Annotated in this window: 54 protein-coding genes and 1 pseudogene (2 of these 55 only partly in view); 23 read left to right on the forward strand and 32 right to left on the reverse strand. The window is 40.3% G+C overall.

The genetic code is table 11. The annotated features are described in order from the left end of the window. The 16 genes from PSH48_RS05505 to PSH48_RS05580 all read right to left on the reverse strand — a co-directional run. Nucleotides 1-299: the 5' portion of a TonB-dependent receptor plug domain-containing protein gene (locus PSH48_RS05505; protein WP_273611076.1), read on the reverse strand. Its footprint begins 2,419 nt before the window's first position; 299 of the gene's 2,718 nt are visible here — the first part of the coding sequence; its start codon is at nucleotides 297-299; its stop codon lies beyond the left edge, outside the window. A gap of 95 nt (nucleotides 300-394) precedes the next feature. Continuing rightward, complete coding sequence (locus PSH48_RS05510; protein ID WP_004586339.1) at nucleotides 395-1,996, reverse strand: hypothetical protein; 1,602 nt, start codon at nucleotides 1,994-1,996, stop codon at nucleotides 395-397. Between the two features lie 300 nt (nucleotides 1,997-2,296). Then, nucleotides 2,297-3,625 (reverse strand): CDC27 family protein, encoded by a 1,329-nt coding sequence (locus tag PSH48_RS05515; RefSeq protein ID WP_273611077.1) that lies wholly within the window; start codon nucleotides 3,623-3,625, stop codon nucleotides 2,297-2,299. A gap of 33 nt (nucleotides 3,626-3,658) precedes the next feature. Then, entirely contained in the window at nucleotides 3,659-4,264 is a 606-nt protein-coding gene (locus PSH48_RS05520; protein WP_029772986.1) for an energy transducer TonB, read from the reverse strand. Nucleotides 4,265-4,276: 12 nt separating this feature from the next. Continuing rightward, entirely contained in the window at nucleotides 4,277-4,690 is a 414-nt protein-coding gene (locus tag PSH48_RS05525) for an ExbD/TolR family protein (RefSeq protein ID WP_004586342.1), read from the reverse strand. A gap of 51 nt (nucleotides 4,691-4,741) precedes the next feature. Next, nucleotides 4,742-5,269, reverse strand: coding sequence for a MotA/TolQ/ExbB proton channel family protein (locus tag PSH48_RS05530; RefSeq protein ID WP_029772985.1), 528 nt, complete (start codon nucleotides 5,267-5,269; stop codon nucleotides 4,742-4,744). A 3-nt stretch (nucleotides 5,270-5,272) separates the two neighbouring features. After that, entirely contained in the window at nucleotides 5,273-6,640 is a 1,368-nt protein-coding gene (locus tag PSH48_RS05535) for a MotA/TolQ/ExbB proton channel family protein (RefSeq protein ID WP_024031703.1), read from the reverse strand. A gap of 10 nt (nucleotides 6,641-6,650) precedes the next feature. After that, entirely contained in the window at nucleotides 6,651-7,403 is a 753-nt protein-coding gene (locus PSH48_RS05540; RefSeq protein WP_273611078.1) for a DUF3450 domain-containing protein, read from the reverse strand. 232 nt (nucleotides 7,404-7,635) lie between these two features. Continuing rightward, on the reverse strand, nucleotides 7,636-8,250 hold the full coding sequence (locus PSH48_RS05545) for a DsbA family protein (RefSeq protein ID WP_004586346.1): 615 nt from the start codon (nucleotides 8,248-8,250) through the stop codon (nucleotides 7,636-7,638). Beyond that, nucleotides 8,247-9,344: a GGDEF domain-containing protein gene (locus tag PSH48_RS05550; RefSeq protein ID WP_273608368.1), complete on the reverse strand. Its 1,098-nt coding sequence runs from the start codon at nucleotides 9,342-9,344 to the stop codon at nucleotides 8,247-8,249. The genes PSH48_RS05545 and PSH48_RS05550 overlap by 4 nt, the downstream gene beginning before the upstream one ends. Before the next feature lie 3 nt (nucleotides 9,345-9,347). After that, nucleotides 9,348-11,237 carry a methyl-accepting chemotaxis protein gene (locus PSH48_RS05555; RefSeq protein WP_273611079.1) on the reverse strand — a complete coding sequence of 630 codons (1,890 nt, stop codon included), beginning with the start codon at nucleotides 11,235-11,237 and terminating at the stop codon, nucleotides 9,348-9,350. A 246-nt stretch (nucleotides 11,238-11,483) separates the two neighbouring features. After that, complete coding sequence (locus PSH48_RS05560) at nucleotides 11,484-12,737, reverse strand: sugar MFS transporter (RefSeq protein ID WP_055254170.1); 1,254 nt, start codon at nucleotides 12,735-12,737, stop codon at nucleotides 11,484-11,486. 84 nt (nucleotides 12,738-12,821) lie between these two features. Next, on the reverse strand, nucleotides 12,822-13,709 hold the full coding sequence (locus PSH48_RS05565) for a substrate-binding periplasmic protein (protein ID WP_273611080.1): 888 nt from the start codon (nucleotides 13,707-13,709) through the stop codon (nucleotides 12,822-12,824). Nucleotides 13,710-13,810: 101 nt separating this feature from the next. Next, the gene (locus tag PSH48_RS05570; RefSeq protein ID WP_004586351.1) at nucleotides 13,811-14,323 is read right to left on the reverse strand and encodes an RNA methyltransferase; all 513 of its coding nucleotides are present in this window, start codon (nucleotides 14,321-14,323) and stop codon (nucleotides 13,811-13,813) included. Further along, a complete protein-coding gene (locus PSH48_RS05575) occupies nucleotides 14,323-14,835 on the reverse strand; it encodes a YcgN family cysteine cluster protein (RefSeq protein ID WP_273611081.1) in 513 nt (170 codons plus the stop codon). Before PSH48_RS05575 ends, PSH48_RS05570 begins: the two co-directional genes overlap by 1 nt. A 95-nt stretch (nucleotides 14,836-14,930) precedes the next feature. Continuing rightward, a complete protein-coding gene (locus PSH48_RS05580; protein WP_273611082.1) occupies nucleotides 14,931-16,772 on the reverse strand; it encodes a DUF885 domain-containing protein in 1,842 nt (613 codons plus the stop codon). 152 nt (nucleotides 16,773-16,924) lie between these two features. Between PSH48_RS05580 and PSH48_RS05585 the strand changes: the two genes are divergently transcribed. The 3 genes from PSH48_RS05585 (at nucleotide 16,925) to PSH48_RS05595 (ending at nucleotide 21,529) form a co-directional block, all read left to right on the forward strand. Beyond that, the gene (locus PSH48_RS05585; protein WP_273608802.1) at nucleotides 16,925-18,196 is read left to right on the forward strand and encodes a Xaa-Pro dipeptidase; all 1,272 of its coding nucleotides are present in this window, start codon (nucleotides 16,925-16,927) and stop codon (nucleotides 18,194-18,196) included. 209 nt (nucleotides 18,197-18,405) lie between these two features. Beyond that, a complete protein-coding gene (locus tag PSH48_RS05590) occupies nucleotides 18,406-20,823 on the forward strand; it encodes a TonB-dependent receptor (protein ID WP_273611083.1) in 2,418 nt (805 codons plus the stop codon). Nucleotides 20,824-20,977: 154 nt separating this feature from the next. Then, nucleotides 20,978-21,529 (forward strand): GbsR/MarR family transcriptional regulator, encoded by a 552-nt coding sequence (locus PSH48_RS05595; RefSeq protein WP_004586357.1) that lies wholly within the window; start codon nucleotides 20,978-20,980, stop codon nucleotides 21,527-21,529. A 53-nt stretch (nucleotides 21,530-21,582) separates the two neighbouring features. Here the strand turns inward: PSH48_RS05595 and PSH48_RS05600 are convergent, their stop codons facing one another. Next, nucleotides 21,583-22,599, reverse strand: a complete 1,017-nt coding sequence (locus tag PSH48_RS05600) for a lytic murein transglycosylase (protein WP_004586358.1) — start codon at nucleotides 22,597-22,599, stop codon at nucleotides 21,583-21,585. Next, a complete protein-coding gene (locus PSH48_RS05605) occupies nucleotides 22,592-22,879 on the reverse strand; it encodes a YcgL domain-containing protein (RefSeq protein WP_004586359.1) in 288 nt (95 codons plus the stop codon). Before PSH48_RS05605 ends, PSH48_RS05600 begins: the two co-directional genes overlap by 8 nt. Nucleotides 22,880-23,034: 155 nt before the next feature. Here PSH48_RS05605 and minC point away from each other — a divergent pair, with 155 nt between their 5' ends. Genes minC through minE form a run of 3 tightly spaced genes read left to right on the forward strand, consistent with a single transcriptional unit; the run spans nucleotide 23,035 to nucleotide 24,822 of the window. Beyond that, complete coding sequence (gene minC, locus PSH48_RS05610; protein ID WP_004586360.1) at nucleotides 23,035-23,742, forward strand: septum site-determining protein MinC; 708 nt, start codon at nucleotides 23,035-23,037, stop codon at nucleotides 23,740-23,742. 5 nt (nucleotides 23,743-23,747) lie between these two features. After that, nucleotides 23,748-24,557, forward strand: coding sequence for a septum site-determining protein MinD (minD, locus tag PSH48_RS05615; protein WP_024031716.1), 810 nt, complete (start codon nucleotides 23,748-23,750; stop codon nucleotides 24,555-24,557). A gap of 1 nt (nucleotide 24,558) precedes the next feature. Then, the gene (gene minE, locus PSH48_RS05620) at nucleotides 24,559-24,822 is read left to right on the forward strand and encodes a cell division topological specificity factor MinE (protein ID WP_004586362.1); all 264 of its coding nucleotides are present in this window, start codon (nucleotides 24,559-24,561) and stop codon (nucleotides 24,820-24,822) included. A gap of 85 nt (nucleotides 24,823-24,907) precedes the next feature. Here minE and PSH48_RS05625 read toward each other — a convergent pair whose 3' ends face one another. Together PSH48_RS05625 and PSH48_RS05630 are read right to left on the reverse strand one after the other, a co-directional pair. Then, complete coding sequence (locus PSH48_RS05625; RefSeq protein WP_236695090.1) at nucleotides 24,908-25,165, reverse strand: outer membrane protein; 258 nt, start codon at nucleotides 25,163-25,165, stop codon at nucleotides 24,908-24,910. 148 nt (nucleotides 25,166-25,313) lie between these two features. Further along, nucleotides 25,314-25,631 carry an outer membrane beta-barrel protein gene (locus PSH48_RS05630; RefSeq protein ID WP_249318351.1) on the reverse strand — a complete coding sequence of 106 codons (318 nt, stop codon included), beginning with the start codon at nucleotides 25,629-25,631 and terminating at the stop codon, nucleotides 25,314-25,316. Nucleotides 25,632-25,911: 280 nt separating this feature from the next. On the opposite strand from PSH48_RS05630, the pseudogene PSH48_RS05635 reads away from it, so the two are divergent. The 3 genes and pseudogenes from PSH48_RS05635 to PSH48_RS05645 all read left to right on the forward strand — a co-directional run. Beyond that, nucleotides 25,912-25,998: pseudogene (locus tag PSH48_RS05635) on the forward strand (hypothetical protein); the annotation flags it as partial. A gap of 6 nt (nucleotides 25,999-26,004) precedes the next feature. Then, entirely contained in the window at nucleotides 26,005-26,661 is a 657-nt protein-coding gene (locus PSH48_RS05640) for a substrate binding domain-containing protein (protein ID WP_273611084.1), read from the forward strand. A gap of 70 nt (nucleotides 26,662-26,731) precedes the next feature. After that, nucleotides 26,732-28,417 (forward strand): RluA family pseudouridine synthase, encoded by a 1,686-nt coding sequence (locus PSH48_RS05645; protein WP_273611085.1) that lies wholly within the window; start codon nucleotides 26,732-26,734, stop codon nucleotides 28,415-28,417. A gap of 190 nt (nucleotides 28,418-28,607) precedes the next feature. Here PSH48_RS05645 and rnd read toward each other — a convergent pair whose 3' ends face one another. From rnd to PSH48_RS05660, 3 genes are all read right to left on the reverse strand, one after another. Next, nucleotides 28,608-29,738 (reverse strand): ribonuclease D, encoded by a 1,131-nt coding sequence (gene rnd / locus PSH48_RS05650; RefSeq protein WP_064387254.1) that lies wholly within the window; start codon nucleotides 29,736-29,738, stop codon nucleotides 28,608-28,610. Nucleotides 29,739-29,789: 51 nt separating this feature from the next. Next, on the reverse strand, nucleotides 29,790-31,442 hold the full coding sequence (fadD, locus tag PSH48_RS05655) for a long-chain-fatty-acid--CoA ligase FadD (RefSeq protein ID WP_024031721.1): 1,653 nt from the start codon (nucleotides 31,440-31,442) through the stop codon (nucleotides 29,790-29,792). A 115-nt stretch (nucleotides 31,443-31,557) separates the two neighbouring features. After that, nucleotides 31,558-32,409 carry an alpha/beta hydrolase gene (locus tag PSH48_RS05660; protein WP_004586368.1) on the reverse strand — a complete coding sequence of 284 codons (852 nt, stop codon included), beginning with the start codon at nucleotides 32,407-32,409 and terminating at the stop codon, nucleotides 31,558-31,560. Between the two features lie 579 nt (nucleotides 32,410-32,988). On the opposite strand from PSH48_RS05660, the gene PSH48_RS05665 reads away from it, so the two are divergent. Next, nucleotides 32,989-34,278: an alkaline phosphatase gene (locus PSH48_RS05665; RefSeq protein WP_273611086.1), complete on the forward strand. Its 1,290-nt coding sequence runs from the start codon at nucleotides 32,989-32,991 to the stop codon at nucleotides 34,276-34,278. A gap of 64 nt (nucleotides 34,279-34,342) precedes the next feature. Here PSH48_RS05665 and PSH48_RS05670 read toward each other — a convergent pair whose 3' ends face one another. The 5 genes from PSH48_RS05670 to PSH48_RS05690 all read right to left on the reverse strand — a co-directional run bounded on the left by PSH48_RS05670 (nucleotide 34,343) and on the right by PSH48_RS05690 (nucleotide 41,577). Continuing rightward, the gene (locus PSH48_RS05670; RefSeq protein WP_273611087.1) at nucleotides 34,343-34,672 is read right to left on the reverse strand and encodes a hypothetical protein; all 330 of its coding nucleotides are present in this window, start codon (nucleotides 34,670-34,672) and stop codon (nucleotides 34,343-34,345) included. 68 nt (nucleotides 34,673-34,740) lie between these two features. Further along, complete coding sequence (gene tsaB / locus PSH48_RS05675) at nucleotides 34,741-35,445, reverse strand: tRNA (adenosine(37)-N6)-threonylcarbamoyltransferase complex dimerization subunit type 1 TsaB (RefSeq protein WP_273611088.1); 705 nt, start codon at nucleotides 35,443-35,445, stop codon at nucleotides 34,741-34,743. 9 nt (nucleotides 35,446-35,454) lie between these two features. Continuing rightward, entirely contained in the window at nucleotides 35,455-37,371 is a 1,917-nt protein-coding gene (locus tag PSH48_RS05680; protein ID WP_273611089.1) for an ATP-dependent DNA helicase, read from the reverse strand. 98 nt (nucleotides 37,372-37,469) lie between these two features. Next, on the reverse strand, nucleotides 37,470-39,323 hold the full coding sequence (locus PSH48_RS05685) for a M28 family metallopeptidase (RefSeq protein WP_273608093.1): 1,854 nt from the start codon (nucleotides 39,321-39,323) through the stop codon (nucleotides 37,470-37,472). A 73-nt stretch (nucleotides 39,324-39,396) separates the two neighbouring features. After that, entirely contained in the window at nucleotides 39,397-41,577 is a 2,181-nt protein-coding gene (locus tag PSH48_RS05690) for a M4 family metallopeptidase (RefSeq protein ID WP_273611090.1), read from the reverse strand. 503 nt (nucleotides 41,578-42,080) lie between these two features. Here PSH48_RS05690 and PSH48_RS05695 point away from each other — a divergent pair. Both PSH48_RS05695 and PSH48_RS05700 read left to right on the forward strand, forming a co-directional pair. Next, on the forward strand, nucleotides 42,081-43,364 hold the full coding sequence (locus tag PSH48_RS05695) for a cation:proton antiporter (protein ID WP_256846251.1): 1,284 nt from the start codon (nucleotides 42,081-42,083) through the stop codon (nucleotides 43,362-43,364). 133 nt (nucleotides 43,365-43,497) lie between these two features. Continuing rightward, complete coding sequence (locus PSH48_RS05700) at nucleotides 43,498-45,435, forward strand: cytochrome c/FTR1 family iron permease (RefSeq protein WP_273611091.1); 1,938 nt, start codon at nucleotides 43,498-43,500, stop codon at nucleotides 45,433-45,435. A gap of 57 nt (nucleotides 45,436-45,492) precedes the next feature. On the opposite strand, the gene PSH48_RS05705 is transcribed toward PSH48_RS05700, so the two are convergent. Then, complete coding sequence (locus PSH48_RS05705) at nucleotides 45,493-45,732, reverse strand: hypothetical protein (RefSeq protein ID WP_273611092.1); 240 nt, start codon at nucleotides 45,730-45,732, stop codon at nucleotides 45,493-45,495. Between the two features lie 444 nt (nucleotides 45,733-46,176). Here PSH48_RS05705 and hisG point away from each other — a divergent pair, with 444 nt between their 5' ends. The 11 genes from hisG (at nucleotide 46,177) to PSH48_RS05760 (ending at nucleotide 54,926) form a co-directional block, all read left to right on the forward strand. Next, nucleotides 46,177-47,076: an ATP phosphoribosyltransferase gene (gene hisG, locus PSH48_RS05710; protein WP_273611093.1), complete on the forward strand. Its 900-nt coding sequence runs from the start codon at nucleotides 46,177-46,179 to the stop codon at nucleotides 47,074-47,076. A 5-nt stretch (nucleotides 47,077-47,081) separates the two neighbouring features. Next, complete coding sequence (gene hisD / locus PSH48_RS05715) at nucleotides 47,082-48,383, forward strand: histidinol dehydrogenase (RefSeq protein ID WP_273611094.1); 1,302 nt, start codon at nucleotides 47,082-47,084, stop codon at nucleotides 48,381-48,383. Next, nucleotides 48,373-49,482 carry a histidinol-phosphate transaminase gene (gene hisC / locus PSH48_RS05720; protein WP_273611095.1) on the forward strand — a complete coding sequence of 370 codons (1,110 nt, stop codon included), beginning with the start codon at nucleotides 48,373-48,375 and terminating at the stop codon, nucleotides 49,480-49,482. Before hisD ends, hisC begins: the two co-directional genes overlap by 11 nt. Then, complete coding sequence (gene hisB, locus PSH48_RS05725) at nucleotides 49,479-50,540, forward strand: bifunctional histidinol-phosphatase/imidazoleglycerol-phosphate dehydratase HisB (protein WP_024031732.1); 1,062 nt, start codon at nucleotides 49,479-49,481, stop codon at nucleotides 50,538-50,540. The genes hisC and hisB overlap by 4 nt, the downstream gene beginning before the upstream one ends. Beyond that, on the forward strand, nucleotides 50,537-51,127 hold the full coding sequence (hisH, locus tag PSH48_RS05730; RefSeq protein WP_004586382.1) for an imidazole glycerol phosphate synthase subunit HisH: 591 nt from the start codon (nucleotides 50,537-50,539) through the stop codon (nucleotides 51,125-51,127). Before hisB ends, hisH begins: the two co-directional genes overlap by 4 nt. A gap of 33 nt (nucleotides 51,128-51,160) precedes the next feature. Continuing rightward, entirely contained in the window at nucleotides 51,161-51,895 is a 735-nt protein-coding gene (locus tag PSH48_RS05735) for a 1-(5-phosphoribosyl)-5-[(5-phosphoribosylamino)methylideneamino] imidazole-4-carboxamide isomerase (protein ID WP_004586383.1), read from the forward strand. Beyond that, nucleotides 51,877-52,656, forward strand: a complete 780-nt coding sequence (hisF, locus tag PSH48_RS05740) for an imidazole glycerol phosphate synthase subunit HisF (RefSeq protein WP_055254144.1) — start codon at nucleotides 51,877-51,879, stop codon at nucleotides 52,654-52,656. Before PSH48_RS05735 ends, hisF begins: the two co-directional genes overlap by 19 nt. Next, complete coding sequence (hisIE, locus tag PSH48_RS05745) at nucleotides 52,647-53,261, forward strand: bifunctional phosphoribosyl-AMP cyclohydrolase/phosphoribosyl-ATP diphosphatase HisIE (protein ID WP_010556207.1); 615 nt, start codon at nucleotides 52,647-52,649, stop codon at nucleotides 53,259-53,261. The genes hisF and hisIE overlap by 10 nt, the downstream gene beginning before the upstream one ends. 123 nt (nucleotides 53,262-53,384) lie before the next feature. Then, complete coding sequence (locus PSH48_RS05750; protein ID WP_273611096.1) at nucleotides 53,385-53,879, forward strand: lipoprotein; 495 nt, start codon at nucleotides 53,385-53,387, stop codon at nucleotides 53,877-53,879. Continuing rightward, nucleotides 53,880-54,065 (forward strand): DUF1289 domain-containing protein, encoded by a 186-nt coding sequence (locus PSH48_RS05755; protein WP_024031736.1) that lies wholly within the window; start codon nucleotides 53,880-53,882, stop codon nucleotides 54,063-54,065. It abuts the gene before it with no gap. A 63-nt stretch (nucleotides 54,066-54,128) separates the two neighbouring features. Beyond that, nucleotides 54,129-54,926 (forward strand): glycosyltransferase family 25 protein, encoded by a 798-nt coding sequence (locus PSH48_RS05760; protein WP_273611097.1) that lies wholly within the window; start codon nucleotides 54,129-54,131, stop codon nucleotides 54,924-54,926. Here the strand turns inward: PSH48_RS05760 and PSH48_RS05765 are convergent. From PSH48_RS05765 to PSH48_RS05775, 3 genes are all read right to left on the reverse strand, one after another. Continuing rightward, on the reverse strand, nucleotides 54,921-56,537 hold the full coding sequence (locus tag PSH48_RS05765; protein WP_273611098.1) for a M56 family metallopeptidase: 1,617 nt from the start codon (nucleotides 56,535-56,537) through the stop codon (nucleotides 54,921-54,923). The two genes, PSH48_RS05760 and PSH48_RS05765, sit on opposite strands and share 6 nt — an antisense overlap. A gap of 11 nt (nucleotides 56,538-56,548) precedes the next feature. Beyond that, on the reverse strand, nucleotides 56,549-56,917 hold the full coding sequence (locus PSH48_RS05770; RefSeq protein ID WP_029772957.1) for a BlaI/MecI/CopY family transcriptional regulator: 369 nt from the start codon (nucleotides 56,915-56,917) through the stop codon (nucleotides 56,549-56,551). A gap of 257 nt (nucleotides 56,918-57,174) precedes the next feature. After that, nucleotides 57,175-57,671: the final stretch of an O-acetylhomoserine aminocarboxypropyltransferase/cysteine synthase family protein gene (locus PSH48_RS05775; RefSeq protein ID WP_273611099.1), read on the reverse strand. Its footprint extends 775 nt past the window's final position; the window shows 497 of its 1,272 coding nt (coding positions 776-1,272); its start codon lies off the right edge, out of view; it ends in the stop codon at nucleotides 57,175-57,177.

Below are 57,671 nucleotides of genomic sequence, written 5' to 3' on the forward strand. Positions count from 1 at the left end.
TTACCATCAACAAGCGTTAGGCCTGTTACTCGACGAAGCGCAGATGCAGCATCGCTGTCGCCCGTACGTGATAATTGTTCAGAGCCTAAAATATCGGCAACAAAGGCTTGGTTTTTACGTTCTTCTACAACTGCCGCAGCGCTCCCTTGTAAACGCGTACCTACAGCAACAACTTCTTCTATTTCTTGTTCGTTTGTTAACTGTTCATCGGCTTGTGCAGCAATTAAGCTAGTCGAATGAGCGACTAAACCTAAACCAATTGCCCAGGTAATTTGATTGAGTCTATGCTTTTTAGACATGAGATAATCCTAATCAGGTTATACAAAAGAGGCGCCTGACGCTTAAATAACAAGCCACAAGGCGCCTTTAATCAGAGGTTATAATGGTGTGCTATTTAGTCAGCATTTGCTGCTGTAACAGCCGCTTCAACCCATTTATACCAGCTAGAGTCTGTATCCTGATCCGATACCGCACCAATGTAGTTTACGCTTTCAAAAAATGAATCGCTTGTGCTTAAGTCTGTTGCAGTAACCGTTACTTCTGCAGCTGCTGTGTTCGTTGCAAAACCGTTATCTGCAAGTACAGCAACATCATCAGTTAAGATTTGGTTAGCACCGTCATTTTCAAACCACGCTGTTTTTGTTTGACCTTCTAATGGGCCGCTTGCAAACGTATCTGTATCAGTAAAGTTTGCAGAACACGCCATTACAGAGCTTGTGAATGAGATTTTATCTGCTTGTGCTTCACCGTCGCCTGAGAACTCAATACATTGCGTGTTAGTTGCGTTTTGCTTAACGATAACTGTGTTGTAAATGCTTGAATTAAATTGGTCATCAAACTTGTAAGCTTGTGAAGGGTCGTCATCACGTACCGAGTTACCATCGGTAGTTACAACCGTTACATTGGCAACCGTTGGGTTAGATGGAGACACTTGCTCGGTAGAAGAACCTTTAACACCATCAGACTCAAAGCCATTGTTACCCATGTTAACAACAGTGCCGTCATTTAGTGTCACAGTACCGTGTTGAATAAATAAGTACTGAGCTTTACCTTGCCAACCTGCGTCAAAGTCAAACGAATCATCTTGTGTATCTGTTACCGCTACGTGTTTAAGCGTTGTAGCACCACCAAAAATTTCAATACCGTCATCAAAACCTTGGTGAATGTGTAGGTAATCAAACTCAGAACCAGAGCCAACTGCATTTAGTGTTAGTGAATTCAAATCATCGCCTTCACCACCAACGCGAGGGCCTGAACCTGCGTACCAAATTTTAGCCCATTTAATATTACCGCTAGAGTCTGCATTATCGTTACCACCAAAGTAGCTTGTAATACCTTCAGAGGCTACGTTACACGTACCACCGTCACGCTCTGCATCAGTACATTGGTCAGTAATGCCGTTACCATTAATGATGATACCGCCCCAATCTGCGTAGCGTGCGCCTTCGCCTGCTGTATCAAAACGGTCAAACGCGTTTGCAGAAGTAAATACAACCGGCTTTTCTTCAGTACCTACCGCTTGAATTTTTGCACCACGTGCAATGCGTACAATTGCTTCACCTGAGCCAAATGCTAAAACGGCACCTGGTTCAACAGTCATTGTTGGACCATTTGCTGGTACTTCAAAGCCATCTACAGTGCTGCCGTCTTCGCCAATTTGTAATGCATCTTCAAAAACGTGAACACCGCCATCAGGTAGCTCAGCGAAAGTAATGTTGCTTGTGATAGAAATTGTTTTGCTTGCAAACGAGTCGTTGTATAAACAATCAATGCCACTTACTACGCCTGTTACCGTACCTGCATCTGATTCGTAGCTTGCACAAACAGCTTCTTCTTCAGTTGTTGAACCAGTTGTATTGTTTGAATTATTAACACTGTTATCTGTTGACGAGCTGTTATCGTTTACAGTAGGTGTAATTTCGATATCGCCGCCACAGCCAGCTAGTGTCATTGCAGTTGCTACTAGGCTGACCTTAAATAAATCAGATAATTTCATTGTTCACTCCGTTAAAGTATTTAATTATTTTGTTAGTGCATTAAGTAAAAACTTAAGTCACTTTAAGGCACGATACTCATGCATTAAGGTGACCTGAGTTATCGGATGCAAATAAGATACTGTAGAGATATGACAAAGCAGTTACAGTTTAGTAACCATAAGATGACAATAGTAATTAATTTAAATTCAACAACTTAAATATTTTAACAACGAAAAAAACCGCCCTCAGGCGGTTTTGGTGTTGCGATTATGAAATAGGTAAACGCTTCTTTATTTGTAAAATAGCGTTAGGGTATAAAGTTAAAGTAACGCGGCTTTAAGTGTTTGCGCATGCACTTTTTCACGCTTAACATATTTAATCCACTGCTTTGCTAAACGTTGTGATTTATCATGCTTTTGGGCTTGTTCAAACGCTAAAATAGACGCATCAAAATTTTGCATATTGTACTGTGCCATACCTAGCGCAACGTAAGCGTTTGATTCAAAATCAAGACCGCCTTTATCAAGCGCCTTACGCGCAGCATCAGCCGCTTCTTCGTATTGCTCAGTGTTAACAAACACTTCTGCTAGGCGTTGATCGTACTTACCATGCTCTGATAGGTCAGCCGCTTTAGCAAAGTAGCTAATCGATTTTTCATCTTCTTTAGCTTGAATCATGGCCTCTGCAATAAAGGCATAGTTTTTCGCTGATTTTTCTACAATGCCTTTTTCTATCGCATCACTCATTGTTTTAGCTGCTTTGTATGCCAGGCCGTTATAAAGGTAAGTTTGCGATAACTGTCTTAAATCAGACTTGGTTTTTAAAAAGCCTTGTTGATACGCCGCTTCTATTACTGCTAGTTGCTCTTTTTCTTTGCCGGTTTCTCCATACATACCAGCTAGTTGAACCCAATACTCTGGTTTATTGTAAAGTTTAACCATGCGCTCAAGCACTGCCACTACTTTATCTGTTTGATTAAGTGAGTAATACATAGCGCGCTGTAGTACCAGCCAGTTTTCTTTAGGGGTTTTGCCTTCGCTATCGCTAAGAGCAATAACTTGATTAATGTACTCAAGCCCCTTTGGGTATTCTTTTAACTGGTAATAAGTTTGCGCTCTAAGTAAGTAATACCCTTCTGTAATAGGTTTAGTATTTATTTCATCCCACTTATCTAAAAACGCGATAACTTTTTTATACTCGCCGTTGGCCATTGCAAGCTGCGCTAAGCTAAACGTGGTACTTAAACGTAATGACTCAGGAATAGCCTCCTCGGCTACCACTTTTTCAAACGAGGCAATGGCTTTTGGTAAATCATTTTCGTTGTAATAAATAAAGCCATAAAAGTTATGCATCATCGCAATTTCGTACGAGTTCATACTTGAAGCTCGCTCTTGAATGCTATCAAGTGCTTCAAGGCCGCCTTTTACATCGCCATCGTCAGCGAGCTTTTGCGCACGAGCAAGCTGGCTATAAACCTTTTCGCGCAGTGCAGGTACACGCCTTGTTTTTTGCTCTTGCTCTGCATGAGCAGTTGCTACGTTTAGCCCCGGCACAAGGCTTAGCGTACTTGGCACAACAATACTTGCACTGATCGCGGCAGTGCAAAATAATGCCAGTTTTAAATTTTTAGCTGTAGGTAGTAATTTCATAATCGCCTCGCTATTTCATCCAATTAAGATAAGTTAACCATTAATTTGGAAAGATATTTTGTTTTGAACACCCGCTACTTCAACGGCTTCACCATTTACTACGCGCGGTTTATATTTAAATTTAAGTGCGGCATCCATCGCTGCTCTATCAAACAGTGACTCAGGAACCGCTTTTACTACTTGCGGGTCACGAACAGTACCTTGCTTAGTTACTGTAAATTCAACAATTACATAGCCTTCAATACCACGCGACAAAGCACGACGTGGATAAACTGGAGCTACTTTTACAATGGGTAGGTATTCACCATCACTTGTTTCAAGCGCTAAGCCACCCGCTAGGTCAACGTCGCTGCCTACATCCGCGCCAAAATCAAAATTATTGCTGGCCGCGTTTGCATCATTATTTTGCATTTGCGGCGACTCCATAGGCGGTGGTGGCTCTTTTGGTGTAGGTGGCTTTTGCGGTTTACGCTCTTTCTTTTGTACCGTTTCTTCTTTTTTCAAACGTACAAAGTCTAAAACGTTTCCTTTTACTGGCTCCGACATGGCACCTTCACCACCGGTGATCAGTGCCTGCATGCCTAAAAACAGCATAAAGGTCACTACACCTGCTACTATTAATGCTACTAAATATCGCAACATGGCTAACCCTTAAGACGCATCTTGTGCAGCAATCGAAACATCAAACGCACCTGCAGCACGCGACGCATCCATTACTTTGATTAACATATCAGTGGTGGCTTTTTTATCAGCTTGAATAACCACGCTCCCTTGTGGGTTTTCTGCTTTTAAACGTTCGATATTGGCTTGCACTGCACGTACATCGATTTGACGTTTATTAATCCAAATCTCGCCTGTATCAGAAATAGCCACTAAAATATTAGCGCGTTCTTTTTTAACCGCTGTTGCGGCTTCTGGTCGGTTTACATCAATACCGGCTTCTTTAACAAACGAGGCGGTAACGATGAAGAAAATAAGCATGATAAATACAACGTCTAACATTGGGGTCATGTTAATTTCTTCTGCTTCGTCTTCTTGTAATAGGTTTCCTAACGGGGCTCTCATTTTTATTCTCCTAGGATGAGCGACTCTATAAGCCGCTTATCAAAATGTAACTTAATGGTCTAAAACCATGCTGTCTTCAAGTAGTTCAACTTCGCGCTTGGCTCTGCGCTGTAAAAACGTAGAGGCAAATACACCCGAAAGTGCGCCAACCATACCTGCCATGGTTGGAATAGTTGCTTTAGAAACACCTGATGCCATAGAGCGCGCACTACCCGTACCGGTAATTGCCATTACATCAAATACTTCAATCATTCCCGTTACTGTGCCTAACAGGCCAAGTAGCGGACACAATGCAACCATTACATTTATCAGTGCTAAGTTGGTGTCTAAACGCATTGAAGCACGTGAAATCATCGCCTGGCGTATTTGCTCAGCATTCCAGCTATTGCGCTCTGCACGGTTTTTCCACTGCGCTTTTACGTTTTGTTTGTAACTACGAAAACCTTTGAAAAAATAAATAAATCGCTCGAGTATCAATAACCACATCGCGAAGATTAACACCCCGATGACCAAGAGGACTTGGCCACCAGTGTCGAGAAAATCACGGATAGCATTGATTGAGTCAATCAATAGCACCATGGTTTATGCTCCCTTCTCGCTTCGCTGTGCGATAATACCTGCGCTTTGCTCTTGTATAGTAAGCAAAATGTTTTTAGCGCGTGTATTAAGTAGGGTGTATAAAAATACCGTAGGAATTGCCACAACTAAGCCTAGCACCGTTGTTACCAATGCTTGCGAAATACCACCAGCCATTAGTTTAGGGTCACCTGTACCAAATAATGTGATTGCTTGGAAGGTGTTGATCATACCGGTTACTGTACCTAGTAAACCTAGAAGTGGCGCCACCACCGAGATGATTTTAATAAGCGTTAAATTACGCGTTACTTTTGGCATTTCACGTAAAATAGCTTCGCTTAATTTAAGCTCTAATGTGTCGTGGGCAACATCAGGGAACTGATCTTTTACTTTCATTACGCGGCCAAGTGGGTTGTCATCGCGTGCTACATCATCTTTAAGTTGACGACGAATTTTACCGCCCATAATCAGTAATGAGAAAAAACGTTCAAGTGAGATAAGTAAAGCAATAACACCTACACCTAAAATAACGTAACCGACTGTGCCACCTTGGTGTACGCGCTCTTCGGTATCTGGTGCTTGCACTAATAAACCTAAAATTGAGCCACCCGTTGGGTCAAGTGCAAACTGCACAATACCATTTTTTGCATTTTGTAACTCTTCTGCAGTTGCAGTAAAACGTGCTACAGGCTGGCGATTTAACTCGCTTAAGGTATTTGTTACTGGGTTAAATTCTAGGTATTTACCGTTAGAGATTAAGTTAAAAGCACCTACACGTACCACTTCTTGTTGTGCTTTTTCACCACCTTGTACAATTACATCGGTAGTAAAGCGGCTTACTTTACCTTGCTCTGTCATTTCGCGTTGTAGCTCAAACCATACTTTTTCAATATCTTCGATAGAGGCAAGCTTTGAAGTAGAGCCCATTTTTTGTGCTAGCTCATCCATAAATGTGCTACGACCCGCAATTTCAGCTGATACCACAGAGGTAGCAAACTTATTGCTAGAATCACCAGCAACTTGCTGAAGCACACCAAATAGCTCTTTTAAAGAACCCATTCGTTTAGACAGTGTATCTGTTAAGTTAGCAAGTTTAATTTCGTTTTCTTCAAACTGTGTTTCTAAGCGCTCAGACTCAGCAAGCATTTGATTACGTTTTGCTTGTGTGTTGTTAAGCATTTGCACTTGTTCGTTTTGACGCGCCATAAATTCTTGTTCGCGTTGCTTGTTTTGCGCGCTTTGAGCCGATTTGCCTTCTTCAAGTGTTTTTAATAGTGAGTCTAAGTCCATAGGCTCAGCTGCCACACTTGCGCCTGCAAAGCTTAGGCTTGCAGCAAAAAGGGCCATTTTTGTCATTTGAGTAAACAGTTTCATCTTCAACCTCTTATTCTGCTGCGTGTACTGGCAGAGTTAACATATCTGGGGCAAGTTGCTTACGTGCGATACGTAAACCTTTGTTGATTTGGCTAATTGTTGAGTCTGGTAAAGTAACAAACGATTTTGTTTCTTCATCCCAGCTACCAGCTTGCTTACCATCACGTGTTAAATAAATAAGCTCTAAGCGGCCAATGCGTAAAAAGTCTACTTCACGCTCTTTACCGTCTACCGTTAGCAGTGAGGTGTAGGCTTCAATAGTGCGTCCGTAATCAACTTCTACTTGATATGCTTCTAATACGCGGCGGAATTTTTCGCTTGAGTTAATATCTGCACGTTCCATCATGGCGTTTAAAGAGCTAATACGCTTAGTGCGCTCTTCTTGCAAAAATGGCACATCAAGTGCTACAAATTGCTCAAGCCCTTCAATCATGCGCAGCATTAGTGGTGTGATCTGACGCTCAATAATAGAGACCTGATCCATTGAAAGGTTAAGTGACTCCATTTCTTCAATTTGGTTATTTAACTGTTTAGTTAATTGCGCGTTATAAACAGTTAAACCATCAATTTCTTTATTAAGGGTTTTAAACTGTTGAAGACGTCCTTGCATTGAATCAGCAATCTTGTCTATTTTTGTTTGTGATTGCGCAGCTGATTTATTTATTTCACTGCTTTTATCGATAACCTTTTCTAAATCATTGGCATGTACTGCAGCACTTGCTGCTACAATACCAGCTAAGATCAATGGTTTAACGCCTTTCATCGCATACACCTTTACTCGTTAATTAGCGGATTTGCTAGTTTGTTGTTTTAGCCTAAACTGACTTGTTTTAGGCTAAAGATTTTCAATGAGTGAAATTGTATAGATGAATAATGACAGGCATGTTGCGCAAAAAAGTCTATTTTGTTACAGCTGTAACATTTGCGTCTTATATCGGAGTGTTTATATGCAAAGCGTGTATTAAAGCAGCAAATACACGCATTTTGGCTAGTTGTTAAGCTAATAAAGCGTTAATTGTGTTTAGTGTTTGCTGGTGATCGGTGTAATTTATTTTAATTGCAATGGCTTTATTATCAGTTATTAATACTAACGAAGGAAAGCCTTGTATTGGCAAGCTTGCACTAAATGCTAACTCCTCATGTAATTTTTGATTCAAAGCCTCAGAGCAAAGTTCCTCGGTAAACTGTTGTTTATCTAGGCCTATTTTTTCCGCTAAGGTAATTAGAGTACTTTCATCAGATGGGTTTTGAGCATGTAAATAATAAGCATGTTGAATTGCCTCTATCATTTGTGGCTCTTTATTATGCGCTCTGGCAATAATCGCCGCTCTGCAGGCTGGGTAAGTAGAGCGCCTTGGCTGACAAACCTGCCAAAAATCAAAATTAAACTGTGTGCCCAACATCGCACTAATTTTATGCCACGTGCTTTGGAGCATGGCGCGCATATTTTCTGGCATGGGCTCTTGGCTATCTGGAGCAAGCCCCCCTACTTTGTATTCTATAGTCAGCTGCGAAGCTAATGCGGCTTTTAGTTTTAACCACGTCGGTTTATATCCCCAGCACCAACTGCACATAGGGTCGTGTACATATATAAGTTTAGTTTGAGTCATAGTGTTCCTGTGTGATTTGATACAACTTTGTTACGCCCTTGCTCTTTAGCTAGGTACAGGTATTCGTCTGCTTGTTTCAGTGCACGGCTGTAATGATCCACATTATCAACCTGTGCCACACCAATACTACAGGTAATAAATACCCGTTTATTATCGCTGGTTAAAATAGCTTGTTTTGCGACACATTGTCTAAAATCATCGGCTAATTTAGTAGCCACTGAGGCTGTTTCTTTAGGTAAAATCACCACAAACTCTTCGCCTCCATAACGGGCTTTAACTGCGGAGCTTGGAAATTGTGAATCAAGTAATTTGGTAAATTCTATCAACACTGTATCGCCAAAATCATGACCATAGGTGTCGTTTAGTCGTTTAAAATAATCTAAATCAAGTAATAAAATAGAAAACGGCAGGTAGTTTTCGGGCGTTTTAGCAGCTAATTTTAAAAAGTGAGCGGTGATGAAACGCCTGTTCGCGCCACCCGTTAACTGATCTGTATAGGCATCTTGCGTTTGCGCAAGGGTTATATCAGCAATTGCCAGGTGACTTTTATGCCTGAAATATTCACCTATAAACGAAAAAATAAACACCAGTGTAAAAGAGGCTAAAAAACGAGACTTTTCAATACCGCCATAACTAACTTGGCCAAAATCAGGCCCGTATAAAATAACACTGCAACACAGTAATAAGCCTAAGCCAAGCCTGCAGCCATGCTTTACACCTAAAGAGGCAAAACACACTACAGGGTAAAACATTAGCCAATAAAGCGCGGTATTTTCTTTTCCGCCGGTATACGTAAGGGCCACACACATAATAAACACTATACACATACTTATAAGTGCAACCATTTCTAGTTTGGCTGTTTTTATAAAATAAAAAGTACCGCTAATAAGGGTAATATTAACCGCGATTAACGACGCGGTAAGAATAGGCGAATACACCGTGTAGTTAAACACCACCAACATAGAGATAACAATAATAGCAATGGCTATCATGGTGAATAGTGAAAATGCTTGGCGCTGTTTATCCGAGCTATACACCTTATCTATGTTAATAAGGCTTAACCAACTTTGTCCTGTAACCGATTTTTTTGGCATATTTTAAACTCTAAACTTTTGAACCATTTGCTCTAAATCACTAAATTGTTGTTTAAGTTTAGTACATTCATTGAGGGTGTTTTTTAAATTTTCTTGGCTTTGTACCGATAACTCACTCATGCTTGTAATGTCTGCGTCGAGCACTTTAACAAGGTCGTTTTGCTCAACAGTGGCATTGGCAACACTATGATTAGCACTGCTAATTTGTTTTATTGACTCTATTATTTGGCCCATTAACACGCTCACACCTTCAGCGTGCTCTACGCTTTTTTCACTGTCTTGAATGCTTGTTTTCATCAGTTCTACCGCTTGGTTTGAGCCTCTTTGTAATTGCCCTACGGTATCTTCAATCTCTTGCGTTGATTGCTGAGTACGATGAGCTAACTGGCGTACCTCATCAGCCACAACAGCAAAACCGCGCCCAGCTTCGCCTGCTCTTGCAGCTTCAATTGCCGCATTTAATGCAAGTAAGTTGGTTTGCTCGCTCACACCTTTAATCACCTCAAGCACTTGCCCAATACTAATTGTATGCGCGTTAAGGCTATTAATAGTATGTTGCGCTTGTTCCATATTGGCTGATAACTGATGGATACTATTAACGCTGTGCAATAAGGTTTGCTGGTTTTGTGTCGAATGCTCATCTGCATTTTTAGCAATTACAGAAGCGTCACTGGCGTTATTAGCAATAGCCATAGCCGATTGCGAAAAATTATTAACCGCCATGGCCACACTATCAGTACGTTTTGTTTGGTCATGGTGCATGGCTAGTGAAGAATCTGTTTGCGACACCACGCTGGCTATTACGCTATCGAGTTGTTTAGTCGTTAATTTAACGTGTTCAATAGAGTGCTGAATTTTTTCAATAAAAATGTTAAACGAGTGACTAATTTGGCCAAACTCATCATTGTTTTCAACCTTTAAACGTTTGGTTAAATCACCTTCGCCTTTTGCAATATCTTCTAGTGCATCATTCAGGCGCGCCATAGGTTGCATTAAGTAACGCAGTAAAAATTGCATAAACACAATAATGGCCACAATTCCCACTAACATGTAAATAAGCGCGTTAACACCAAAACGAGACACCTCTGCATAGGCTTGGTTTTTATCAATAACGACACCTAAATACCAGTCAACATTGTCTATGCCACGTATTTTAGTAAACGATATCAACTGCGGCTCACCCGCTATATCATATTGTGTAAATTCACTAGTAAGCGCAGTAGATTGGCCAAATAATTCGGCGGTGTTTTTTAAATTAAGTTCGCTATTAGGATGGCTTAGCACTTGGCCATTTTTATCTACTAAAAAAGCATACCCTAACCCTAAAAAATCAATATCGTTAATTATTTCAGTTACTGTGTGCATGTCTATATCTGCACCCGCTACACCACTAAAGCGGCCATTGCTTTGAATGGGCACAACGGCAGATATAGTCAGCTCGTTGGTGGTTACATCAATATACGGGGTGGTAAATGCGGTATAGCTTTTATTTTCAACTAACTTATACCAAGGGCGCGAGGTGGCATCAAAATCAGAAGGTAATACAATGCTTTGATCGTTAAGTATAAATAAACCACTTGGTTTACCTATATACGTATTTTTAAAGCCACCAGCGTATTTAGCAGTATTAAGCTGGGCAAGGGTTAACTGTTTTGGATCACTGTTTTTATGAGTTTGCGCAATCGATTTTACTATGGTGAGTTTAGCGTTAAGCCAGCTTGCAATGTTTTGTGAGGTAGATTCTGAATTTTGCTTAAGGACTAAATCGAGCTGCTGTTGCGTTTGGTTACGCATGGCGATGTAATTATTTATAGCAAATAAACCCAGTACAATAACCAGTACCATAGATGCTGCAATAGTCACTTTTGAGGTGAATTTAAGTGAGTTAAGCATGACTGCCCTTTTTTATTTTTTTGTTATTAATTATATTTTTAGCAAAAATTTAAAGGTATGTCGTCGTTAATGAGGCAGATAAGCAAGTTATGTACTTAAAATAAGAATAAAGAACCAGCTCTATTCGGTATATAGTTGTAACAGCTCTATTTTTTTAAGAACAAACCATCACTTGGAACGTTCCTATAAAATAGTAATAAAAAAGCGACTGAATACGTATTCAGTCGCTCTTTCATCGGGGGGTATTTACCACTTTTTAGCTAAACGAACCACGTTTAAGCCATACCAAGCAATAAATACATAACATACTAGCGGAACAAAAAAGCTTTGCTGAATATTAACAACATCAGCAATGTAACCTTGTAATAAAGGCACCAAGGCACCCCCTACTATTGCCAAACACAACCAACCAGAGCCTTTACTGGTTAATGAGCCTAAGCGCTCTATCGCTACAGAAAATATAGTCGGGAACATAATTGAATTAAATAAACCAATGGCCAGTACCGCGTACAGGGCTACATTGCCTTGCGTAAATATAGTCACAAGTAATAAGGCAATTACCATGCAGGCATTAAATGCCAATGCTTTAGATGGCGCTATTTTTTGTAGTGCAGCAGAGCCAATAAAGCGGCCAACCATTGCTCCGCCCCAATAGTAGCTGATCAGTGCAGCAGCAGCGTGCTCTTCAAGCCCAGCTATATGTGCTTCGCCAAAAAAGTTAACTAAAAAACTACCAATAGCCACTTCACCACCGACATAACAAAATATAGCAAATACGCCCATTGTTAAATGAGGTGCCTGTGTTAGTGAGCGAGTTTCATTAACCGGGTTATTTTCTTCTTTATGGCCCTCTATTTCAGGAAGCTTAATAAAGGCAAATACGATAGCAATAATAAGTAAGGCCGCTGCTAACATTAAATAAGGTACTTTTACAGATTCAGCAGTAGCAGCACTTGCCGCTAATGTACCTGCGGTACCAAAAAACAGGATACCCCCAACATACGGGCCTACTGTTGTCCCTAAGGCATTAAGTGCTTGCGCTAAATTTAGCCTAGATGAGGCGGTTTTTTCCGGCCCTAAAGCAGCTACATACGGGTTCGCAGAAACCTGCAAAACAGTTACACCAGCAGCCAGTACAAATAAAGCACCTAAAAACAACCAGTATTCATGCACCACCACCGCAGGGTAGAACAACATACAGCCAATTGAGGCAACCACTAGGCCGGTTAGTATGCCTTTTTTATAACCTAATTGTTTAACCAAAATTCCAGCTGGAATAGAGACAATAAAATAGGCGCCAAAAAAGCAAAACTGTACGAGCATTGCTTCAAAGTAAGTTAGGTCAAAAACGCCTTTTAGACGAGGGATTAGTACGTCGTTTAAAACGGTAATAAAACCCCATAAAAAAAACAGTGTGGTCATTGCAGTCAGCGGTAACAGGTAATTTTTATTTTGTTGCTCTTTGACCGCAAATGATTGATTGGTATTTATTTCACTCACGTCATTTTCACTCCATTAACAAGTTGAAAATGATTTTACACGTTTGCGACATAATATAAGTACAAAATAATTGGAACGTTACAATTAATCGCATTCATTTAATAAGGCCTGTTTCATCCTTTGGGTTTCGCCGCTATTTTTAAATTTGTATAAAGCAGTATTAATATCTTCTAATACAGTGAGCCAGTTTGGTGTTTTTTTACTTATCGCAAAATATAAAGGGTTATATTGAATTGCCTTGCTCTCTGGTTCAATAGCACTAAGTAGGGTCTGTTTTTCGCTATCGGGTAAAGCGGCATATTTTACCGAGTAAAGTAACACAGCGGGGTCGCCTATAATTAAATCTACACGCTTTGCCGCAAGTAACTTTACCAGCTGTAAATCATCAACGGCATTAATGATGATAAATTCGTTGTTATCCATCATGGCATCAAACTCAGGGGTATTTTGATACCCTCTTACAACACCAATACGCGAGCCTTTAAGCGACTTTAAATTGCCATTAAACCTGTCGGGCTCGCCTTTGCGTTTTAAAAACCCTATGTTACCGCCTTCAAACGAATTAGAAAGCCCTAACAGCTTACGGCGTGTTTTACCTTCTATGTAATCAGATGGCGCGGTGTCTTCAATATAGTACTCTGGCATTAACACATCGGCTTTACCGAGCTCTACAGCACGAACAGCTCTCGCCCAAGGAACAAACTCTATATAAGCACTATAACCAGTGCTATGTAGAATCGCCGTACTAAATTGATATACCCAGCCTTTGTTACACAGCTTATTACCTATGTAAGGCGGCCAGTCTAGTGTAACCACATGAATTGTTTGAGTGCTGTTTGGCGCGTTAAAAAAATACCCTGACTTATAGCGCTCACCAATTACAGTGTGCAAAGAATCGTCTTGCATGTAAGTTACAGAGACTTGTGCAAAACTCGATGAAGAAAACAACAGTAAGGCTAAAAATAAACGCATAATTCAACTTTTTAATGTAGGGTTTCTACAGTGTAGAACTAACACACTAAAATAAAAGAATTAAACGCATTATTATGTAGTTAATAATCAGCAGTAGGTGCTTAAGCTTTGACCCACTTCATTTTATTATTGGTATCGCGAGAATTAATAATAGTTGAGTCGCTGCTCTCCACCCCGCCAAGTTTGGCTAAACGGTCGTAAAGTACCACATTGCAGGTGGCCGCAAGGTTCATACAACCAATTGTAGGTACGTAAACCACTTCATCGCACCATTTTAAAACCTCTTTTGGTACTGAGCCGTCTTCTGGCCCAAATACATAAAATGCGTTTTCAGGGTGTTTAAAATCAGGTAACGCCGTGGCGCCTTCAATCAGCTCAATAACCACAACCTTTGCGCCTTCAGGTTTTACACTGAGTAGGTTATCAGTGCCCGTAAGCGCAATACGCTCAACAACATTTTTAGTGTCGGTATGAAACTTTTTAGCATTTAAGTAGCGACTACCGGTAAAAAATACTTGTTTAGCGTCATAGCAACCCGCGGCACGTAAAACGCCGCCAACATTTGTAGGGCTTTTAGGATTAATTAAACCTATTACAGCCTTAAGCTCGCTCATTAGTCGCAATCCTTTGTTGGCCACTCAGCAATGTATAAATCAAAGTCATCGAGATTTACGTCACAGTCTTTTACGGTTTTATCTTTAACAGAAATACCAAGCGCATGCATTTGGGTTTTGTCACCCTGATTTAATAGCGGATGCCAAGAAGCTAAACCTCGCCCCTCGTGGAGACGGCGATAACTACAGCTTTGCGGCATAAAAAAGATATCTTTAAGGTTGGCTTTGGTCAGTTTAACGCAAGAAGGGACCAGCGTTTGGCGGTTTTCGTATTCGCTACAACCACAGGTATTGTTATCAAGGTATTGGCAAACAATGTTGGTGAAAATAAGCTCTTCACCTTCACGTAGTTGATCGGTGGCGGTAAATTCGTCTTCATCTTCACTGTCAATAAAGGTATTTAAACAGCATTTTCCGCAACCATCACAAATCGCTTCCCATTCGTTTTGGTTCATATCGGCTAAGCTTTTTTTAAGCCAAAACTGTGTATTTGCTAACTCTTGATCAAACATAATTTACTCGCGCCCCTAAAGAGCGCGCATTCTAACGTATTGCTACAGCGTGCGCAAAGCCCGTGCCTTTATTTGTACGGGCTTTGCGCATTTTGCTATTTACTGGCAGCAACCCAACGTTTAATTTTTTCCTCTAAAATAGGCATCGGCAAGGCGCCATCAATCAATATTTGCGTATGAAACGCTTTAATATCAAACTTATCACCTAACTCTTTTTTAGAGTAGTCACGTAATTGTTGAATTTTAAATTGCCCCAATTTGTACGAAAGAGCTTGGCCAGGCCATGCAATATAACGCTCAACTTCTGCTATCACATCGCTTTTAGCCATTGACGAATTTGCCAGCATGTAATCGATACCTTGCTGTCGAGTCCAGCCTTTTGCATGAAAGCCTGTATCAAGCACTAAGCGCATTGCTCTAAGTTGCTCATCGGCCAAACGCCCGTACCACATATAAGGGTCGGTAAATAAACCCAGCTCTTTTCCTAGGCTTTCTGCGTACAACGCCCAGCCCTCTGCAAATACCGTGTAGCCACCAAATTTTCTAAAATCTGGAAGGCCATCTATTTCTTGCTGTAAAGCAATTTGAAAGTGATGGCCTGGCGCGGCTTCGTGTATAGAGAGTGTTTCTAATAAAAATTTTGGCTGCGCTTTAAGGTTATAAGTATTGATGTAAAAAATACCTGGTCGAGAGCCATCAGGTGCCGGCGCTGCATAAGATGCACCCGCTGCAGATTGAGCTCGATAAGGTTCAACCGCTTTTACAACATAAGGGGCTTTAGGCGCAACATCAAACAGTAAAGGGACGCGCGCATCTATTTTTTGTTTTATATCTTCATACGCTGCAATTAATGCCTCTGGCGTATCGTAATAAAATTGGTCCGAATCACGTAAGTGCTGAAAAAATTCATCCAAAGTGCCGTTAAAACCTACCTCGTGTTTTACTTTTTTCATCTGACTTAAAATACGCGAAACTTCACTTAAACCAATCTCATGTATTTCATCTGCAGAAAGGCTCAACGTGGTATTTTTTTTAATTTGATATTCATACCAAGCTTTACCATTAGGCAAGTCACTATAACCTACCGTTTCTCGGCTTTGAGGAATGTATTGATTGGCTAAAAAGTCGCTCATACTTTTATATGCAGGCACTAATTGCTGCATAATAAGTGCTTTATATTGCGCCGTTATTTGCTGCTTTTGCTGTGCAGTAAATGAGGCTGGTAAGTTTTTAATTGGCCCCCAAAATAACGAATCCTCTGCATTTTTAACCACATGCGCAGCAAATTGTGGCTGAAGCTTTTTAGCTAATGGTTTTGGTAAGGTAATGCCCGCTTTAATCCCTTTCGCCATCGCGCGCTCTACACTGCTGAGCCACGTAATAAAGCCTTCGCTTCGTTTTATAAAATGATTGTAATCTTCTACGGTATTAAATGGCTGCGCACTTTGCCCCGAGCCAAAACCGGCAAAGGTATTATGCGCTCCCGCCATTTGGTTAATAGGCAGCATATAGCTTGGAAATTGCATTCCCTCTAAATTAAGTGCCAGGTCTCTTTGTAATATTTCATAGCTGAGTAACGCTTGCCCTGTTAACTGCGCCTTATCAATAAGTGTTAAACGTTGTTGATACTTTTTGTAAAACGCGGCTTTTTTTGCCCGATTTTTTTGAGTAATAGCGGGGGTAAACTTATCATTAAATTCACTGCGCCCACTATAAGTTGCATTAATAGGTTTAAAACTGAGTAACTCGTTGTAGTACTGTGCTACAAGTACATCTAATTGCTGCTCATAAGAGAGCTCTGAAACAATAGCTGCAGGTGCGTTTGACGTGTTTAGCTGTGCACTATTGCCAGTGTTATTACTGGTTTGTGTGTTCATACAGCCACTTAAAGCAAACATAACGCCACTGGCAACTAAGGCTAATTTAATTGATTTCATGGTAATCCTTTTTAGTATCGTCAGCCGATTATGCGCATTTAACCTGCGTTAATAAAGAAATTACGATAAGTGGCGATTAACCTATTATATTTACACTTTTATATTAGGTTGTTACATTTCAATTAATTAAACAGCCACCAGAAGAAAAAACAATGAAAAAAAAGCTACTCAGCGCCTCCGTTGCACTTATGTGTTTAGGAAGCTTTAACGCGCAAGCCCTTACTTATATTTCTGCTAAAGCCATGGTAGATGTACACACAGGCGAGGTTATTCAATCGCCGCTGATCACCATTGATAATGGGGTGATCACTAACGTCGCACAAAACAAAAAGCCGAGCATGAGCAAAAACGATCAGCATATTGATTTACCCGAGCTCACTTTAATGCCGGGCCTTATGGATATGCATGTACATTTAACCAGCGACCCTACGGTATCTCGAAGTGAGCGTTTAAGTCAGTCGGTACCGCGCATGGCCATTAAAGCCGCGCACTTTGCTAAAAAAACATTACTTGCTGGTTTTACAACCCTCAGAAATGTAGGGGCCGAGGGCTATAGCGTGATTGCAGTGCGTGATGGTATTAACGCCGGAGATATTGTAGGCCCGCGTATTTGGGCAGCTGGCCCTTCGCTTGGGATCACAGGCGGACATTGCGATAATAACCGTTTACCACCAGAGCTAAAATACACTTCAACAGGGGTAGCCGATGGCCCATGGGCTGCACGTGTAAAAGTACGAGAAAACATAAAGTATGGCGCTAATGCCATTAAGTTTTGCGCCACGGGGGGCGTTTTTTCTAAAGGGACAAAAGTGGGTGTACAGCAGTATTCATTTGAAGAAATGAAAGCCATTGTAGATGAAGCCCACATGCGTGATTTACCTGTAGCCGCTCACGCACATGGCACAAGTGGTATTAAAACAGCTATAAAAGCCGGCGTAGATAGTATTGAACATGCCAGCTTTTTAGATGATGAAGCCATCGCACTTGCTAAAAAACATGGCACGTGGTTATCAATGGACATTTATAATACAGAATACACACTGAGCTTTGGTGAGCAAAATGGGGTAGATGAAGAAAACCTCAATAAAGAGCGTCAAGTGTCTAAAAAGCAACGCGACAGCTTTAACCGCGCAGTAAAAGCCGGTGTAAATATGGTATTTGGTACCGATGCTGCTATTTACCCTCATGGCGATAACGCCAAACAATTTAGCCGTATGGTTAAATTTGGCATGAGCGAACTACAAGCAATACAGGCTGCCACCATTAACAGTGCAAAGCTATTAAAAATGGATAATAAACTGGGTCAGCTAAAATCAGGGTTTGCAGCCGACATTATTGCCGTAAAAGGTAATCCACTTAAAAATATCTCTGTGCTTGAGCGCATTCCTTTTGTTATGAAAGCAGGCGTTGTTTATAAAAAATAGTCACTAATTAATGTATTATTTTACAAAAGCATGAAAGCTTACACTTTCATGCTTTTTATTTACCGTATTAATTTAACCTTAAATTTACTTTTTAGAACAATAACTCACCTGCTACGCAATTAATTTCACTTTTTTAGAATTTTTTATTCACTTAACGAATAATAACTATTACTATTCGCACACTTTATGGAATGCGAATAATTATCAATATGAAAAAGTTCAAATACTCTCTTGTTACACTTGCGTGTTTAAACGCATCATTAGCGGTTGCTGCAACAACGGCTGAAAAAGACATTGAGCGCATCAGCGTTTACGAAAAGCAAAACCAAGTTGTAATGAGCTCAGGCCTTGCAACTAAATCAGACATGTCGTTAATGGAAACACCGGCACCGGTTGTTATTATTGACCGTGAACTTATAGAGTCACAAGGTGTAGACAGCCTACAAGAACTTGTACGTAATGTAAGTGGTTTAACTCAAGCCGGTAATAACTACGGTATAGGCGACAATTTAGTCATTCGTGGTCTTGATGCTAATTACACTTACGATGGTATGTATGGCGGTGCAGGCTTAGGTAATACATTTAACCCAACTCGTTCACTCACTAATGTTGAGTCGGTTGAAGTACTTAAAGGCCCTGCTACCGGTTTATATGGTATAGGCAGTGCTGGTGGTGTTATAAATCTGATTGAAAAAAAGCCTGAGTTTGAAGAAAAACATAAAATATCTGCCGAACTTGGCCAATGGGATAGTTATTCACTTGCCTTTGATAGCACCAATGCGATTACCGATGACCTAGCGTATCGCGTAATGGCTAAAACGGCCTCAAGCGATGGCTTTCGTGATTTAAAAGAAGACCGCGACGAAATTTATACCTCGCTTAAATACATACTAAGTGACAAGCAAGATATCATGCTCTCTGCTGCCTATATTAAAGACTCAATTGCAGTAGATTCTATTGGCCACCCTATTCGAATTTATAATGCAGAAACCGCCAATGGTTTAACTGCAGGTGAAGTAACTGGCGTAGATTTAGTAAATGACCCATCTGGTAATGGTGTTCAATTAACTGCGGCTCAACAAACACAATTGGCACAGTCGCTTTCATCAACCGATGGCCTTACCCCGTACGATTTTGGTACTAACGGTATTATCTCTCCTATGGCGGATGATAATGAAGGTGAAGAGCTTCGCTTTAAGCTAACCCATAATTACTTTATTACAGATGATTTATTTTTAAATCAGCAGTTACAGTACCGTAACTACACATCAAGCTTTGCTCGTCAAACTGGCGCATTTAATTACGTGTATTCAACACGCGATGGCATTATAAATAACGACCCGCGTGCCCCGTTAGTTGAAGACGGTGTGCTTTACCCGTTTGCAGCGCGACGCCAAGAATACCGTCAAGTAGAAGCTGATGAAAAGTCATGGCAGTATTTCTTAGATTTACGCTATGACTTTATGTTAGGCGACGTGGATAACGAATTACTGGTTAATGCAAACTACGAAGACAGAGACATTCGCTTTAAACAGTATTCTATTTACGATGCAGACAAAGTTATTTACGACAGCGAAGGAAATGTACTTTACCAAGGCACGCTGCCATATATTTATGATATGCGCTCGCCAAATTGGCCAACAGGCAGTTTTGATGACTACGACCCACTAAAAACCAGTGACTACAATAAAAAAGTACAAGCGTGGGGCTTAGGTATTCAACACGTAGGGTATATTACTGAGCAGCTTACAACTCGAGTTGGTGTTGCTTATAATCGCATTAAGCAAACATATGAGCACTATGGTGTAGATGAGCGTTATAGCTCAAGTCGCGCTGAACCAACGCCTGAAGCAAACACATCAGACAGTGGCTTAACTTATAACTTAGGCGCAACCTATCAACCCACTGAAAACTTTTCCGTGTTTATTAACCACGCTAAAGGCCGTACTGCCTACAGTGTATTAGGCTCAGTAGCAGGTACAGAGGCCGACCGTGAAGACTCTGAGTCTATCAGTAACGATTTAGGCTTTAGATTTAAAGCATTTGATGATCAGCTTTTAGCATCACTGGTGGTATTTGAAAGCGCGCGTACAAACCTTGAATACACAAACCCACTGTATGAAGCCGGTGTGTCTGGGCCTGATGTAGTAGAAAGCTACTACGATGGTGAAGAGCAAACCAAAGGCGTTGAACTCGATTTAAATGCGCACTTAAACGAGCAATGGAAAGTAAATGTAAACGGCGTATACCAAGATGCCCGCGATAAATCTAATCCAAATAGCAGCAGTTACGATACACGCCAAAAAGGCGTACCGTATGTAACGGCAAGTACGTGGGTTACCTACTACGCCGATATGTTTAACCTACCTGAGGCTGTTAACATCAGTGGCGGTATTACTTTTGTTGATAACAGAAGCACTAACTCAAGCTCATTTAGTATTCCTGATGGCTATGTACCAAGCTATACGGTGTACGACGCAGCAGTTTCGTACACCACTGATAAGTGGCACATGCAGCTTAATTTAAACAATTTGTTTAATAAAAAGTACTACTCTAAAGCCATGTTTTTAGGTGGTATGCCAGGCGAAGAGCGTAACGCTAAGCTCAGCTTTAGCTACACACTTTAACCCTGCCTAAGCAATTAATTTACTCCTACAAAAAGTAGGAGTAAATTAAACCTAATCTTGATTTAATACTCTACAAAAGATACCAGGCTAAACGTTGCTATAATTTATAAGCGTGCTAGCATTACTTTCTGAATTTACTGAAACTTAAAAAGCTATGAGTCTATCTGAAAAAAACTTAGCCTTTGTTATGCACTGTGGTGAAATGGGCAGCCGTTGGGGTTTCAATCGCACGATTGGCCAAATGTGCGGTTTACTGATCATCACCAAAGAGCCCATGACCGCAAATGAGATTGCCGATGCGCTAAGTATCTCGCGTGGCAATGTAAGCATGGGAATTAAAGAGCTCCAGTCATGGCAATTAATTAAAGTGCATCATATCCCTGGTGATCGTAAAGAATATTACGCCCCAGCGGGTGAAATTTGGGATATGGCTAATCGCGTATTTGAAGAGCGTAAAAAGCGTGAAATAGACCCTACCCTAAGTTTGCTGCGTGATAACCTTTTAGACGAAGCAAACAACGAAGAAGAGCGCTATGCACAAAAGCAAATGGGCGAAATCCACAACCTACTCGAAACGGTTACTAAGTGGTCTTCAGAGTTACAACGCTTAAGCCCAGAGCAGCTTAATAAGCTAATGAAGCTTGGTTCAGGAATTGGCAAGGTTATCGATTTAAAAGATAAAATATTTAAAAAAGAACATGATTAAACAAATAAAAAAAGCCGCTTAGCGGCTTTTTTTATCACACAACAGCGTATAAATTATATTTTTGGATAACCAATTCTATCTGAAAGATAGCCCACGCTGGTGGCAAAGTAATATGAGCGGTTCCAGTGCATAAACACTTTGTAGTTATCATACGCTAAGTACATACGCCCATTGATGTCATCGGGCATTACCAGTGCAGCGCGTACATCAACATTAGGTAAGTCAGACCCGTCAGCTTTGCGTACACCCAGTGCTTGCCAGTCTGCAAGCGAGCGCTCTGAGTCGTTCCAATATTCTAACCATTGCTTACGTGTTTTAGTGCCACGTTTTAGCACGTATTTACTGTCAAAATTTTCAGGTAATTTTACCTGGCGACCCCAAGTTAGTGAGTCATTCCAACCTTCTTGTTTTAAATAATTGGCAATCGATGCAAATGCATCTTCTTTGGTGGTCCAAATATCTTTACGGCCGTCGTTATTGTAATCAACGGCGTAGGCGTTAAATGAGGTAGGCATAAACTGAGTTTGCCCCATTGCTCCAGCCCAAGAGCCTTTAAATTTATCAAGCGTAATATGGCCTGACTTTAAAATATCTAATGCTGCCCAAAGCTGGCGCTTATAAAGCGCTTCACGACGACCATCAAAGGCAAGCGTCACAAGCGATGAAATAACATTATGGCCACCTTGTATTGTGCCAAAGTTACTTTCAAGGCCCCATAATGCCACTATAAAGCGTGCTTGTACGCCAAACTCTTTTGCAACTTGTTCAAGTACATCTTTATTTTCTGCGTAGAGTTTACGTGCACGATCAATTTTCCATTGCGGTACGCGTTTTGGCAAGTAGGTTTCGAGGGTTTCTTTAACCTCTGGCTGGTTTTTATCAGCCGATACAACTTTTTCTTTGTATGAGGCGGTCGCAAATGCATCGTCTATTAACTTGCTATCGTACCCTTTTGCAATTGCCTCTTGTTTTAAGTCACTTAAATAAGTTTGAAATTCGGCCTGCGTTTTAGCAACTACAGAGCCACTTAAACACACTGAGCATAAAATTACGGCTAACTTTTTAATCACTATCAACTCCGTTTTCTTTTCGTAATTGGCTAAGTAAATTTTCTTCCGGCGGTGGAATTTGCAAATAGTAACCCTTGTCTGGGTCAGCTAACGCTGCTTTTACTGTTTCAAGGTCGGCACCGCCTAAATGATCACGCTTTGCTAAATTGATAATCATTACATAAATAGGTTGACCAAACATAGCCAGTAAAGGTTCAGGCACTTTACTAAAATCATCTCTTTTTTCAACAAATAAGAAGGTATCCGCTTTTTTCTTACTTTTATATACCGCAGTGAGCATAATGGCCCTATTTAATCTTGCTTAACATTGCCGCACACTATAACATGAGAGTAATAATAAGTTAGAAAAATTAGATTAGAAATTTCATTAAAGGCCTTATTCAGCCTACGTTTATCTAAAATTAATTTCTAATCAGACAAATCAATTGAGCGTGTATGTCGGAACAAATTTTTGAGCTAAAAGGGAACCTTTTCACGTTGTCAGTATTGCATCTTTATAGCACTGATATCGCCCTTCTAGCAGAACAGTTGTATGTAAAAATAGCCCAAGCTCCTCGTTTTTTTGAAGGAGCGCCTATTGTTGTTAATTTAGAAGAAATTAAAAACAGCTCACTTGATTTTGTACATTTAAAATCTCTCATTGAGCGTATGAGCTTTAATGCTGTAGGTGTTTGTAATGGCTCAGATGAGCAACACACGCAAGCTAAAGCCGCTGGCCTGTCTGTACTAAATTACTCGCAAGATGCTAAAAGTGCACCCGTTAAACAAGAGGCGCCAAATACCTCTATTGTTGAAAAAAACGTGTACCTACCTGCGCAAGTAATTAATGGCACGGTACGCTCAGGGCAGCAAGTTTATGCAAAAGACAGAGACTTAATTGTACTTGGTGCAGTTAGCCACGGTGCAGAAGTAATAGCCGATGGTAATGTGCATATTTATGGCACCTTACGCGGGCGCGCTATTGCAGGTGCAAAAGGGATTAAAGACGCCTGCATTTATTGCCAAAAGCTCGAAGCCGAATTGGTTTCAATTGATGGCAATTACTGGATCAGCGACTCATTACAAGGTGAGCACTGGGGCAATGCAGTACAAATACAACAAAAAAACGAATCATTAGAAATTTCAGCTTTGGTTAAAGGATAAATCTCATGGCAAAAGTAATTGTCGTTACCTCTGGTAAAGGCGGTGTTGGTAAAACAACATCAAGTGCTGCAATAGGCACCGGTTTAGCTTTAAAAGGCTATAAAACAGTTATTATCGATTTTGATATTGGCTTACGTAATCTAGATTTAATTATGGGGTGTGAGCGCCGCGTAGTATACGATTTTGTAAACGTAATAAACGGCGAAGCCAACCTAAATCAAGCGCTTATTAAAGATAAACGCGTTGAAAAATTATTTTTACTACCCGCATCACAAACACGTGATAAAGACGCCCTTACCCGCGAAGGCGTAGAGCGCGTTTTAAACGAACTAAAAGAAGACTTTGACTACATTGTGTGTGATTCACCTGCAGGTATTGAAGCCGGCGCAATGATGGCGATGTACTTTGCTGATGAAGCAATTGTAACAACAAACCCTGAAGTATCTTCGGTTCGAGATTCAGACAGAATTTTAGGTATTTTACACAGCAAATCGAAACGTGCTGAAGAAGGCCTAGAAAATATTAAAGAACACCTATTATTAACACGCTACAACCCTGAGCGAGTTGAAAAAGGTGAAATGTTATCGGTAGAAGATGTTAAAGATATTCTGTCGATTCCTTTACTTGGTGTTATCCCTGAGTCGCAAGCGGTATTAAGTGCGTCTAATTCAGGCCAACCAGTAATACTTGATGGTGATTCAGATGCAGGGCAAGCATACGCTGATGCAATCAATCGCTTACTCGGTGAAACAGTCGATTTTCGCTTCTTAGATGTTGAGAAAAAAGGCTTATTTAAACGGATTTTTGGAGGTTAATGTGTCTTTACTTGACTACTTCCGCTCAGAAAAGAAAAATAGCGCGTCATTAGCAAAAGAGCGATTGCAGATCATTGTCGCGCACGAGCGTTCGCAACGCGGAACACCGGATTACTTACCACAATTAAAACAAGATATTTTAGATGTGATCCGTAAGTACGTAAATGTAAACACTGATGCAGTGCAGGTACAGTTTGATCAAAACGAAGATGATTTAGCGGTACTTGAGCTCAACGTGACATTACCTGACGAAGAAAAAAAGTAGCACAACTAAAAGCGGCATTTTAAATGCCGCTTTTTGCTTTGCACACTCACTACACGTATGTGGTGCATTGTGTTGTGTTTTAAGTTTAAAAGTTTACACGTAAACCAAGTAAAAACTCATGGCTTGCTGCACTGTCAATTTTAAAGCCATCAGTAAATGCATCTTGCCCCGTTTGCACATCACCAAATTCAATGTATTGATACTCAGTGTATAACGACATAGTTTTAGTTATTTGATAGTTAACCCCTGCACCAATATTCCATGTAAATTCGGTTGAATCGTCATCAGCATACGCATCGTAATAGCCATCAACATTTCCATCGAATGCATCAAAGGCGCTAATGCCTGCACCACCTAATTTTGCAGAATAGCTGTTATCGGCAACCCCCTAACCCTGCTTTAATATAAGGCGTAAACGCGGTGCTGTTATCAAAATCGTAAAAGCCTTCAATTGTATAAGTGGTGGTCTTTAAATCCCCCTTTAATACATACTACTCACCTTCACGTGCACCCACGCCAACTTTTGTATCGCTATAGTCAGTATCATGATAGCTAATACGCGCCTCTACTCTAAATTGAGGATTGAACTGATAACCTAAACCAATACTGCCTACACTGCCCTCACCGGCATCAAATTCAGATGGAAAATCACTATCTACGGCAATATTGTTACCAATGGCTTGAGAGTCATTTGCTTGCGAACTATAGCCAACATGTGCAGTTCCATAAAACCCCTCTGCACTAGCTAAAGTAGGTGTGGTACACGCTAAAGCAATTGCGGCAACTATAGTTTTTTGTAATGTGTTCATTGTTATTCCTGATTTTTTTAACAACCAAATTATTGGGCTGTAAGGCTAATGTTGAATTCGCAGCTAATATAACTTTTAGATACACAAGCGAATAGATACAATAACGGCACAATACAATTCCGACTTTCAGAACAATGATTAACTATTTACGACACATGGCTATTTTTGCCAAAGTGGTTGCTGGCGGTTCATTTCGTATTGCACCTAAGGAGCTTGGCATAGCACCTTCACGTGTTAGCCATGTGTTTCTGACTTAGAACAGTTTTTAGGCGTCACTTTATTACATAGAACAACCCGTAAATTGTCGCTTACCCCTGAAGGTGAAAAACTTTACGCCCACGTAGAAAACATAACAAAACACGCATAGGCAGGTTTGAACGAAATTAACTCTGTGGGTGATGAGCCTATAGGGTCTTTAAAAATATCGCTGCCCGCCTTTTTAGCAAGCTCCGAAATTTCAGCCGCGATAGCAGAATTTGTGCAAACATACCCAAAAGTGAACTTGTCTCTTAATTACACAGACCAAGTAATAAATATAATGGATGAAGGACTCGATTTAAGTATTCGAGTTGGCTGGCTAGAAGACAGCTCACTCATGGCGCGTAAAATTGGCGAGAGTAAACGCTTTTTAGTTGCCTCAAGTAAGTACGCGAGTAGGCATCAGCCCCCTATGCACCCAAACGATTTAAAACAGTGGGATTGGGTTCATTTTAGTATGCGCGGCAGCACTGTAGATTTTACCTCTCCAAATGACGAAGTAGTGTGTATTTGTGAAAAGTCGCGCGTAAATGTAAATAGTGCACTTGCAATAAGTCACTTTGTATCTGAAAACTTGGGTCTTAGCATATTGCCCGAAAACCTAGTAAAAAAACAATTAGCAAGAGAAGAGCTCATTCACATTTTACCTAACTGGCAACTTAAGCCGCTTGGTTATTACGCGGTATGGCCAAATAATGCACGCAGAGAAAACCTAACACTATTATTAGTACGCTTTTTAGCTAAGCGCGGTTTAGTAACCGCAGAGGATTAAGCAAGTACCCCTTAAGTGAATATGTTATTATGGGCCTATTATTTTGCTTTATGCTTGCTATTACTTTGCTATGTTAAATCACGCTTCTTGTTTTACTTTATTTGATTGCTCTGTAGATTCTATACCGCTTCCAGATAAATTTACGTTTCCGTTTTACTACCAGCCTCATCCGTTATCTGTTTTAGCCGCAACACAATTGCAGCAGCAACTTGAAACGCATTTACCGTATAACGAAAATGACAGCAGCAATACAGCAACGAATGATGGCAAAATGTTTGGTGTACTGGTTGTACAAAACCAGCAACAACAACTTGGCTTTTTAGCGGCGTATTCAGGCCAGCTTGAAAATTTAAATACCGATATAAAATGCGTGCCTAATGTATCTACAATGGCACTGGAAGATGTGAGTTATTTAAAAGAAAGTAAAATAATTAACGACATAAATGCGCAAATACATGCCCTAGAAAATGCAAGTACATTGAATAAATTAACAGCGTCATTAAATGCCGATAAAGCCGCGTTTGAGCAACAGTTACACGCTCAACAAAGCGTAATGCAAGCCAATAGAAAAACACGTAAAAAGGCGCGCAGTGCACTTGTAATTGAGCACAGCCAAGAAATAACGCCTGAGCAACAAGCAAGCTTGAATGAACTGGCCAAACAAAGCATAGAAGATAAAAAATACTATCAAAGCATAAAAGATCACTGGCACGACAAAATAACTCAGCAACAGCAGGCGCTTAATGCCCTACACGACGAAATAAAACAGTTAAAAAAGCGCCGTAAAGTTTTATCTAAAAACCTACAAAAACGAGTGTTTGCGCAGTACCAGTTTTTAAATGCAGAGCATGAAGTTAAAGATCTCAATGCCATATTTGCAGCATTGCCAGAGCATACTCCGCCATCAGGTGCTGGAGATTGCGCTGCGCCCAAGCTATTACAATACGCTTATCTTAATAATTTAAAGCCAGTGGCAATGGCTGAGTTTTGGTGGGGGCCCGCACCTAAATCGGCAATACGCCAACATAAAAACTATTACCCTTCTTGCTACAGTAAGTGCCAACCTATTTTATCGCACATGTTAAAAGGCCTCAGCATAGAAGATAACCCGCTACTCGTTAACCCTGCTGAAGGTAAAACGCTGCCGATAGTCTATCAAGACGATGATATTGTTATTGTAAACAAGCCCAGCGAGTTTTTATCTGTACCAGGAGTCAATATTGAAGATTCTGTGTATTTACGTATTCAAACGCAATTTCCGCACGCTACAGGCCCGTTAATTGTGCACAGACTAGATATGTCTACATCAGGTTTATTAGTGGTGGCGCTCAATAAACGAGCCCACAAAGCACTACAAAAGCAATTTATTGCCCGCACTATTGATAAACGTTACATTGCGCTGGTTGATGGTATTGTGCCTAAGGACAGTGGCAAGATAGAGCTGCCCTTGAGACTTGATTTTGACGATAAGCCACGCCAGCTTGTTTGTTATAAAAACGGCAAACCCGCACTTACTACATGGCAGGTGCTTGAACGAAAAAACAATATTACACGTCTACAGCTCTACCCTAAAACAGGACGCACTCACCAGTTAAGAGTACACTGCGCTCATCACTTAGGGCTTAATATGCCTATTATTGGTGACACACATTACGGTAAAAAAGCCAACAGGTTACACTTACATGCCGAGTATTTGGCGCTAGATCACCCCATTACCAATAAGCGGTTAACGTTCAGCGTAGCGCCCGATTTTTAATACCAATTCGCATAATTAAGTGATCTATTTTGAGGATGGAAAAACGTGTTGATAGCAAGGCAAAAAAATCGCTATTTAGTTGTTCTAAATGAGAATTTTTTAACGCAGATAGCGACACGATTAGCCCCTAAAAATGACTAAATATTATTGCGAATTGGTATAACATAGCCTGTTAGCTTAAAAAGTGGGTTTAATTATCCCACTCTTTAAGTGCGTCTTTAACAAAACTGTAGCGCCAAGAATTAAGTAAATCAGGTTTAATATGATTTAGCTTTTGCTCATCGGTGAGTTTCCAATTCCAGCTAATAAGCTGATTAATTTGCTTTTTAGAGGCCATTACATCCTCTGGTATACCCTGCTCTTTTGCCACTTTAGTGATTTTTTGCTTAATATCTTTAGCTACTTTTTTATAAGCCGGAAAATCAATTAAACGTTTAAGCACTGGCGGATGCTCATCAACCGGGAGTGCTTTGGCCTTTTCAATACACTTTAGTATTTCGACTCCAGAGCGGTTTACTTCCATCGACTCAACACCCGGAATTTGTCTCAGCGTATTTAAGCTCGAGGGCCCACGTTTAGCAATTTCCGTCATGTTGTGCTCTTTAAGCACAAAGTTAAGCGCTAAATTTTTACGAATAGCTTTATTACGACGCCATACAGCTAATTCTTTTAATACCGCGAGCTCGTGCGGTTTTAGTTGCCATGCGTTTTTTATATCTTTGTAAAGCAGCTCATCTGGAGTTTGAAAGGCGCGTTTATTTGCAATTAACTCGCTCTCATTTATGACAATATCAAATAACTCAGCTTTATTTATACGCTCAATTATTAGTTCAAAACAAGGCAGTAAATGAAACGTATCAGCGGCTGCATAATCGAGCTGCTTTTTAGTTAATGGGCGCTGTAGCCAATTAGTTCGCGATTCACTTTTGTCTATTTCTATGCCTAATAGCTCTTTTACCATTAGCGCAAAGCCCATACAGTTGCCTTCGCCTAAAAGCTGAAGAGCAAATTGTGTATCAAACAATGGAGCGGGTACAAAGCCTGCATATTTTTGAAATACTTCAATATCTTCTGAAGGTGAATGCAACACTTTCAGTACTGATGGATCTTGTAATATTTGCCAAAATTCAAATAACGAGAGTTCGGCCAGTGGATCTATAAGGGCAAGATGCTCGCCATCATATACTTGAATAAGTGCAACTTCAGGGTACAAAGTACGGCGGCGCATAAACTCTGTGTCTATGGCTAAAATAGGCTTGTTTTTTATTTGCTCAACAAAGGTATTGAGTTGATTTTGTGTTTCGATCAATTGGTATTGCACTTAATCTCCTACAATAAAAAAGCCGGCTAATGCCGGCTTTTTTATAGTTTACTAATCTTTTAGGGCTCTTCTGAGAATTTTACCTACATTTGTTTTAGGTAACTCATCCTTAAACTCAACGAGTTTAGGCACCTTATAATTAGTTAAATTATCACGACAGTGATTTATTATATCTTTTTCAGTTAAAGAAGGGTCTTTTTTAACAACAAAAACTTTAACTTGTTCACCACTTACATCGTGCGGAATACCAATAGCCGCAACTTCTAGTACGCCGTCGTGCATGGCAACAACTTCTTCTATCTCATTTGGGAACACATTAAAGCCCGATACAATGATCATGTCTTTTTTGCGGTCAACAATATAGAAAAAGCCTTCATCGTCGTATGTGGCAATATCGCCGGTAGCAAACCAACCATCTTGCAAACATTCTGCGGTTGCATCTGGGCGGTTATAGTAACCTAGCATAACTTGTGGGCCTTTAACCCATAGCTCACCGGGTTCACCTTTTGCCGCTTCTTCACCGTTTTCAAGCATTAGCTTAATTTCGGTATTAGGAGCAGGTAGACCAATAGAGCCATTATAAGCTTCTAGATCGTACGGGCTTACAGTTACAAGCGGTGCACACTCAGTTAAACCGTAACCTTCCATTAATTTAGAATTAGTCACTTTTTGCCATTTTTCAGCTACAGGACGTTGTACCGCCATACCGCCACCTAATGACATTTTTAAATGACTAAAATCAAGCTCTGCAAACCCTGGTGTATTAAGTAGCCCGTTAAACAGGGTATTTACACCGGTAATAGCAGTAAATTTATGCTGATTAAGCTCTTTAACAAATGCTGGCATATCACGTGGGTTTGTAATTAATACATTCAAACCACCGTATTTCATAAACGTTAAGCAGTTAGCCGTTAACGCAAATATATGGTAAAGCGGTAATGCAGTAACAACAACTTCAGTACCACGGTCTAATACTTTATCTAAACAGCCCGATACTTGCTCAAGGTTACCAACCATGTTGCCATGACTTAACATCGCCCCTTTAGATACGCCGGTTGTACCACCCGTGTATTGTAAAAAGGCCAGATCAGATAAGCTCATTTCTGGGCGCGTATACTTTGCAGGGTCACCTGCTAACACATCTGAAAACTTAATTGTATTTGGCAGGTTGTAGCTGGGTACCATTTTTTTTATATATTTAACCACAAAATTAACGATATGCTTTTTAATACCACCCACCATGTCGCCCACTTGGGTAACAACAATGTGTTTTACATCCGTTTTTGCAAGTGCTTTTTCAAGCGTGTCTGCAAAGTTAGCCAATATAAAAATAGCTGACGCGTCAGAGTCTTTTAATTGATGCTCAAGCTCTCGTACTGTGTAAAGTGGGTTTACGTTAACCACCACACACCCTGCACGTAAAATACCTAAAATAGCGATAGGCGTTTGTAATAAGTTAGGCATCATTACGGCAACTTTGTCGCCTTTTTTAAGACCTAAATCATTTTGAATATACGAGGCAACACGTTGTGTCGCTGTATCTATTTCATCATACGATAATGTTTTACCCATATTCGTAAATGCAGGTAAATCTTTGTAATCGGTAAAACTTTTTTCGAACACTTCGAGTAACGAGTTGTAATGCTCAGGATCGATTGTTTCAGGCATACCTTCTGGGTAGCGCTTAAGCCAGATTTTTTCCACTCTTAGCCCCTGTTTATAATTATATTTTTATTAACCTTAATCTAAGTAAGGCACTTTAACAATTGAGCAAATACTCTAATGCAGGAATAATCCCACATTTGGCGCTAATTTACAATTAACATGCACCATTTTGCAGCATAAAGGCTTGAATATGCTCAAAACATAACCCACTGCTTTGCATATGGCAATGATGCCCGCCATCTACATTAATTACCTTCAAGTTGTTGTAATAGCTAATATACTTGGCCAAATTTTGTTTTACAAACGAATAACCTTGGTTACCTAAAATTAATTGGCTTGGTGCAATTAATTGTTTTATTGCACCAATACATTGCGCTTCATCAAACCTAAAACCTGAGTGATTTTTAAGCTTAGGGTCTGTTGTTAACTCATACCCTAGTTCACTTTGCTTAATATTACGACTCATCAATAAGGTGATCAGTTCGTTATTTAAATCTGTTGTATTTGCACGCGCATCGATAATCGCTGATTGCGATTTATAAACGCGCTTTTTTTTATTGTAGGCGCGCTCTCTGTTCAGTATCGCCCCTTTTAATTGCTCACATACTTCATCACTGGGGGTTGTAACACAGCCAATCCCTTCAATAAAGGTAACTGAATGCACATACTCACTAAAACAACTAGCAAATAAACCAGCCACCATTGCGCCCATTGAATGGCCGACTAAATGTACCTTTTTTGCCCCTAAGCTCTTTATAAGTTGGTACACATCGTCAATATAATCAACAAAATAATAATGAGCGTCCTGTGCGCGCCAATCAGATAGCCCATGCCCAGCAAACTCAACACAATACCAAGTATGCTGCGGGTTAACTTTATCTAGCATAGGTGTAAAACTATTACTGTTATCTAGCCACCCATGCAAGGCTATAACCAGCTCATCGCCAGTGCCTTTTTGTAAGCCACGCAATGTTATATTTCTTGTTTTTATTTCAAATGGCTGCAACAGACACCTCTTTTTAACGTGCGACATTATTTATAACATACTAGTTGTCAGACCTCTAATACCAAAAGTTTTTATATTTTTTATATTTATAAAGACCACTTTATTTGTAAGGTTAACTTTTGAATTTTAATTATGTATTTAATTTCAACAGCTTAAAATATTTTAAGCTTCATTAATTCAATAAATAATTACAAACAGAGCTTAAATACTCTTCAGGTAGGTAATGTATACCACTATATTCATTACACTATAATTAACATAACCTAAAAAAATGGCTGTATTGTTTTAGTGACAATTAGCCAAACCTGTTTATATACTTTGCTTTTTATTCTTACTTCATTTCATTATTATACGAGGGCGTATTGAACTTTGTGGATTGAAATTTGTTCAATCTACGGGCGGTTAAATCCTGGTACGAGGTTTGTAACCTTGTGGACGGAGTAAAAACCTAGCAAAAATTTAATCGCCTTAGAAAGAATTTTTGGGCAGCGCATGTTTGGTATTTATGCTGCAAATTCAACACGCCGTAACCATATACAATTGTGGTGCTATTTAAACAGCACATTCATAGGGATAAAAATGAAAAACCAACTTAGCTTATTAGCGCTTTTATGTGCATCTACCAGTGTTTATGCAAGCGATGCACCTAAAAATGTAATTTATATGATTGGTGACGGGATGGGTCCTGCCTATACAACCGCTTATCGTTATTTTAAAGATGATCCAACCACCAAGCAGATTGAAACAACCGTATTTGATACTATTTTAACAGGCATGGCGCGTACTTACCCTGACGATCACACTTATGTTACCGACAGTGCTGCAGGTGCAACCGCACTGAGTAGCGGCCACAAAAGTTATAATGGTGCTATTGCAGTCGATACAGACAAAAAGCCCGTTAAAACCATGCTAGAAATAGCAAAAGAACGCGGTATGACAACGGCATTAGTAGCTACCTCGCAAATTAACCATGCCACCCCAGCTAGTTTTGCTACACATAACGAATCACGTCGAAATTACGATGCGATTGCTAATGAATACATAGATAACAAAATTGCCGGTAAACTCCCTGTTGATTTAATGCTAGGGGGCGGTACGCAGTATTTTATTAGAGAAGACCGTAACCTCGTTGATGAATTTAAAGCAGCTGGTTATCAATATAGCGATGATATAAAAAACCTTGGTCAGATTACGCAAGTACCGGCACTTGGCTTATACGCCCCAATGGGTCTGCCGTTTGCGCTTGATGCTAATTCAAACCACTTAACGCAACTAACAGCTAAAGCATTTGATTTACTCGACGGCCAAAATGAAGACGGCTTTTTTGTAATGATTGAAGGCAGTCAAATTGATTGGTGTGGACATGCTAACGATGTAGCCTGTGCCATGGCCGAAATGGATGACTTTGCACAGTCGATTGAAAAAGCAAAAGCCTATATTGATAAAAACCCTGATACTTTATTAGTGGTTACTGCAGATCATTCAACTGGTGGGTTAACCCTCGGTGCGCACGGACAATATAAGTGGGATACAGAAGTTATTAAAGGCGTTAAAGCAACAGCCGTTGAGCTGACAAAGCAATTACTCGCTGCTGATGACCTAGAGCCTATTTGGCGCGCCAACACAGGTATTGAATATACACCGGCTAATAAAGTAAAACTTGAACAAGCGAAAAAAATGGGCGAAACAGCGCTTAATTTAGCCATTAAAAGTATTATTAGTGACGCCAGCTTTACTGGTTGGACAACAGGCGGACACACCGCTGTAGATGTACAAGTATTTGCCTACGGTAAAGGCAGTGAACACTTTAAAGGTGCTCAAAATAATACAGATATTGCCGATAAACTAATTGGCTTTATTAAACAGTAGCCATAAGCTTACGCAAAAAGCCCGAACCTGTGTTCGGGCTTTTTATTTTTTACTGTTACTGGGGCTAAGCGTATATATCGACGCCTATTAAATCTTGTACTTCGGCGCGACGCTCTAAATTTGCAAATTCTGTATATGTTGAAATTGCTTTACTCACCGTTGGGCTTGGTTGGTCATAAATAGTTTGGCTGTACTTTGCGTTACTAGTGTTTTGACTAAAGTATTGATTAGCAAGCTCTACACCCGCTTTACTACTTTTTACATAATCTGTGTTTGTTTTTTGACTGGCGCTATCATCCGCTAAACCTTGCGGTTTAGAGGGTATAATTTTTGTAGAGCTAACCTTTGCAGGAATATCCCCCGTAAAAAAACCAGCGCCAATTGGCAAAGTCATAGATAACTTCCAACAATAAACATATTAAAAATTATGATTTAAAAACACCCAATTTGCAACTCTTGTGCTTATTCGCGACCCGGTAGTTTTTTCCATGTTACTGTATCGCGCACATATTTAGGTTGCGCATCACTTGCTTTAACAACCTCGCCCTTTAAAAAGGCCGTGTCTACATGGCTAAGCATATAGCGAGCATCTGGCAATGTAATGGCTGTATTTATGGTTATATTGCTAACGTTTTTAAGTGCATCAGGGTAACTTTTAAATCCCGTGCCAACGGCAATCGCGTGTAACTCTTCACTGCTTATGTGCTCTTCGCTTAATAACTCTGGTTTTATAACACACTCTTCATTTACCAGCTCCATGCGTGCGTTATTTACCTGGTATTGGGCAAAATAAATTTCTCCCATGCGTGCATCTATAGCTGAATACACTACTGGTGCCTGCGTTTGCTCGTACGCTTGCTGGGCCATAATTGCCAAGGTTGAAACACCCACTAATGGTAAATTGGCTGAATAAGCTAGCCCTTGTGCAATAGCAACACTAATGCGTACACCGGTAAAGCTACCTGGCCCTTGGCCAAAGCCAATAACGTCTAAGTCTTTTAATTTACACTGTGCTTTATTAAGAAGCTCATCAACTAAAGGGAGTATTTTTTGACTATGTTGCTGTGGGCATTCTTCAAAATGATGAAATGTTTGCCCCTCAAAGTGTAAAACTATAGATAACGCTTCGGTTGAGGCGTCTAGGGCAAGAATATTACTTTTAATCATTTTAGTACTCTAGTTAATGTGTTTTAAAAATGTGTTTGCATCTTCTAAGCTTCGCGTGCGGCGCATCGGCGGTAAGCTTTTTAAAAATACTTGGCCATATTGGCGCGTTACTAATCGGTTGTCGCAAATAACCAGCACGCCTTTATCTTTGTTATCTCGTATTAAACGCCCCACGCCCTGCTTGAGCGCAATAACAGCTTGCGGTAACTGTATATGAGCAAACGGGTCTTTGCCTTGCATTTGGCAATCTTGCATTTTGGCTTGCAGTAATGGGTCATCCGGTGCTGCAAAAGGTAACTTGTCAATAATAACACAGCTTAGCGTGCTACCACGTACATCAACCCCTTCCCAGAACGAGGCAGTACCTAACAATACCGCATTACCATGGCGCGTAAATTTTTCCAGTATTATACGCTTAGACATTTGCCCTTGCATATAAACTGGGTAGTCCATTTGTGTGGTTAACCCCTCAGCCACCAAATGCATCATTCGGTAACTTGTAAACAGTACAAAGCAACGCCCTTTAGCCGATTTAATCAGCTCTAGGGTTAATTTTATAATTGCATGAGGCATATTCTCTGCATGCGATTCAGGCAAATATCGTGGTAAGCATAACAGCGCCTGATTAGGATAATCAAAGGGGCTATCAACCATCATACTTTGCGCAGGAGTAATACCTAAGCTTGCATTAAAGTGATCGAGCTTATTATCAACCGATAACGTGGCTGAGGTAAATACAAACCCTGCGCCGGTGTCTTTCATCATTTGAGCAAATTTAGCAGAGACATTAAGTGGCGTAATATTAACCGTTAAATAGCGCCGCGTGGTTTCGTACCAATAGCTAAAGCCCGTTTGTGCGGTATCAAAAACACGCTCTAACTGACCTTTAAACGCTAAAGTGCGCTCAAACGGGTGCTCTATTTTATCACTGCGCTCTAAGCACAGTTTTAATACCTGATAAACAAAGTCTAAATCGCTAATTACCCGATGCAGCGCTGCGCAAATTAATTTATCACTGAGCTTTTCGCGCCAATCTCCTCGGCTACCATCTACACCAAACTGTAAACGTAAATCAGCCACACTGGTTTCAAGCTTATTAAGGCTTTTGCCAAGCTGCAGCATATCGGGAATTTCTGCACGGTAAATAGCGCGTAAATCGTTAATTAAATCCACCAGCTTTTTAGTGCTAATACTTTCACCAAAGTAGTCACTAGCAATTTCGCTAAGCTGGTGTGCTTCGTCAAAAATATAAGCGTCGGCAGTGGGCATAAGTTCGGCAAAACCGGAGTCTTTTACTGCCATATCAGCAAAAAATAAATGATGGTTTATAACCACTACATCCGCTTCGGCTGCATTCAAACGCGCTTTGCGTATATAACATGATTGAAAGTCTGGACACTCTTTGCCTAAACAATTATCGGCTGTCGAATTAACATAAGGCAGTACCTTGGCATCTTCTTCAATACCAATACAATCAGCTAAATCACCCGAGTGTGTTTCACTGGCAAATTTTGCAACCATAGCAAGTTGATGCATTACATCAGGATCGTCTGTTGGTACATGGGCTACATGTTGGTTTAGCCTATAAGTGCACAGATAATTAGCGCGCCCTTTTAACAATGCGGTTTTTTTAGAGGCATTAAGTGCTTTTACTAGCTGAGGTAAATCGCGGTGGTATAACTGCTCTTGCAAGGCCTTAGAGCCTGTTGAGATAATTGTTTTACCTTTAGATTTAAGGGCAGGCGCTAAATAGGCAAACGTTTTACCTGTACCAGTGCCCGCTTCAACCACTAACTGCGTGCTATTTTTTAATGTATCGTTAACGGCAACGGCCATATCAATTTGAGGTTGGCGAGGCGTGTATCCATCTAAAGATAACGCTAACGGCCCGGTTGCACTAAACAGCTGTTTGATAATACCAGTCACTTTACAAAAAATAATAGCGAGATTTTACGTAAGCCTGGCTATAAGGGCAAGCCAATTGAAATTAGAATTTTGTAAAGGGGCTCACACCCCTTTACACGTTATTGTGCATTTATAGATAACGTGACATTGCTGGCATTGCTATACCCTTTTAAATCGATATACCAATTACCTGTTTGTGGCGCAGAAAACGAACAGGTTTCGCTATTGCCATTTTTATATGGCCTGCACAAGTACTCAGAATCACTAGAGGGAGTGCCAAAGTTTACATATAAATCAGCATCGCCACTGCCACCAGACATTGTTATATCTAATGATGCGTACTTCGTATTTAAACTTTGGCTAAAGCGTTGCCAGCTCCCAGCAGAAACACTAATGTTTGTTATGCTCCGATTGATAGGCTCAATACTCCCCCCTTCATTGTAACTTCCGGTTAGGGATACATTTTCTATCGCATTCCATGCGTGTACCATCACATAGTAAACTCCTTCACTAGAGGGGTTAATATCGCAACGTTCATTACTACTTGAGGTAGTGCTTTTACAATCATAATCGTTCAGCGTAGGTGCTTGATTGTAGCGTACATATAAGTCTGCATCCCCTGTGCCCCCAGTCGTAATAATATTTAAATTGCTCGCACTTTGTGGCACAGCTAATGTGTAAATAAACTGCTCTTTTGCAACCCCTGTGATCCCACTGAGTGTTTGCCCATTGGTTAATTGGTTATTAGTAGGGGGCGTAGTATCGCCGGCATTTTTAGCCATTTCGGCAACATAACTTACTGCCAACTTGGCGAATTTACTGGCATGTTGAGCATCAAACTGGTTATCGTTTTGGGTGTGAATAAGCGGGTTTATATCGCCCATTTTTGATTCAAAAGGCATAGAGGCTGCAAACCCTTGCTGATACCATGACGCATGATCAGAACACCCATAACCACACTGATCAAATCCATAATTTAATTGCGGTAAGTAGGTATCTAAAAGCGCTGCTAAAAACTGATTTTGTGCATTGTTAGTGTAATCAGTCATCATAACTATATCTTCAAGGCTGCCATTATTGCCTGTCATATCAAACTGCACCATGCCCACTACATTTTTACCCTGCGATTGGTAACTGCTTGCAATATCACTTGAACCTCTAAGGCCGACTTCTTCCGCTGCAAACGCCATAATTTGAATCGTACGCTGTGGTTTGTAATTAGTTTGTACAATCGCGCGCAGCGCCTCTGATAGCACAGCAATGCCTGAGGCGTTATCATCAGCACCAGGTGAACGTCCATTGCTTGGGTTTGACTGATTTATCGAATCAAGGTGGCCACCAATAATAACAATTTCATCTGCTTTTTCATTACCTTCAATTGTCACTATAACCGACGATTGCGCCCAATTATGCGGGTAAATTGCAATGCTAATATCACTGCGACTTTGCGCTATTTGCTGCCAGTATGTTTTTAACCAATTTGCAGCATCTACTCCTGTTTGTGAGGTGTAATAACGATTATTAAAACTGGTTAAAGAGTTAACAGTGCTATCGAGGTTAACGGTGCTAATTGATGACATTAAATTTTGTACTGTTTGTTCGTTATCAATAGAATAACTAAATGCTAATGTATTTTGTATAGTATGCGCCGCGGCTAATTGTGTTGCGTAACTGCTCGCCTCTTGCCAGGAATCATGTGCCACAAACCCACCGCACCGATTATAATTGTGGTGCATAAATTCGCTTAGATTATTTACCTGATCAGCAGGTATATTCACCAAGTCTATATTTTCAAGCGCACTTGTTGAGCGCTGTGCAAAGGGCAATCTTTGTACTAATCCATGCTGGGTATACTCATAATGTGCCGCTGCAGTTGAATCTATGCTTACCCACACTTTGTTTGTTTCACTTTGTGCTACAACGCCCATTGTAGTAAATAAGCTCAGCGCACTTAGTAGTTTAAAAGGTTTCATTGGTATTCCTTATAATTGGCAATACTGGTATCCATAAAATTAAAAAGGGGCACTAGGCCCCTGGTATCAATGTTTAATTAGCAGACACACTCAGTGTTACTCCGCTTGCATTACTGTACCCTCTTAAATCTAGGTACCAAGTACCTGATTGTGGGTTATCAAACGAACACGTTTCACTGTTGCCATTTTTATAAGGTCTACACAAATAAGTTGACGTACTCGACGCTGAACCATAATTTACATAAAGATCGGCATCGCCACTTCCACCAGAAATAGTAACGGTTAAATTACTATAGCCCGCTTCTAAGTCTTGAGTAAATCGAGCCCAGCTATTAGTTGAAACACTAATATTAGACTCGGTTCTGTTAATCGGTGTTACGCCTCCTGTTGAATTGTTAAAACTCCCAGTAAGCGATACATCAGCTATAGCATTCCATGCTTCTACCATTACATAGTAAGTGCCTGCTTGAACGTTCGAAATACTGCAGTTTTCGGTGCTTGAAGAGGTGGTACTTTTACAGTCATACGTATTCAGTGTGGGTTTACTTCCAAACATTACATATAAATCTGCATCGCCCGAGCCACCAGCGGTATTAAACTCAAGATCTGTTGCCCCCGCTGGTACATCGAGTGTAAAAAACATCTGCGCTTTGGCAGAGCCGCTGATCCCCGTACGTGCCACTTTATTTGTTAACGCCTCATCCGTAGGCACAGGCGTGCTCGAGCAATCGCTCCCTGCACTTAGGTTTGAACTAACTCCCACTGCCGCCAATGCAGCTTGTACATCGCTTGGGTTGTAATTTAAGTCACACGCAGCGTCCATAACGCCGTTACCAGCTAAATCCCAATTTGTACTCGCACTCCAATAAAGCTGATTCGCACGTGCCATGACTACAAATGCTTTTTTAGTATCCCAGCCGGATGTAGTAGCAAGGTTATAAAATGCTTTGTTAAATACACCCGAGCTATAGTGCACATCCATGCCAGAGGTATAACTACCTTGATTATCTATAGAGCGTCCATCCTGTGATGGGTTATTCATATAGCGAAGCGCGCCATTGCCTTTAAAAATATCTTGCCCGACTAACCAATCGTTAGTGCCTTTCATGTAATACTCAGCCGCTTCACCAGCCATATCAGAAAACGCTTCATTTAAGCCACCCGACTTACCGCTGTAAATTAAGCCAGAATTCTGTTCGGTAAAGCCATGGCTTACCTCATGCGCCGATACATCAAGGCTTACGAGTGGGTAAAAAGTGCTTTGCCCATCGCCAAAGGTCATTGCGCTGCCATCCCAAAATGCATTTTCATAATTACTTGAATAATGTACGCGCATTTTTAACTGAAAACTTAGCGGTGGCGACCCCACCCAGTCGTTATACATATTAAAAATAACGTTACCAAAATAATGAGCATCGTTAAGCGGCGAATAAGCCCCATTTATCTCTTTTACTGTATTCTCAGGGCAAGTAAATGAATGGGCAGCAGAGCCACTTGTGCCGCCATTGAGATTTATAGTTCTTACATTGGCATTATCCATAACACAGGTGTTACCAGATTGAGACACATCTAGGTTGCTAAAGTCAGTACCGTAGATGTATTTACCTGTTTTGAGATTCCCCCCTGGTCCCGTAGCATCAGCATGTTGTAAGTTATCGTAGCTGAGCAAAACCTCACCGGTATTAGCATCGATTATTTGATAAGGACGTGATGGCGATTTGCCGTAGGTTACATACGATACTTCGTACACCAAATGCGCCTTACTTTGTTGATCAACCCAAATCGCTAATCTTGATTTCTCATTGTGTTTTTTTAAACCTTTAGTTTTTGCAGCTATGCCTACATTTTGGCTTTGAAGCATGGCTTGTTTTACAGATAATTTAGCGCTTACATCGTTTATATCGCCTTCAATATCGTACACCGCAGCGCCATGGGCTTTTTTAAGCATGCCATTTTTAAATGTAAGGCTTAAAGTGTCACCAATTACTGGTAAACCTTGATATGTTTGCTGATAACGGCGAGTTACTTCACCGTTATTACTTATAAACTCTTTTAATACAACTAACTCGTTCCTTACACTTAACCCAATCAAGTCTTTAGGGCTAGTAGATAAAATGGATGCCGAATTTGATTGCATCATGTTATTTAAAGCCGTTTGTTGATTTAGGTATTTCTTGTTCGCAGCTACTGCATCTGTTGCTTGAACCAAGGTTAAAGCAGCAAAAGTTGCTAATGTGATTTTTGATAAATTCACGTTTACGCTCCGTCAAAATATTTAGTTTGTAGTGGATTTGTATTAACCGGAACTACTTGTACCCGATTAGGGATCAAGCCTATGTTACAAATTTGAGTTATGAAAATTAAACATTTAATTTACAAGTAAAGTATTAGGAAACGTAAGAACAACAGAAATTACAGTAGGTTAAAAAACACACAAAATCAGCAAAACCTTAAACAGATACAAATTGTATACATATATTTACACTAAATTACACTATTACACCCGCAAAATAGCCGCGTTTAATTTATTCAATTAACGGCATTAATCAGCCACCACGTTGCCTAGGCAACTTTGTATTAATCTCTTCATTACAAGCAATAACACCAGTAAATTTGCATTAACTATATGTCTCCTAAAGACATAAAAAAAGTGCTAAAAGCCCCATAAATACTGTGACACAGCCTAGTCACAGGAGTAATATACGGCTCGTTTAATTCGCTCTTTTTTGTTCTCTAAAATAAATTTAAGGTTAGCCAATGAATGCTTGGTATCTCATTTGTTTTCTCTCTGCTATCGCAATTTTTATTGCTTATGCAAACCAGTATGTTCTTAAAATGCAAACAACGATTGCTATAACAACGGGCTCGGTTGTTATATCGTTGTTATTAATTATTTCAGTTAAGTTATTAGGCGATACAACTGCATTAGAGATGACGCAAATTGTAGCCAGTATTAATTTTAATGAATTGCTTTTAAAAGGCATGCTTGGATTTTTGTTATTTGCAGGTGCTTTAGAAATTAACCTGTTGGCACTGCGTAAACAACGATGGGAAATAACCGCTTTAGTTTTGTTCTCTACCGTAGTCTCTACTTTTTTAATTGGCTATTTAAGTTTTTATATTTTTGCCGCTCTTGGCTGGCCCGTCCCTTTTATTTATTGTTTACTTTTTGGCGCCTTAATAAGCCCAACCGATCCAATTGCTGTACTGGCAATTATTAAACAATTACGCGCCCCTGAAGGTATTTCGGTACAGGTAGAAGGCGAGTCTTTATTTAACGATGGTATTGGTTTGGTAATTTTTACTACGCTGTTTTCTGTTGCATTTTTTGGCACCGATGCCAACCCAGCCGACATTGCAGAGCTGTTTTTTGTTGATGCCATAGGCGGGATCGTGTTTGGCTTAGCAATGGCCCTTGTGGGTCACTTTTTAATAATTAACTGTAAAGATGTAAATATACGCCTATTAATAACCTTAACCATTCCAACTGCGGGTTTTGCCGCTGCCAATGTATGGGAAATATCTGGTGCGCTTGCCATGGTAACCAGTGGTATTATTTTAGGTAATATTACTCGTGCAAAAGCAACCGAGCGCACAGGGCCTGAAAACACGCGCTATATTAAAGACTTTTGGCACGCCACCGACAGCTTTTTAAACGCTTTGTTGTTTTTGATTATTGGTATGCTGATTGTCACTATGCCAGTAACAATGGGTGAAATTGGCTTAGGCCTTGTTATGATCCCTGCTATTTTATTAGCACGTTTTATTAGTGTTGGTGCACCATTTGTAATATTTAAGCGCTTTAAAAACTACGACAAACACAGCGTTAAAATTTTAACTTGGGGTGGTTTACGTGGAGGTTTAGCATTAGCTATGGCTGCAGCTATTCCTCGTGATCAAGTATTTATATCAGGCAGTGATCTGCATGATCTAATCGTTATTGTGACCTATGTTGTGGTTATATTTTCTATTATTGTGCAAGGTTTAACTATCTCTCCTCTCATTCAAAGTAGTATTAAATCAGCCGAGCAAAATCACTAAGTTTTCTTTATTAAACCCGCAGTCTATTCACTGCGGGTTAGTTATTTATGGGGGATTATTTTTAGCACGGTTTTATTTATTTTAAGCGTAATAAAAATAGTTTTAATTTTAAATGTTTTTTATAGAGCTAACTATGTCCAGTAAATATACAAGTGTTTTTTCGTTATTTTATCGCATTACACGTCGCCACGTTTTTCTCTTTCCTTTGTTCTTACTCACTTTTTTATGTTTTTCTACTTTTGCCTCAACGCCTTCTGAGCAAGCTAAAATTAAGCAAATATCACAACTTGCAGAGTACGTAGGGGTTGATTACGTTGGCGCGGTGCAAAAAGGCGAGGTACTTAGTAAAGACGAATTTCAAGAAATGTCTGAGTTTGCAAATTTAATAAGCACGCTAGCCACTCAGTTAAGCAGTGCTAATAATCAATACAGGCATATAAAAATACAAGCTGGCGCCTTACATAACGCCATTATAAATAAACAAAGCGTACAAAGTGTTCGTGCTGCCAGCTCAAAGCTTAGGGAGTCTTTGCTTGAATTTATGCCACAGCTATCTTTGCCTACATCTTTATTACCCCTAAAACAAACAAAAGCACTTTTTGCAGAAAACTGCTCTATGTGCCATGGCATAAATGGTCAAGGTGATGGCCCACTTGCTAAAGGGTTAACACCACAGCCCACCAACTTTACGGATAAAGAGCGAGCCACAAATCGCACAATTATGGGATTATATGAAGCTGTATCCAATGGCATAGACGATACTCCAATGGTTGCTTTTAGCCAATTTAATGAGCAACAACGTTGGTCACTCGCCTTTTATGTAGGCAGTTTAGCTTTTCAAGATATAACTAAGCCGCAACACAATAACCAGACAATCAGCACTTCAGACATCATTAATCTTAATCCTGCGCAGCTTTCACAAAATCAATCCCCTGCCCAAGTTCAATTTATTAAGTGGCTACGCGGTAATCCAGAACACTTATTTAAAAACAAAGCTCAGCCACTTAGCGTTGCACGCTCGCAACTTATTGCAGCGCAAAATGCACATGCTAATGGTGAATATGCAAAAGCCAGCGAACTGGCTATCAGTGCCTATTTAGATGGTTTTGAGCTGATAGAAAATAACTTAAATGCATACGATGAAAGCTTGCGTAAAAACATTGAAGTACAATTGATGAACTTACGTAACACATTCAAAAATGAAAAAAACACCGAGCTTGTCGGTGCGCAAGTTAATGCTGTACTTGCACAATTAACAAAAGCAAACAACCTACTTAATGACACCACGCTCAGTGATGGCGCTTTGCTATCAGCCAGTTTAGTTATTTTGCTGCGCGAAGGCCTAGAGGCACTATTAGTTGTTATTGCGCTAATGACGGTGCTTATAAAAACCAAACGCCAGGATGCGCTTAAATACGTTCATATTGGCTGGGTATTGGCCCTCATAGCAGGAGGCTTAACATGGGCAGTAGCGCAAACATTAATACAAATAAGTGGTGCAAGCCGCGAAGTTATGGAAGGTATAGGCGCCCTATTTGCAGCTATTATTTTGCTATATGTTGGGGTATGGATGCACAGTAAAACCAGTGCTCAGCAGTGGCAGGCATATATTCAGCAAAATATTAATACGCGTTTAGAGTCTGGCACACTGTGGGGGCTAGCGGGCCTCTCGTTTATAGCGGTATATCGTGAAGTGTTCGAGACGGTATTATTTTATCAGTCGTTATTAACGCAAAGCTCGCAAGCACAGTATTCATCGGTGGCTATTGGGTTTGCATTGGGTGTGGTTTTATTAGCGCTTATTGCATGGGTGTTAGTTAAATATTCGATTAAGTTACCTATTGCTAAGTTTTTTGCGTATACAACTTATTTATTATTTGCACTTGCCTTTGTATTAATGGGTAAAGCTGTCATTGCATTACAAGAGGCTGATATAGTCGCGATTAGTGTAATGCCGATAAGCTTTGATATTGCACTACTGGGTTTAAAATCTACGTGGCAAGGCTTTATAGCCCAACTTACCGTTGCTGTTATATTTAGCTTTTACATTATTAAAGCTAAAAAACGCTAGCAAACACATCCTTAATAGTAAAAAGTTGTACGTGGCTTTTACTATTAAGGGTTTAGATCATGCCCATGTATCTAAATGTTTATTCCCTTCATCATCTACAGTAATTGCTTTTTCATTAGCTGCACTTGCACTTTTTTTGCCCTGCGCCTGCGCTAATCTTTTTTTGTTGAGCGTCTGCTTTTTTTCATTTTCAAGCTTAATTTTTTGCGCTTGTGGCATATTTTGCACACCTGCAATATGAAATGTACTTTTTGGTTCAAGCTCTAACCGTGAAATTTTCCCTAAAAAAGGGATCATTATATCCATACTCCCCTCCTTAACTTGTTTATTAAAAATTAGATAAATTGACCAACAAAGCCCAGTTTGCCTACAATTTAAACATTAAAACAACTAAAAATACTGTTTAGCTCTCAATATTATCGGCAGTTATAAGATATGCTTTAATTTGGTGAAAAAAAACTTGCCTAAGCTAGGCAGTTTATGTTTTTATGAATGCGAAATTTATTGAAACAGATTAAAGCTTAACGCTCACTAAATAGCGGTAAGAAAAATAGGATAAAAAAATGCGCTTAAACCTGACAACAGTACATCATCACCACCATTCACCGGAATAACCTGTCAGGTCTTTCGCTGAGAGGTTATTCCTAAAAGGAACCTCTGGCGATTCAAAACACATTGATTCATTTTCGCCCTGAGGTTCCCCTCGGGGTTTTTAGTTTTTAAATTAAAGGAAAATGAATAATGAGTAACACAAATCGTCTACGTATCGCCATCCAAAAAGGCGGTCGCCTGTCTAAAGATTGTCAAGATTTACTAAAGCAACTAGGTGTTAAATTAAACCTACGTGAGCAACGCTTAATTGCACACTCAACCAATATGCCAATTGACGTACTTCGTGTGCGCGATGACGATATTCCGGGCTTAGTAATGGACGGTGTTTGTGATTTAGGTATTGTTGGCGAAAACGTACTAGTAGAAGTACAAGCCGAACGTGAACGCCAAGGTGTACCAAGCGAAGTTAGCAAACTAGCAAAACTAGATTTTGGTTACTGCCGACTTGCACTTGCATGGCCACAAGAGCTTGGTCCACGTGATAAAAGCTGGTTTGAAGGCAAACGTATTGCAACAACCTACCCAGAAATTTTAACGCAGTGGTTAAAGCGCGAAGGCATTAATGCAAGCACTGTAATGCTTACAGGCTCTGTAGAAGTAGCCCCACGTGCCGGTCTTTCAGATGCAATTTGTGATTTAGTTTCTACCGGTGCAACGCTTGAAGCGAACGGCTTGATTCAAGGCGATACAATTTTAGAATCAAACGCGTGTTTAATTCAAAATAAAGACCTGCAAGATGAAGACAAACTAGCGCTAATCAATAAGCTTATGCCGCGCCTTCGTGGTGTTAAACAAGCTAAAGAAAGCAAATACATTATGCTACACGCGCCAAAAACTAAACTTGATGAAATTTGCGAAATTTTACCAGGCTCTGGCCAACCTACTCTACTTGCACTTGCTGGTAACGAAGATTACGTAGCACTTCACATGGTAAGCAGCGAAACATTATTTTGGGAAACAATGGAGCAGCTTAAAGCCCTAGGCGCTAACTCTATTTTAGTAATGCCAATTGAAAAAATGATGGAGTAAGTACCATGCTTCGTTGGAATGAGGAATCTTCACAAGTACAAGCAGCGGCGCTAATGCGCCCTGCGGTTTCTGCCAGCGCAAAGGTTGAAGCTATATGCCAAACAATTATGAGCGATGTGAAAGAGCAAGGTGATAAAGCCTTACTTGATATGGCTAAAAAGTTTGATAATAGAGCTAACCCTCGTTTACGTGTACCGCTTGATGAAATAAACGCATCAGAGCAAGCACTAAGCGCAGAGCTTAAATACGCAATTGACACCGCTTATGCAAACGTTAAACGTTTTCACGAAGCGCAATTGCCTAAAGATATTAAGTTATCAACCCAACCTGGCGTTGAATGTGAACTGAAATATCAGGCCATCGAAGCTGTGGGTATTTATGTACCAGGTGGCAGTGCTCCACTGCCATCATCGGTTATTATGCAAGGTGTACTTGCACAATTAAGTGGTGCTAAAACCGTCGTACTTGCAACCCCTGTACAAGGTGATGAAAGCATTAACCCTGCGATATTATATGCGGCTAAGTTATGTGGCATTACAACTTTAATTGAAAGTGGTGGCGCAGGTGCAATTGCCGCAATGGCCTACGGCACTGAATCAGTGCCTAAAGTGAACAAAATTTTTGGCCCAGGTAATAGCTTTGTAACGATGGCCAAACAGCTTGTTGCGCAAACAATTCCTGGTATGGCAATCGATATGCCAGCAGGCCCCTCTGAAGTACTAGTTATTGCAGATGAGCGTGCAAACCCAGAATTTATAGCGGCAGATTTACTCTCGCAAGCTGAGCACGGCGCAGACTCGCAAGTTATTTTATTATGTAACAGCGAAAGTATCATTGAGCAAACGCAGCAGGCACTTACACGCCAGCTTGCTAAATTAAGCCGCAAAGATACAGCCGAGCAAGCTCTGGCTAATTCATCACTTATTTTAGTCGACTCTGTTGAGCAAGCATTTGACGTATCAGCGCAATATGGCCCTGAGCACTTAATTTTGCAATTAGCAGATTCAGCACCTTACTTAGATAAAGTAAAAAATGCAGGCTCGGTATTTGTTGGCGACTACACGCCAGAATCAGCGGGCGATTACGCATCGGGTACTAACCACGTGTTACCTACCTACGGTTACAGTGCAACCTATTCAAGCTTAAACTTACTTGATTTTTTCCGCACTTACACAGTACAAACTATAAGTAAAAGTGGCCTAACACAGCTGTCAAAAGCTATTTTGCCACTAGCAGATGCAGAAGGCCTTGATGCACACGCAAATGCGGTTTCAATTCGTTTAGAGGCAATTAAAAATGAGCAATAAGAGCGCACAAGCGACAAGCTTATTACCACAAAATATTGCAGCTCTTGCTGCATATAGCTCTGCTAAAAGTGAAAAGCTAACAGGGTCAACGTGGTTAAATGCCAATGAAAGCCCATACGCTAAAAATATTGAACTGAGTATTGAAGATTTAAATCGCTACCCAGATCCACAACCGCAACTGGTTATTGACCGCTACGCTGCGTATGCAGAGCTTGAAAGCGAAAACGTATTAATGACGCGCGGCGCCGATGAAGGCATTGAGCTTTTAGTACGTACCTACTGCGAACCTGCAAAAGACAGCATTGCGTTATTTTTGCCAACCTACGGTATGTACAAAGTAACCGCTGATACGCACAACGTTGAAATCAATGGCTTAACCCAAGCGCTATTACTTGATGGCAGTGTTGATGAAATAGTTGAGGCTGTGGGCAGCTCAAAATTGGTGTTTATTTGTAATCCAAATAACCCAACCGGTAGCATAACCTCCCTTGAAAAAGTAAAAGCAATTGCAACAGCGCTTGCCGGTAAAGCTTTAGTTATTGTTGATGAAGCCTACATTGAGTTTTGCCCTGAGCAAAGTGCTACAGCGCTGATTAACGAATATAGTAATGTAGTGGTACTGCGCACTTTGTCTAAAGCGTTTGCGCTTGCAGGGCTAAGAACCGGTTTCACACTTGCACAAGAAAGTGTACTTGCACCTATTCGTAAAGTGATTGCGCCGTATCCGGTATCGGGTGTGGTAGCAAGTATTGCAGCACAAGCCATAGCGCCTGATGCCATTACATCAATGCGCCGACAAGTGACTATTTTAAATAGTTTAAAAGCTAAACTTGTACAGTGGTTAAACGCATCCCCTGCTGCATTAAAAATTCTCACTGGTGAAGGTAACTTTGTTACCTTAAAATTAGCCGACAAAAACTACTTTAAAGTAGCACTTGAACAAGGCTTAGTGATGCGCGCGTTTACCCTATACGGTGAAGACGATTGGCTACGTATCTCCATTGGTAATGAGCAAGAACTTGAGCAAGTAAAAATTTGGTTAGATGGCCTTGGTAAGCCAGCAACCTCACCTCTTTTATCAGGACAAGAAGTATCATGAGTAACCCCTATTTATTTATTGACCGTGACGGCACCATAATTGAAGAGCCAATCACCGACAAACAGGTAGACAGCCTAGAAAAATTAGCGTTTTTACCTGGTGTTATCCCGGCTTTATTACAGTTACAAGCCGCAGGGTACCGCTTAGTAATGGTATCTAACCAAGATGGCTTAGGTACAGACAGCTTCCCGACTGCTGACTTTGATATAGCTCAAGATAAAATGATGGACATACTGCAAAGCCAAGGCATTAGCTTTGACGAGGTATTAATTTGTCCACACTTTGACGAGCAAAACTGTGATTGCCGTAAACCTAAAACAGGTTTATTAACTGAGCTTATGCGCTCTGGCAAGGTTGATTTAGCTCGCTCATACGTGATTGGCGATCGCCAAACCGATATTGGCCTTGCTCAAAACTTATGTTGTGAAGGCATTTTGTATGATGGCAGCTGGCCTGCCATTGTTACAAAGCTTACAACTGCCAACCGTGAAGGTCGTGTTACGCGTAACACCAAAGAAACCCAAATTGATGTAGCCATAAACCTAGATCAAACTAAAAACGGTAGCATTGAAACAGGCCTTGGCTTTTTTGATCATATGCTTGATCAAATTCGCACCCACGCCAACATTGGTCTAAATATTAAAGCGAAAGGTGATTTACATATAGACGAGCACCACCTTGTTGAAGACATTGGTATTGCCCTAGGTGTTGCGCTTAAACAAGCGCTGGGTACTAAATCGCAAATAGCGCGCTATGGTTTTGCACTGCCAATGGATGAGTGTAAAGCTGAAGCACAAATTGACTTATCGGGCCGCGCTTCATTTGTATTAAACGCTAACTTTAGCCGCGAAAAAGCCGGCGATTTAGACGTACAAATGGTTGAGCACTTTTTTAAAAGCTTAAGCGATAATGCCGCTATTAGCCTTATTTTATCGGTGAGCGACGGTAACTGTCATCACCAAGTAGAAGGCTTATTTAAAGCGTTTTCACGTGCCCTTCGTATGGCAGTAGCGCAAGACACGACCCAACAAACAGCCAGCTCTAAGGGATGTTTATGATTGCCATAATTAATACTGGGTGTGCCAATATAAATTCAGTTCGTTTTGCCTTTGAACGCTTAGGTCAAACGCCAACAGTCATTACCTCACCAGAGCAATTAGCTGGTTTTGAGCGTGCTATATTACCAGGCGTTGGACATGCATCAGTTGCCATGAAGCGTTTAGTAGATAACGGCTGGCAACAAGCTATAAACGAATACCAGCGCCCACTTATGGGAATTTGCTTAGGTATGCAGTTACTGTGCGAAAGCACCGAAGAAGGTAACGTACAATGCTTAGGTAAAATACCAGGCCAAGTAAAAGCCCTTGATGTTGGCAATTTAACATCGCCGCATATGGGTTGGAATAACTTAAGCGTAAATAAAGAGCATGCACTTACAAAAGGCTTAACACAAGACGAGCAAGTGTACTTTGTACATAGCTTTGCGCACACCGTAAACGATGCAACACTTGTAAGCGGCGAATACGGCCAAACCTTTTCAGCCATAGTTGCAAAAGACAACTACGCTGGCATGCAATTTCACCCAGAGCGCAGTGCAAAAGTAGGCACACGTTTATTACAAAATTTTGTTGATTGGCAGTTATAAACGGCCCATTAACCAACAATAAAGAGATTATTTGTGATTATTCCAGCATTAGACGTATTACAAAATCAAATTGTTCGTTTATACCAAGGTAAGTACGACACCGCTCAGTTTTACCCTTTTGAGCTTGGCGCACGTTTAAAAGAATACGCCGACAGCGGCGCAGGTAAATTGCACCTTGTAGATTTAGAAGGCGCACGCGATCCAAGTAAAAAACAGTGGCAACATATTCAAGCTGCAACGAAAGCGCTTAACGTACCGTATCAAGTGGGCGGCGGCATTCGCTCAGAGCAAGATGTAAGCGATTGGCTAAAAGCCGGCGCTAACCAAGTTGTTATTGGTTCTATGGCGGTAGAAAAACGCGAGCAAGTAAAAGCCTGGATTGAACAATTTGGCGCAGAGCACTTTGTTATCGCCCTTGATGTAAATAAAACAGCCACGGGCTGGGCTCCTGCAACCCATGGTTGGTTAAGTGAATCTGAGTTTGGTTTACTTGAGCTTGTAGATTTTTATGTAAGCTTGGGCGTTATTGACTTTTTATGTACGGACATCAGTAAAGATGGCACCATGACGGGCCCATCGTTTGAGCTTTACGAAGATTTAACTCGCCATAACAGCAGCATTAAAGTACAAGCTTCGGGTGGCGTGAGCTCACTTGATGACATTAAAAAACTTAAAGAGCTGGGCGTAGGTGGCGTTATTTTAGGTAAGTCACTACTTGATGGCGCATTTAGTGTTGAGGAGGCGTTGGCATGTTATCAAAACGCATAATCCCGTGTTTAGATGTAAAAGATGGCCAAGTAGTAAAAGGCGTTAAATTTAAAGGCCACGAAATAGTGGGCGATATTTTAACAATGGCAAAAGCATACAGCGATGCCGGCGCCGATGAACTGGTTTTTTATGAAATCAGCGCAAGCGTTGAAAAACGCCTACTTGATGTAAATTGGGTAGAGAGCATTGCCCGCCATATTGATATTCCATTTTGTGTGGCTGGCGGTATTAAATCGGTAGCCGATGCAGCACGTGTACTAGAGCGTGGCGCTGACAAAATAAGTATTAACAGCCCCGCTATTGCCCGCCCTGAGCTTATAAAAGAGCTACACGATGAATTTGGTAAGCAATGTGTTGTTGTAGGTATTGATAGCTTTTACGATGAAGTGACCGGTGAATACTTAGTGTATCAATTAACCGGCGATCCTAATGCATCAAGCCGAACACGTTACAAAACCGAAGAATGGGTTAAACGCGTACAAGACTTAGGCGCAGGCGAAATTGTTTTAAACTGTATGAACCAAGATGGCGTACGTAATGGGTACGACAATGAGCAGCTGAGTAAAATGCGCGCATTATGTAATATTCCTTTAATCGCATCAGGCGGTGCAGGCAGTATGCAAGATTTTGTTGATGTGTTTAAACAAAGCGAAGTCGATGGCGCATTGGCAGCAAGCGTTTTTCACAAAAATGTGATTAACATTAGCGAATTAAAACAATTTTTAACCGATAACCAAGTGGCAGCAAGACTATGCAAGTAACACAACAAAACCAAACTCAAGTAGATTTTGCTAAAAGCGAAATGATCCCTGCGATTGTTCAAGATGCTCGCTCTGGTGTTATTTTAATGCAAGGGTTTATGAACAGCGAAGCACTAAAGGTAACGCTTGAAAGTAATAAAGTAACCTTTTACTCGCGTTCAAAGTCACGTTTATGGACCAAAGGTGAGTCATCAGAAAACTACTTAAACGTAGTATCTGTTCATACCGATTGTGACTACGACTCAATTTTAGTACTGGCTAATCCAGAAGGCCCAACATGTCACTTAGGCACACAAAGCTGCTTTGGTGATGATGCAAAACCTAGCCTAAGCTTTTTAGCGCAATTAGAAGATGTGATTGTTGAGCGTAAAAACGACGACCCAGCAAAAAGCTACACAGCTTCATTGTTTGCTAAAGACTTAAGCCGTAGCTGTCAAAAAGTAGGTGAAGAAGGCGTAGAAGTAGCGCTTGCTGCAATGAAGCACGATAACGATGAGCTTACTAACGAATCGGCTGATTTAATTTATCACCTTACTGTATTGCTACAACGCCAAGGCTTAGCCCTTGAAGACGTTGTAAAATGCCTGCAAGGTCGCCATAAATAATACAGCTGCTTTGTTTTAGCGCATTTACAGGCCCATATTTTATGGGCCTTTTTACGTTATGGTATTTATTTTTTTACATAGGTTGCGTATGGTGCAGCTTATCTAATTCTTTTAGCGTTGCTTATGAATAAATCAATTATCACAGCCTTATCCTTATTGGTATTAACAGGTTGTGTAAGCCAAAAAGCCCCTGCGCCCAAAATAGTAAAAACGCAAAACACGTGTAGCCCACTAAACACATTACTTAATGCGCACGCTAATGGCTTTAATGCAGTAAAAGCAAATAAAGTGGGGAATGATTTTATAAACCAGTGGCATGCTAATACCCATTTTATAGGCAATACCTGCACCATTACTCAACATAATAAGCAGTTTAGTTATCAATGCACGAGTGAAAACAAACAAGCCCATGCCACAAATCTACATATACAAACAGTGGATAAAATACGTCAATGTGTAGCGTCACAAGGCTGGTACGAAAATACGAAAGAGTCAGCAACTTCAATCAGTAGTAACTTTGTTTTGGATGAAGCTCACCCAATTATCACCTTATTTACCTCTCAAAGCAGAACGCGCTATATTACCCGTTTTGAAATTGCTCCACCGCTAGGAAATTAAATGCAAAAACCCACACACTCAAACACTAAGTTAAAAACAGACTGTTTAGGCATATGTGAGCGCCGCAGCGGTTATTGCACTGGCTGCGGGCGAACTAATGAAGAAATATTTGATTGGATAATCCTCAGCCAAGAAGAAAAAAACGCCATTTTAGCGCAGCCGCGAGCTGACTTAAAAAAGCCATAAATTTGCCACTTGCGTGTAACAGCCCCCCTTTAGTATTGCTAAAAACGGTAGGGGGTGAACATCATGGCAGCATTATTTGTAATAAACTTAGCGCGCTCAGCGCAGCGACTCGCAAATACTCAAACGCAACTGGCACGTGTTAACTTGCCATTTGAACGGATTGATGCCGTAGATGGCGCACAATTGAGTACACAACAAAAGTTCCTACATTACAGCCCGCAATTGAATAAACAGCAGTATCACTATCCGCTTAGCAATGGTCAAATCGGCTGCTATTTAAGCCACCGTAAAGCATGGCAAAAAATAGTTGATGAAAAACTAGATTACGCGATTGTGCTCGAAGATGACTTTTATATTGATGAGAGCATTCATAATGCGATAAAAAATATTGAGCAGCTACAGCAGCCCTGGCAGCTTATTAAACTCGCCGCTTATGAAAACCGCACTCGCCCTATTGCCTATCAGCAAAACCTAAATAACCACCAGCAATTAGTCATACATAAAAAGCTAATGACTGGCTGTTGTGCTACGGCAATAAGCTATGAAGGGGCTAAGCAATTACTTAAAGCCACAGCTCAATTTGGCCGCCCTGTAGATTGCGATTTACAACATATTTGGGAAACCCACGTAAATGGTTTTTCGCTTATGCCATACCCTGTTTCGCAAAATACAGACATACAGAGCGATATTGCAACTTGCGCTCCTAAAACCAAGGTTAAAAAAGCTTTTTTGCGGCGTAAAGCACAACAAATTAAAAGCTGTATTTTTAATAAGGTTTATACAAGCGCCTTTGTAAAAAATTTTAAACAGAATGAAAAAGGAGCCTCAAAGGCTCCAAGTTTAATTACTCAATGCTTATAACATCCTTAAAAGTTGAGAACCTGGTATGCCCGTTTGTGGTAATAATGCGGGGGTAACTGCAAATGCTTCTGGAATTTTACTTTTGATTTCGTTCATTTTTTTGCGGTTATTTTGTTTATCATAAACATAGTATTTAAGGATATTTCCGTATACATCATCTTTTGCATCAACCTGCTCTAGGGTTTTTAATGCCTTATCGTAATCAGCAAGGTAAATGTATGCCAGTGCTAAGTTATCAGCAGAGCCAACATGTAGTTTCCCTTCAAGCTGTTTTGATAAATCTTCAAGTTCTACAACTGCAAGCTCATAACGCCCTAGTTGTATATACGCGGTTGCTAGTGAATTTTTTAAAAAGTAAGGCGGGTTACTACCAGGCTCATACCATTTTCCGTAAGCACTCAGTATATCTTCATATTGCTCAAGTTTAGAGTAAACATGATCTAGCAGCCTAAAGCTTTGTAGTTTAATTTCAGCTTCTTCAAAGCCAGCAAGTTTATCTCTATTTAAGTGCCATTGTTGTATGCCTTGCGCAGCTTGGTTTAACAGTTCAGGGTTATCACTTTTTGCCCCTGCTGCACTTTTAAGAAGCTGTGCAAGTTGTTGATTATATTCTTCACTTTTAGCAGGAGCCTGAGACGTATTATTACTTTTCTGCTTGTTATCTGAGCTACCATTTACAATTTGAGCTGCAGCTAAAGCACTAAAAGACATTGCCGCCGCAACCATAACCAAATATTTACTTTTCATTGTTTTTTCCTTGTTTAACATTTTGATCCTCTGAATATTAAAACTCTTAGACTGAGCAATATTCAAAAGTGGGGGGGTAAAAAAGTTAAGTGAGCTTTTAGCACTTTGCTCTTGTAGCAATAAACTGGCTAAATCTAATTGGTATTTACCTTTTAGCTTTTGCATACACAACTCATCACAGCTAAGTTCGAGTTGCTCTCTTGCTAAACCAGTTAACTTTAAGCAAATAGGATTCCACCAAAAAACGCTTTCTATAAAACAAATAAGCCACGTCCAATAAATATCACCTTGTTGTAAATGGGTTACCTCGTGCTGAATGACTGAATCTAATTCTTTACGATTTACCATCGTAGACTCTAACCAAATAACAGGCTTTATTAATCCTGTAGCAAAAGCGGGCTCTGTATGGGTTGTTAGTCTAATTGAATACTGATTGTTGATGTGTTTAAGTTCAGGACTTGGCTTTGAGTTAATGTATAAATTTTTTATAAGCTTTACATATAAGCCCATGCGTAATAAAAACAATCCAAAACCAGCTAAAACTAGAACCATAAAAACAATACTAAGTGATGGCAATAAGTCCCATATACTCATATCGCTTTGTAATTCATCCTTAATTACTACTTGTTCAGCGTTTGGTATTAATGCTTTAACATCGGGAATCAATTGCGCCACGTTGAATGTGTAACGATTTGTCCCTTCAAATAACGGTAGCTGGGAAAAGTACTGCCAAGGGACAAACCAACATGCCAAGGCAATCATTAACATGTAAAAGTTTAATCGTGCAGGGGCATTTTTTAATCCTTTTACTGTAAGTAAAATACATAAGCTAATAAGCGTGCAAGTTAGTAAATAATCCGTCATTACCCTCTCCTTTAATCTAACTTCTTATTTTTTAAAAGCGTTTGTAAGTATTCTATATCTTCATCATTTAGCTTTTCTTCTTTGATAAAGTGGGCAATTAAACTACGAGAATTACCTTTAAAAAATCGTTGCATAAAACTAGGCATAGCTTGCTCCGATAACGCGTCTTGAGTCACGATTGTTCTAAAAACAATGGCTCGCCCTTCATGTCCACAGCGCTCAATCGCTCCTTTATGTTCTAACCTATCTACAATAGTTTTGACTGTTGTATAGGCTACTTGTTTATCAGCTAAAAGCACTTTATGTAGTTGACTCGCAGTACAAGGTTCTTCCTGCCAGAGCAGCTGCATAATATCCATTTCAAAATCACTAAGTTTCATTGTCGCTCCTATTACTACACTTGTAGTGGTACTGTTACAAATGTAGTAGTAAGAAATCTTAGTGTCAATACAAAGTTGTTATATGAATAAAAAATAAACGGTAGGAATATAAAAGTCTCAGGAAGGCCTTATAATAAAGACTTATAAAACAAGAAGGTACAATTATTAATTGATTTTAGTAAAACATAAAAAACGAGAGTATATTTTCAACTAACGCTTTTTATGTTTTAAGCTTTTTATGAAAGGTAGTGAGGTAACTATGCTTTATCGAGCGCTTGGCTTACATCGGCAATTATGTCAGCAATGTTTTCAATACCGACTGATAGGCGAATTAAATCACGGCTCACACCTGCGTTTGCAAGCTCTTCATCATTTAATTGGCGGTGTGTAGTTGACGCTGGGTGACAAGCCAGCGATTTAGCATCGCCAATATTAACTAAACGCAGGATCATATTAAGCGCATCAATAAAGCGCGTGCCTGCTTCAAGGCCGCCCGCAATACCAAAACTTAAAATGCCTGAGGCTTTACCACTGGTGATTTTTTGGCTCATTGCATTATATGGGCTTGATGTTAAACCAGCGTAGTTAACCCAAAGAACTTTAGGGTGATTTTCTGAGTATTCAGCCAGTTGCTGTGCGTTTTCGCAGTGGCGATCCATTCGTAAACCTAAGGTTTCTAGGCCAATTAAAATGTCAGATGCGTTTTTGGGCGCAAGTGCTGCACCGGTATTTCTAAGTGGCACTACTCTACAAC

The organism is Pseudoalteromonas sp. Angola-4, from assembly GCF_028599265.1.
Taxonomy (GTDB): domain Bacteria; phylum Pseudomonadota; class Gammaproteobacteria; order Enterobacterales; family Alteromonadaceae; genus Pseudoalteromonas; species Pseudoalteromonas atlantica.

Bases quoted from the DNA above. Each gene is read 5' to 3' on its own strand.
- PSH48_RS05510 (WP_004586339.1), bottom strand. From the start codon at position 1,996: ATGAAATTATCTGATTTATTTAAGGTCAGCCTAGTAGCAACTGCAATG.
- PSH48_RS05515 (WP_273611077.1), bottom strand. From the start codon at position 3,625: ATGAAATTACTACCTACAGCTAAAAATTTAAAACTGGCATTATTTTGC.
- PSH48_RS05525 (WP_004586342.1), bottom strand. From the start codon at position 4,690: ATGAGAGCCCCGTTAGGAAACCTATTACAAGAAGACGAAGCAGAAGAA.
- PSH48_RS05530 (WP_029772985.1), bottom strand. From the start codon at position 5,269: ATGGTGCTATTGATTGACTCAATCAATGCTATCCGTGATTTTCTCGAC.
- PSH48_RS05535 (WP_024031703.1), bottom strand. From the start codon at position 6,640: ATGAAACTGTTTACTCAAATGACAAAAATGGCCCTTTTTGCTGCAAGC.
- PSH48_RS05540 (WP_273611078.1), bottom strand. From the start codon at position 7,403: ATGAAAGGCGTTAAACCATTGATCTTAGCTGGTATTGTAGCAGCAAGT.
- PSH48_RS05545 (WP_004586346.1), bottom strand. From the start codon at position 8,250: ATGACTCAAACTAAACTTATATATGTACACGACCCTATGTGCAGTTGG.
- PSH48_RS05550 (WP_273608368.1), bottom strand. From the start codon at position 9,344: ATGCCAAAAAAATCGGTTACAGGACAAAGTTGGTTAAGCCTTATTAAC.
- PSH48_RS05555 (WP_273611079.1), bottom strand. From the start codon at position 11,237: ATGCTTAACTCACTTAAATTCACCTCAAAAGTGACTATTGCAGCATCT.
- PSH48_RS05565 (WP_273611080.1), bottom strand. From the start codon at position 13,709: ATGCGTTTATTTTTAGCCTTACTGTTGTTTTCTTCATCGAGTTTTGCA.
- PSH48_RS05570 (WP_004586351.1), bottom strand. From the start codon at position 14,323: ATGAGCGAGCTTAAGGCTGTAATAGGTTTAATTAATCCTAAAAGCCCT.
- PSH48_RS05575 (WP_273611081.1), bottom strand. From the start codon at position 14,835: ATGTTTGATCAAGAGTTAGCAAATACACAGTTTTGGCTTAAAAAAAGC.
- PSH48_RS05580 (WP_273611082.1), bottom strand. From the start codon at position 16,772: ATGAAATCAATTAAATTAGCCTTAGTTGCCAGTGGCGTTATGTTTGCT.
- PSH48_RS05585 (WP_273608802.1), top strand. From the start codon at position 16,925: ATGAAAAAAAAGCTACTCAGCGCCTCCGTTGCACTTATGTGTTTAGGA.
- PSH48_RS05590 (WP_273611083.1), top strand. From the start codon at position 18,406: ATGAAAAAGTTCAAATACTCTCTTGTTACACTTGCGTGTTTAAACGCA.
- PSH48_RS05595 (WP_004586357.1), top strand. From the start codon at position 20,978: ATGAGTCTATCTGAAAAAAACTTAGCCTTTGTTATGCACTGTGGTGAA.
- PSH48_RS05605 (WP_004586359.1), bottom strand. From the start codon at position 22,879: ATGCTCACTGCGGTATATAAAAGTAAGAAAAAAGCGGATACCTTCTTA.
- minC (WP_004586360.1), top strand. From the start codon at position 23,035: ATGTCGGAACAAATTTTTGAGCTAAAAGGGAACCTTTTCACGTTGTCA.
- minD (WP_024031716.1), top strand. From the start codon at position 23,748: ATGGCAAAAGTAATTGTCGTTACCTCTGGTAAAGGCGGTGTTGGTAAA.
- PSH48_RS05630 (WP_249318351.1), bottom strand. From the start codon at position 25,631: ATGAACACATTACAAAAAACTATAGTTGCCGCAATTGCTTTAGCGTGT.
- PSH48_RS05645 (WP_273611085.1), top strand. From the start codon at position 26,732: ATGTTAAATCACGCTTCTTGTTTTACTTTATTTGATTGCTCTGTAGAT.
- PSH48_RS05665 (WP_273611086.1), top strand. From the start codon at position 32,989: ATGAAAAACCAACTTAGCTTATTAGCGCTTTTATGTGCATCTACCAGT.
- PSH48_RS05670 (WP_273611087.1), bottom strand. From the start codon at position 34,672: ATGACTTTGCCAATTGGCGCTGGTTTTTTTACGGGGGATATTCCTGCA.
- tsaB (WP_273611088.1), bottom strand. From the start codon at position 35,445: ATGATTAAAAGTAATATTCTTGCCCTAGACGCCTCAACCGAAGCGTTA.
- PSH48_RS05685 (WP_273608093.1), bottom strand. From the start codon at position 39,323: ATGAAACCTTTTAAACTACTAAGTGCGCTGAGCTTATTTACTACAATG.
- PSH48_RS05695 (WP_256846251.1), top strand. From the start codon at position 42,081: ATGAATGCTTGGTATCTCATTTGTTTTCTCTCTGCTATCGCAATTTTT.
- PSH48_RS05700 (WP_273611091.1), top strand. From the start codon at position 43,498: ATGTCCAGTAAATATACAAGTGTTTTTTCGTTATTTTATCGCATTACA.
- PSH48_RS05705 (WP_273611092.1), bottom strand. From the start codon at position 45,732: ATGATCCCTTTTTTAGGGAAAATTTCACGGTTAGAGCTTGAACCAAAA.
- hisG (WP_273611093.1), top strand. From the start codon at position 46,177: ATGAGTAACACAAATCGTCTACGTATCGCCATCCAAAAAGGCGGTCGC.
- hisD (WP_273611094.1), top strand. From the start codon at position 47,082: ATGCTTCGTTGGAATGAGGAATCTTCACAAGTACAAGCAGCGGCGCTA.
- hisC (WP_273611095.1), top strand. From the start codon at position 48,373: ATGAGCAATAAGAGCGCACAAGCGACAAGCTTATTACCACAAAATATT.
- hisB (WP_024031732.1), top strand. From the start codon at position 49,479: ATGAGTAACCCCTATTTATTTATTGACCGTGACGGCACCATAATTGAA.
- hisH (WP_004586382.1), top strand. From the start codon at position 50,537: ATGATTGCCATAATTAATACTGGGTGTGCCAATATAAATTCAGTTCGT.
- hisF (WP_055254144.1), top strand. From the start codon at position 51,877: ATGTTATCAAAACGCATAATCCCGTGTTTAGATGTAAAAGATGGCCAA.
- hisIE (WP_010556207.1), top strand. From the start codon at position 52,647: ATGCAAGTAACACAACAAAACCAAACTCAAGTAGATTTTGCTAAAAGC.
- PSH48_RS05750 (WP_273611096.1), top strand. From the start codon at position 53,385: ATGAATAAATCAATTATCACAGCCTTATCCTTATTGGTATTAACAGGT.
- PSH48_RS05755 (WP_024031736.1), top strand. From the start codon at position 53,880: ATGCAAAAACCCACACACTCAAACACTAAGTTAAAAACAGACTGTTTA.
- PSH48_RS05760 (WP_273611097.1), top strand. From the start codon at position 54,129: ATGGCAGCATTATTTGTAATAAACTTAGCGCGCTCAGCGCAGCGACTC.
- PSH48_RS05765 (WP_273611098.1), bottom strand. From the start codon at position 56,537: ATGACGGATTATTTACTAACTTGCACGCTTATTAGCTTATGTATTTTA.
- PSH48_RS05770 (WP_029772957.1), bottom strand. From the start codon at position 56,917: ATGAAACTTAGTGATTTTGAAATGGATATTATGCAGCTGCTCTGGCAG.